At 41.0% G+C, this 56,991-nt stretch carries 64 protein-coding genes and 1 pseudogene (1 of these 65 only partly in view); 24 read left to right on the forward strand and 41 right to left on the reverse strand.

The annotated features are described in order from the left end of the window. Window positions 1-90: 90 nt before the first annotated feature. The 8 genes from ACFSUF_RS19355 (at window position 91) to ACFSUF_RS19390 (ending at window position 11,589) form a co-directional block, all read left to right on the forward strand. Entirely contained in the window at window positions 91-1,632 is a 1,542-nt protein-coding gene (locus ACFSUF_RS19355) for an amino acid adenylation domain-containing protein (protein WP_377605579.1), read from the forward strand. Window positions 1,633-1,733: 101 nt separating this feature from the next. Beyond that, window positions 1,734-2,789 carry a guanitoxin biosynthesis L-enduracididine beta-hydroxylase GntD gene (gene gntD, locus ACFSUF_RS19360; RefSeq protein WP_377605581.1) on the forward strand — a complete coding sequence of 352 codons (1,056 nt, stop codon included), beginning with the start codon at window positions 1,734-1,736 and terminating at the stop codon, window positions 2,787-2,789. 210 nt (window positions 2,790-2,999) lie between these two features. Beyond that, window positions 3,000-6,074 (forward strand): condensation domain-containing protein, encoded by a 3,075-nt coding sequence (locus ACFSUF_RS19365; RefSeq protein WP_377605583.1) that lies wholly within the window; start codon window positions 3,000-3,002, stop codon window positions 6,072-6,074. A gap of 100 nt (window positions 6,075-6,174) precedes the next feature. Continuing rightward, window positions 6,175-7,065, forward strand: coding sequence for a hypothetical protein (locus ACFSUF_RS19370; protein ID WP_377605586.1), 891 nt, complete (start codon window positions 6,175-6,177; stop codon window positions 7,063-7,065). A gap of 49 nt (window positions 7,066-7,114) precedes the next feature. Continuing rightward, the gene (gene pyk / locus ACFSUF_RS19375; protein ID WP_377605588.1) at window positions 7,115-8,524 is read left to right on the forward strand and encodes a pyruvate kinase; all 1,410 of its coding nucleotides are present in this window, start codon (window positions 7,115-7,117) and stop codon (window positions 8,522-8,524) included. Window positions 8,525-8,706: 182 nt separating this feature from the next. Further along, window positions 8,707-10,125 (forward strand): pyruvate kinase, encoded by a 1,419-nt coding sequence (gene pyk / locus ACFSUF_RS19380; protein WP_377605590.1) that lies wholly within the window; start codon window positions 8,707-8,709, stop codon window positions 10,123-10,125. Between the two features lie 36 nt (window positions 10,126-10,161). Then, a complete protein-coding gene (locus ACFSUF_RS19385) occupies window positions 10,162-10,314 on the forward strand; it encodes a hypothetical protein (RefSeq protein WP_377605592.1) in 153 nt (50 codons plus the stop codon). Between the two features lie 801 nt (window positions 10,315-11,115). Continuing rightward, window positions 11,116-11,589: a hypothetical protein gene (locus ACFSUF_RS19390; protein WP_377605594.1), complete on the forward strand. Its 474-nt coding sequence runs from the start codon at window positions 11,116-11,118 to the stop codon at window positions 11,587-11,589. Between the two features lie 65 nt (window positions 11,590-11,654). Here the strand turns inward: ACFSUF_RS19390 and ACFSUF_RS19395 are convergent, their stop codons facing one another. Beyond that, a complete protein-coding gene (locus tag ACFSUF_RS19395) occupies window positions 11,655-11,786 on the reverse strand; it encodes a topoisomerase DNA-binding C4 zinc finger domain-containing protein (RefSeq protein WP_377605996.1) in 132 nt (43 codons plus the stop codon). Window positions 11,787-11,816: 30 nt separating this feature from the next. Here ACFSUF_RS19395 and ACFSUF_RS19400 point away from each other — a divergent pair, with 30 nt between their 5' ends. From ACFSUF_RS19400 to ACFSUF_RS19425, 6 genes are all read left to right on the forward strand, one after another. Continuing rightward, a complete protein-coding gene (locus ACFSUF_RS19400) occupies window positions 11,817-13,691 on the forward strand; it encodes a tyrosine-type recombinase/integrase (protein ID WP_377605597.1) in 1,875 nt (624 codons plus the stop codon). Then, window positions 13,684-14,079, forward strand: coding sequence for a DUF6262 family protein (locus ACFSUF_RS19405; protein ID WP_377605599.1), 396 nt, complete (start codon window positions 13,684-13,686; stop codon window positions 14,077-14,079). Before ACFSUF_RS19400 ends, ACFSUF_RS19405 begins: the two co-directional genes overlap by 8 nt. A gap of 112 nt (window positions 14,080-14,191) precedes the next feature. Beyond that, complete coding sequence (locus ACFSUF_RS19410) at window positions 14,192-14,878, forward strand: hypothetical protein (protein ID WP_377605601.1); 687 nt, start codon at window positions 14,192-14,194, stop codon at window positions 14,876-14,878. 198 nt (window positions 14,879-15,076) lie between these two features. After that, entirely contained in the window at window positions 15,077-15,697 is a 621-nt protein-coding gene (locus ACFSUF_RS19415; RefSeq protein WP_377605603.1) for a hypothetical protein, read from the forward strand. 372 nt (window positions 15,698-16,069) lie between these two features. After that, window positions 16,070-17,404 carry an ABC transporter substrate-binding protein gene (locus tag ACFSUF_RS19420; protein ID WP_377605605.1) on the forward strand — a complete coding sequence of 445 codons (1,335 nt, stop codon included), beginning with the start codon at window positions 16,070-16,072 and terminating at the stop codon, window positions 17,402-17,404. Window positions 17,405-17,732: 328 nt separating this feature from the next. Then, a complete protein-coding gene (locus tag ACFSUF_RS19425; protein WP_377605607.1) occupies window positions 17,733-18,140 on the forward strand; it encodes a hypothetical protein in 408 nt (135 codons plus the stop codon). 145 nt (window positions 18,141-18,285) lie between these two features. On the opposite strand, the gene ACFSUF_RS19430 is transcribed toward ACFSUF_RS19425, so the two are convergent. Continuing rightward, entirely contained in the window at window positions 18,286-19,509 is a 1,224-nt protein-coding gene (locus ACFSUF_RS19430; protein ID WP_377605609.1) for an IS110 family transposase, read from the reverse strand. Between the two features lie 392 nt (window positions 19,510-19,901). Here ACFSUF_RS19430 and ACFSUF_RS19435 point away from each other — a divergent pair, with 392 nt between their 5' ends. Next, window positions 19,902-20,327: a DMP19 family protein gene (locus ACFSUF_RS19435; RefSeq protein WP_377605612.1), complete on the forward strand. Its 426-nt coding sequence runs from the start codon at window positions 19,902-19,904 to the stop codon at window positions 20,325-20,327. Between the two features lie 413 nt (window positions 20,328-20,740). Here the strand turns inward: ACFSUF_RS19435 and ACFSUF_RS19440 are convergent, their stop codons facing one another. Together ACFSUF_RS19440 and ACFSUF_RS19445 are read right to left on the reverse strand one after the other, a co-directional pair. Continuing rightward, window positions 20,741-22,018: an IS110 family transposase gene (locus ACFSUF_RS19440; RefSeq protein WP_377605614.1), complete on the reverse strand. Its 1,278-nt coding sequence runs from the start codon at window positions 22,016-22,018 to the stop codon at window positions 20,741-20,743. 474 nt (window positions 22,019-22,492) lie between these two features. Next, window positions 22,493-22,600 (reverse strand): annotated as a pseudogene (locus tag ACFSUF_RS19445) (YolD-like family protein); the annotation flags it as partial. Between the two features lie 443 nt (window positions 22,601-23,043). Between ACFSUF_RS19445 and ACFSUF_RS19450 the strand changes: the two are divergent. Both ACFSUF_RS19450 and ACFSUF_RS19455 read left to right on the forward strand, forming a co-directional pair. Further along, window positions 23,044-23,706 carry a hypothetical protein gene (locus ACFSUF_RS19450; protein ID WP_377605616.1) on the forward strand — a complete coding sequence of 221 codons (663 nt, stop codon included), beginning with the start codon at window positions 23,044-23,046 and terminating at the stop codon, window positions 23,704-23,706. After that, window positions 23,687-24,346, forward strand: coding sequence for a hypothetical protein (locus ACFSUF_RS19455; protein ID WP_377605617.1), 660 nt, complete (start codon window positions 23,687-23,689; stop codon window positions 24,344-24,346). The genes ACFSUF_RS19450 and ACFSUF_RS19455 overlap by 20 nt, the downstream gene beginning before the upstream one ends. 350 nt (window positions 24,347-24,696) lie before the next feature. On the opposite strand, the gene ACFSUF_RS19460 is transcribed toward ACFSUF_RS19455, so the two are convergent. The 6 genes from ACFSUF_RS19460 to ACFSUF_RS19485 form a co-directional block, all read right to left on the reverse strand. After that, a complete protein-coding gene (locus tag ACFSUF_RS19460; RefSeq protein ID WP_377605619.1) occupies window positions 24,697-25,068 on the reverse strand; it encodes a hypothetical protein in 372 nt (123 codons plus the stop codon). 81 nt (window positions 25,069-25,149) lie between these two features. Further along, the gene (locus tag ACFSUF_RS19465) at window positions 25,150-25,473 is read right to left on the reverse strand and encodes a hypothetical protein (RefSeq protein ID WP_377605621.1); all 324 of its coding nucleotides are present in this window, start codon (window positions 25,471-25,473) and stop codon (window positions 25,150-25,152) included. 293 nt (window positions 25,474-25,766) lie between these two features. After that, window positions 25,767-26,171: a DUF6527 family protein gene (locus ACFSUF_RS19470; protein WP_377605624.1), complete on the reverse strand. Its 405-nt coding sequence runs from the start codon at window positions 26,169-26,171 to the stop codon at window positions 25,767-25,769. Continuing rightward, a complete protein-coding gene (locus tag ACFSUF_RS19475; protein ID WP_377605626.1) occupies window positions 26,161-27,354 on the reverse strand; it encodes a ThiF family adenylyltransferase in 1,194 nt (397 codons plus the stop codon). Before ACFSUF_RS19475 ends, ACFSUF_RS19470 begins: the two co-directional genes overlap by 11 nt. Further along, on the reverse strand, window positions 27,329-27,580 hold the full coding sequence (locus tag ACFSUF_RS19480; protein ID WP_377605628.1) for a multiubiquitin domain-containing protein: 252 nt from the start codon (window positions 27,578-27,580) through the stop codon (window positions 27,329-27,331). The genes ACFSUF_RS19475 and ACFSUF_RS19480 overlap by 26 nt, the downstream gene beginning before the upstream one ends. Before the next feature lie 906 nt (window positions 27,581-28,486). Continuing rightward, entirely contained in the window at window positions 28,487-28,633 is a 147-nt protein-coding gene (locus ACFSUF_RS19485) for a hypothetical protein (RefSeq protein ID WP_377605998.1), read from the reverse strand. A gap of 331 nt (window positions 28,634-28,964) precedes the next feature. Here ACFSUF_RS19485 and ACFSUF_RS19490 point away from each other — a divergent pair, with 331 nt between their 5' ends. Further along, a complete protein-coding gene (locus tag ACFSUF_RS19490) occupies window positions 28,965-29,948 on the forward strand; it encodes a tyrosine-type recombinase/integrase (RefSeq protein WP_377605630.1) in 984 nt (327 codons plus the stop codon). A gap of 199 nt (window positions 29,949-30,147) precedes the next feature. Here the strand turns inward: ACFSUF_RS19490 and ACFSUF_RS19495 are convergent, their stop codons facing one another. The 5 genes from ACFSUF_RS19495 to ACFSUF_RS19515 form a co-directional block, all read right to left on the reverse strand. Continuing rightward, the gene (locus ACFSUF_RS19495; protein ID WP_377605632.1) at window positions 30,148-30,600 is read right to left on the reverse strand and encodes a hypothetical protein; all 453 of its coding nucleotides are present in this window, start codon (window positions 30,598-30,600) and stop codon (window positions 30,148-30,150) included. 1,057 nt (window positions 30,601-31,657) lie between these two features. Then, entirely contained in the window at window positions 31,658-31,744 is an 87-nt protein-coding gene (locus ACFSUF_RS19500) for a hypothetical protein (protein WP_377606000.1), read from the reverse strand. Between the two features lie 17 nt (window positions 31,745-31,761). Continuing rightward, window positions 31,762-32,106 (reverse strand): hypothetical protein, encoded by a 345-nt coding sequence (locus tag ACFSUF_RS19505; RefSeq protein WP_377605633.1) that lies wholly within the window; start codon window positions 32,104-32,106, stop codon window positions 31,762-31,764. A gap of 28 nt (window positions 32,107-32,134) precedes the next feature. Then, window positions 32,135-32,680 carry a zinc-ribbon domain-containing protein gene (locus ACFSUF_RS19510; RefSeq protein ID WP_377605635.1) on the reverse strand — a complete coding sequence of 182 codons (546 nt, stop codon included), beginning with the start codon at window positions 32,678-32,680 and terminating at the stop codon, window positions 32,135-32,137. Window positions 32,681-32,785: 105 nt separating this feature from the next. Beyond that, window positions 32,786-33,007, reverse strand: a complete 222-nt coding sequence (locus tag ACFSUF_RS19515) for a small, acid-soluble spore protein, alpha/beta type (protein WP_377605637.1) — start codon at window positions 33,005-33,007, stop codon at window positions 32,786-32,788. Window positions 33,008-33,190: 183 nt separating this feature from the next. Here ACFSUF_RS19515 and ACFSUF_RS19520 point away from each other — a divergent pair, with 183 nt between their 5' ends. After that, the gene (locus ACFSUF_RS19520; protein WP_377605639.1) at window positions 33,191-34,471 is read left to right on the forward strand and encodes a Y-family DNA polymerase; all 1,281 of its coding nucleotides are present in this window, start codon (window positions 33,191-33,193) and stop codon (window positions 34,469-34,471) included. Then, a complete protein-coding gene (locus tag ACFSUF_RS19525; protein ID WP_377605641.1) occupies window positions 34,468-34,794 on the forward strand; it encodes a YolD-like family protein in 327 nt (108 codons plus the stop codon). The genes ACFSUF_RS19520 and ACFSUF_RS19525 overlap by 4 nt, the downstream gene beginning before the upstream one ends. A 57-nt stretch (window positions 34,795-34,851) precedes the next feature. Here ACFSUF_RS19525 and ACFSUF_RS19530 read toward each other — a convergent pair whose 3' ends face one another. Then, window positions 34,852-35,715, reverse strand: a complete 864-nt coding sequence (locus ACFSUF_RS19530; RefSeq protein ID WP_377605643.1) for an ATP-dependent DNA ligase — start codon at window positions 35,713-35,715, stop codon at window positions 34,852-34,854. Between the two features lie 119 nt (window positions 35,716-35,834). Here ACFSUF_RS19530 and ACFSUF_RS19535 point away from each other — a divergent pair, with 119 nt between their 5' ends. Further along, window positions 35,835-36,518: an SOS response-associated peptidase gene (locus ACFSUF_RS19535; RefSeq protein ID WP_377605645.1), complete on the forward strand. Its 684-nt coding sequence runs from the start codon at window positions 35,835-35,837 to the stop codon at window positions 36,516-36,518. A 59-nt stretch (window positions 36,519-36,577) separates the two neighbouring features. Here the strand turns inward: ACFSUF_RS19535 and ACFSUF_RS19540 are convergent, their stop codons facing one another. From ACFSUF_RS19540 to ACFSUF_RS19630, 19 genes are all read right to left on the reverse strand, one after another. Further along, the gene (locus ACFSUF_RS19540; RefSeq protein WP_377605647.1) at window positions 36,578-36,823 is read right to left on the reverse strand and encodes a type II toxin-antitoxin system HicB family antitoxin; all 246 of its coding nucleotides are present in this window, start codon (window positions 36,821-36,823) and stop codon (window positions 36,578-36,580) included. 128 nt (window positions 36,824-36,951) lie between these two features. Beyond that, complete coding sequence (locus ACFSUF_RS19545; RefSeq protein ID WP_377605649.1) at window positions 36,952-37,344, reverse strand: hypothetical protein; 393 nt, start codon at window positions 37,342-37,344, stop codon at window positions 36,952-36,954. Window positions 37,345-37,393: 49 nt separating this feature from the next. Continuing rightward, the gene (locus ACFSUF_RS19550) at window positions 37,394-38,233 is read right to left on the reverse strand and encodes a phosphoadenosine phosphosulfate reductase domain-containing protein (RefSeq protein WP_377605651.1); all 840 of its coding nucleotides are present in this window, start codon (window positions 38,231-38,233) and stop codon (window positions 37,394-37,396) included. Beyond that, window positions 38,223-38,654, reverse strand: a complete 432-nt coding sequence (locus tag ACFSUF_RS19555; protein WP_377605653.1) for a hypothetical protein — start codon at window positions 38,652-38,654, stop codon at window positions 38,223-38,225. The genes ACFSUF_RS19550 and ACFSUF_RS19555 overlap by 11 nt, the downstream gene beginning before the upstream one ends. A 251-nt stretch (window positions 38,655-38,905) precedes the next feature. Next, the gene (locus tag ACFSUF_RS19560) at window positions 38,906-39,367 is read right to left on the reverse strand and encodes a hypothetical protein (RefSeq protein ID WP_377605655.1); all 462 of its coding nucleotides are present in this window, start codon (window positions 39,365-39,367) and stop codon (window positions 38,906-38,908) included. Beyond that, window positions 39,364-39,591, reverse strand: coding sequence for a hypothetical protein (locus ACFSUF_RS19565; RefSeq protein WP_377605657.1), 228 nt, complete (start codon window positions 39,589-39,591; stop codon window positions 39,364-39,366). The genes ACFSUF_RS19560 and ACFSUF_RS19565 overlap by 4 nt, the downstream gene beginning before the upstream one ends. Before the next feature lie 60 nt (window positions 39,592-39,651). Next, on the reverse strand, window positions 39,652-40,647 hold the full coding sequence (locus tag ACFSUF_RS19570) for a ThiF family adenylyltransferase (protein WP_377605659.1): 996 nt from the start codon (window positions 40,645-40,647) through the stop codon (window positions 39,652-39,654). A 1-nt stretch (window position 40,648) separates the two neighbouring features. After that, window positions 40,649-42,028, reverse strand: coding sequence for a hypothetical protein (locus ACFSUF_RS19575; RefSeq protein WP_377605661.1), 1,380 nt, complete (start codon window positions 42,026-42,028; stop codon window positions 40,649-40,651). A 62-nt stretch (window positions 42,029-42,090) separates the two neighbouring features. Beyond that, on the reverse strand, window positions 42,091-42,792 hold the full coding sequence (locus ACFSUF_RS19580) for a hypothetical protein (protein WP_377605663.1): 702 nt from the start codon (window positions 42,790-42,792) through the stop codon (window positions 42,091-42,093). After that, window positions 42,789-43,535, reverse strand: coding sequence for a hypothetical protein (locus tag ACFSUF_RS19585; RefSeq protein WP_377605665.1), 747 nt, complete (start codon window positions 43,533-43,535; stop codon window positions 42,789-42,791). Before ACFSUF_RS19585 ends, ACFSUF_RS19580 begins: the two co-directional genes overlap by 4 nt. Before the next feature lie 19 nt (window positions 43,536-43,554). Continuing rightward, window positions 43,555-43,899, reverse strand: a complete 345-nt coding sequence (locus ACFSUF_RS19590; RefSeq protein WP_377605667.1) for a hypothetical protein — start codon at window positions 43,897-43,899, stop codon at window positions 43,555-43,557. 480 nt (window positions 43,900-44,379) lie between these two features. Beyond that, on the reverse strand, window positions 44,380-44,583 hold the full coding sequence (locus ACFSUF_RS19595; protein WP_377605669.1) for a hypothetical protein: 204 nt from the start codon (window positions 44,581-44,583) through the stop codon (window positions 44,380-44,382). Window positions 44,584-44,811: 228 nt separating this feature from the next. After that, entirely contained in the window at window positions 44,812-45,936 is a 1,125-nt protein-coding gene (locus ACFSUF_RS19600; RefSeq protein WP_377605671.1) for a hypothetical protein, read from the reverse strand. Window positions 45,937-46,284: 348 nt separating this feature from the next. Further along, window positions 46,285-46,626 carry a response regulator transcription factor gene (locus ACFSUF_RS19605; protein ID WP_377605673.1) on the reverse strand — a complete coding sequence of 114 codons (342 nt, stop codon included), beginning with the start codon at window positions 46,624-46,626 and terminating at the stop codon, window positions 46,285-46,287. A gap of 20 nt (window positions 46,627-46,646) precedes the next feature. Further along, complete coding sequence (locus ACFSUF_RS19610) at window positions 46,647-47,363, reverse strand: metal-dependent hydrolase (protein ID WP_377605675.1); 717 nt, start codon at window positions 47,361-47,363, stop codon at window positions 46,647-46,649. 22 nt (window positions 47,364-47,385) lie between these two features. Then, window positions 47,386-49,305, reverse strand: coding sequence for an ATP-dependent DNA helicase (locus ACFSUF_RS19615; RefSeq protein WP_377605677.1), 1,920 nt, complete (start codon window positions 49,303-49,305; stop codon window positions 47,386-47,388). Window positions 49,306-49,653: 348 nt separating this feature from the next. Beyond that, on the reverse strand, window positions 49,654-50,334 hold the full coding sequence (locus ACFSUF_RS19620) for a hypothetical protein (RefSeq protein ID WP_377605679.1): 681 nt from the start codon (window positions 50,332-50,334) through the stop codon (window positions 49,654-49,656). Window positions 50,335-50,348: 14 nt separating this feature from the next. Beyond that, a complete protein-coding gene (locus ACFSUF_RS19625) occupies window positions 50,349-50,747 on the reverse strand; it encodes a PadR family transcriptional regulator (RefSeq protein ID WP_377605681.1) in 399 nt (132 codons plus the stop codon). 85 nt (window positions 50,748-50,832) lie between these two features. Next, complete coding sequence (locus ACFSUF_RS19630; RefSeq protein ID WP_377605683.1) at window positions 50,833-51,093, reverse strand: hypothetical protein; 261 nt, start codon at window positions 51,091-51,093, stop codon at window positions 50,833-50,835. A gap of 527 nt (window positions 51,094-51,620) precedes the next feature. Here ACFSUF_RS19630 and ACFSUF_RS19635 point away from each other — a divergent pair. Continuing rightward, entirely contained in the window at window positions 51,621-51,746 is a 126-nt protein-coding gene (locus ACFSUF_RS19635) for a hypothetical protein (RefSeq protein ID WP_377605685.1), read from the forward strand. A gap of 135 nt (window positions 51,747-51,881) precedes the next feature. Continuing rightward, a complete protein-coding gene (locus ACFSUF_RS19640; RefSeq protein ID WP_377605687.1) occupies window positions 51,882-52,175 on the forward strand; it encodes a helix-turn-helix domain-containing protein in 294 nt (97 codons plus the stop codon). 297 nt (window positions 52,176-52,472) lie between these two features. Here ACFSUF_RS19640 and ACFSUF_RS19645 read toward each other — a convergent pair whose 3' ends face one another. The 6 genes from ACFSUF_RS19645 to ACFSUF_RS19670 form a co-directional block, all read right to left on the reverse strand. Continuing rightward, window positions 52,473-53,321 carry a hypothetical protein gene (locus tag ACFSUF_RS19645; protein WP_377605689.1) on the reverse strand — a complete coding sequence of 283 codons (849 nt, stop codon included), beginning with the start codon at window positions 53,319-53,321 and terminating at the stop codon, window positions 52,473-52,475. Between the two features lie 62 nt (window positions 53,322-53,383). After that, the gene (locus tag ACFSUF_RS19650; protein ID WP_377605691.1) at window positions 53,384-53,725 is read right to left on the reverse strand and encodes a hypothetical protein; all 342 of its coding nucleotides are present in this window, start codon (window positions 53,723-53,725) and stop codon (window positions 53,384-53,386) included. Between the two features lie 175 nt (window positions 53,726-53,900). Continuing rightward, window positions 53,901-54,221, reverse strand: a complete 321-nt coding sequence (locus tag ACFSUF_RS19655; RefSeq protein WP_377605693.1) for a hypothetical protein — start codon at window positions 54,219-54,221, stop codon at window positions 53,901-53,903. 275 nt (window positions 54,222-54,496) lie between these two features. Continuing rightward, on the reverse strand, window positions 54,497-54,889 hold the full coding sequence (locus tag ACFSUF_RS19660) for a hypothetical protein (protein WP_377605695.1): 393 nt from the start codon (window positions 54,887-54,889) through the stop codon (window positions 54,497-54,499). Between the two features lie 3 nt (window positions 54,890-54,892). Beyond that, complete coding sequence (locus ACFSUF_RS19665) at window positions 54,893-55,543, reverse strand: hypothetical protein (protein WP_377605697.1); 651 nt, start codon at window positions 55,541-55,543, stop codon at window positions 54,893-54,895. Between the two features lie 74 nt (window positions 55,544-55,617). Then, on the reverse strand, window positions 55,618-55,950 hold the full coding sequence (locus ACFSUF_RS19670) for a hypothetical protein (protein WP_377605699.1): 333 nt from the start codon (window positions 55,948-55,950) through the stop codon (window positions 55,618-55,620). Between the two features lie 630 nt (window positions 55,951-56,580). On the opposite strand from ACFSUF_RS19670, the gene ACFSUF_RS19675 reads away from it, so the two are divergent. Beyond that, window positions 56,581-56,991: the start of a hypothetical protein gene (locus ACFSUF_RS19675; protein ID WP_377605702.1), read on the forward strand. The gene runs 597 nt beyond the window's last position; 411 of the gene's 1,008 nt are visible here — the first part of the coding sequence; the start codon lies at window positions 56,581-56,583; its stop codon lies beyond the right edge, outside the window.

A 56,991-nucleotide genomic window follows, 5' to 3' on the forward strand; every position in this document is an offset into this window, starting at 1 on the left:
AAAAAAAAAAAAAATACTTAGTATGATATCAATATCGACTTTTATTATTCTCCTAATCGAAGTAAATATAATTAAGTGGAGGATTGAGCTATGTGGCACAAAAATGAAAAAACTATGGCAGATATTTTATCTAAAGGCTTATTGCATAATCCCAATAATATAGCATTAGAATCCCATCAAACGTCTATATCGTACAAAGAGTTAGATGAATTTAGCACTAGATTTTCAATATATTTAATAAGAGCAGGAGTGAGAAAAGGGGATAAAATAATCATTTCTTCCAAAAAGTCTTATTCAACAATAGCTGCTATTATAGGTATATTGAAATGTGGTTGTGTATTTATCCCAATAGATCCAGATAGCCCCATCAACAGAACCAGATACATTATAGAAGATACGAATCCAAAAGTAATTATAATGCCCAATGAATATAGTATTAAGGATTCAAAAAATACCATAGTATTATCCTTTGAGGAAGTAGAAAATATATTAAATGATGATTTAAACATGCAGAATGTTGAGTTTCCATATGTTTGCGGGGATGATGCTGCCTACTGTATGTATACTTCTGGTTCAACCGGTCAGCCTAAAGGTGTTTTAATTAAACATAATAGCGTTGTCTCCTTCTTTAATTCGATATATGAATTTATAGAATTAGATCAAAATTCTAAATCAATTAGTTTAAATCCAATTTTTGCAGATGCCTCAATCGTGGATCTTTTTTATCCTCTATATCAGGGGGCATATGTTTATCTCTATGACCAGAAAATAATCCCTAAAAACATATGGAGAGTAATACAAGATAAGGGGATTAATTACTGTGATGTTGTTTCATCACTCCTAACCTTACTCGTAGAATCAGTTGAATTAACGAAGTTTAATTTAAGTAAGTTGAAAATTGTTAGTAACGGTGCAGAGATCCTTAATGTTAACACCGCACAAAAGTTATTAAGACAAGTACCAGGATTACTAATAGTTAATGCTTATGGGCCGACAGAAGCAACTTGTATTTGTGTAGTCGAATGTATTAGAGAAATCGAGTCAGATAGACAAGAGACTTACCCTATAGGAAAACCGTTAAAAGGGATAAAAGCTATTATTGTAGATGATGAGAATAATGAAATAAACGAATTAAATGTATTTGGTGAACTACTCGTTTCAGGTACTCAAGTGATGTCAGGTTACTTAAATAAGCCATCAGAAACAAACAAAAGAATGTATATGTATAAAGGCGACTACTACTATCGAACAGGAGATATTTGTTTCTATGATAATGAAAAAAAAATAAATATCGTGGGGAGAATTGACGAGGATATTAAGGTTTCAGGTTACAGAGTTAATCTTAATGAGATTAGAGAGGCTGTTCATAAATTACCCTACATTAAAAGCTTCGTCGTTCTTTCTGTTCAAGAAAGGGTGAAAGGAAAGGTGCCTGCGCTCGCTGTAATTCTACAACGTGGAGCAGATAATATTACCGAGGATAAAATAAAAAATGATCTAAAAGACGATTTACCCAAGTTTATGATACCCCGTTATGTTTTGCTTTGCAATCAGTTTCCTACCGTCCCCTCCGGAAAAGTTGACTTGCAAAGAATCAAACTATTAATAAATTTAGAATTTAATATTACGTAGGCGAAATTGACTATAATCAAAACTTATACATTTTTATAAAATATAAATCATTCCTTATTAAATAATAGAGTAAGTAATAAACTTGTAAAGGAGAATGTAAAATGAATAAAAGTGAATTACAGGAAGAAGTTTATCAGATTGTATTAAAAGAGAAAGAATTATTAGAAATTGATATGTTATTAGATGAACTTCAAGATAAATATAATAGCATAGAAGATCCTGACTTCTTAGATTTAGTTACGGTATATGCACAAGAATTGCCTCGTAGTTTAAGGATTTACCTAAATAATTTTCGAATGAAGGAATTAGCTGGTGGAATATGTGTTATCAGTGGTTTTAGTATTGGGTCATTACCACATACACCCTCACATTGGAAAGATAAGCAATATCCATCACTCACAATTAGAGAGGATATTTTCTTTACGTTATGTGCATCTCTTCTAGGTGACTTTATCGGTTGGGCAACCCAACAAGATGGATATATTTTACATGACGTACTTCCCATAAAGGGACATGAAAAGGATCAAATTGGTTCCGGCAGCGAAGTATTATTGACTTGGCACACGGAAGATGCCTTCCATCCGTATAGAACGGATTATTTAGGTTTAATGTGTCTAAAGAACCCTGATGACGTAGAGACTACATATGCAAAAATTGATGATATTAAGGTCAGTGATCATTATAAAAGTATTCTTTTTCAGAACAGATTTGCGATTAAACCGGATGAATCTCATCTGAAAAAGAATAGATTGAACAGTATCAGGGACTTGGGAGTTTCAAAATCTTTTCTTGAAAGTATTTATGATAGAAACGAAAAGATGAACGTTAACCCCGAGAAAACAGCGGTACTTTTTGGTCATCCAGACTCACCCTATCTTCGCTTAGATCCGTATTACATGGATCTAGAAGATGAAGATAATGAGGCAATGGAAGCGCTACACTCCATTATCCAAAATATAGAAGGTGCTATGAAAAGTTTAGTCTTGAAACCAGGAGATATTGCTTTCATCGATAATTACAAAGTAGTCCATGGTAGGAAGCCCTTTAAAGCTAGATATGATGGAAATGATAGATGGCTAAAACGTTTAAATATTACTAGAGACTTAAGAAAATCTAGAGATTCGAGGGTAGCTGCCAATAATAGAATACTTTTTTGAGTCTAATTTGTCTTCCATTAGGCAAATTAGCTAAAGCCTAATACTTATCTTAATACAATAATCTCTCGTGAAACACTTCTTGGCAAATGCATTAACATTTGGATTAACATTTCTAAAGCATTAATGAAGATGATGGCCTTAGCCGTCGACTGTTTAAAATACTATGTAATACTCGTTTAATTATCGACATTGGTGTAGGGGAGGTTGACTATGCACTCATTTGATATCTTAACTGAAATTAATAATGTTCAAAAGCGACTTCCAAATAAAATTGCAATTCATCATGGAGCCCATAAAATAACTTTTAAATCCCTGGAAAAAAATACCCAAAACGTAGCAAAGCTATTAAGACCTAGATGCATTGTAGGATTACTCCTGCCGGCAAGTATAAATCTAATATCATCTGTATTAGGAATTATGAAAGCTAATGCCGTATTTGTCACAATTGATGTCGAAGCTCCATTAGAAAGAGTAATATCAATTATAAAAGAAGCAAGAGTATCATTGCTTATTACTGATCAAAGTAATTATAAATTGATAAATGAACACTCTGCTTTTTTAATTAATACGTGTAAGATAATTTGTATTGAGGATATTCTAACTCAAAAGGTTTCAATTAGGTCGAACGAATTTAAATACTTATCTTTAGAATGGCCTGAAGATTTAGCATATATCTCGTTTACTTCTGGTTCTACAGGTGTGCCCAAAGGTGTACTAGGCTCTAAAATTTCTTTAAATAAATTAATTTCATGGGAGATCGAAGAATTTAAACTGAACGAATCCTTTAATGTAAGCCAATTAACATCTCCATCCTTTGGGCCTTTTATGAGAGATATATTTGTTTCTTTATGTGTCGGTGCAACGTTACATATACCTGAAAGTAAAAAAGTATTGATGAATCCGAATGAGCTACTAAAGTGGTTATCTGACTCTAATATTAATCTAGTTCATACAGTTCCATCGGTGATACAAAGTATTTTAAAAATATTTCAAGGAGAAATAGTTTTAAAGAACTTGCATTACATACAGTTATCGGGGGAACCTTTGACATTAGATTTAGTTAAAGATTTCTACCATGTATTTAAAGGGAATGTACAACTTATTAATATTTATGGTCAAACAGAAACGACTCTTGCGAAGTTATTTTGGCGTATACCTCGTGAACAAGTTATGACACTTAGTACTGTACCTATAGGAATTACGGTACCGGAGACAATTGCGGTTGTTTTAAATGAACAAAATAAAATAGTGGCAGAAGGTCAAAGAGGTATACTGCATTTACTCTCTAATAACTTGTCACTTGGCTATGTTATGTCTGGAGGGATAAAAAATCTTGAGTACGTTGATTTGTCGGGAAAGCTAGTATATAGGACTGGAGATGTTTGTTCTATAAACAAGGACGGTCAAATTATTCTACACGGACGTGAAGATCAACAAATAAAAATTCGAGGAATGCGGGTTGATTTAAGAGAAATTGAAATGATAATTCAAGAATATGATGAAGTTACCGAGGCCCAAGTTATGTTAAATCCAAACCAGCATATTGAAGCGTACGTTATTGCAAATAGTAAATTAAATCTACTGACATTACGAAATTTTCTGAAAGCACGCTTGCCCGCGTATATGCTGCCTATTTTTTATTATGTTCTGGAAAAATTCCCTAAACTACCAAGTGGGAAAATTGATAAAAGGAGTTTAATAAATAATAAACATAAATTGCTTTCATTAAAAGCTAATATGATGCCAAGAACAGAAACAGAAGAAAACTTGCTGGAAATTTGGAGAGACATTCTTGATTATATTGAAATTAGTGTCGACGATAATTTTTTTGAAATCGGGGGTCACTCACTTAATGCTACTCTTGTTATAAACCGTATTATGGATCTATATAAGATTCAATTACCTAATCACATCTTATTTGAAAAACCTACCATTCAACTATTATCAGAATATATTGAACAACAAAAAAATGAAATTATAGTTAAATATGATTTTCCTAATCAAATATCATATCCACTTACGGATGCACAGAAAAGAATATATGTGTCTGCATTTTTTGATAAAACTAGGATAATGTTTAACTTACCGGGTCTAATTTTCTTGAAAAAAGAGTTCGGTCGGGAAAAAATTGAGAATTTTTTGAGTACAATAACTAAGAATAATGATAGCTTACGAATGTCTATTCAGCGTATAGAAGGACATACAAGGCTAATTCTAAACGAACTCCCTAAGACGGAGTTAGCTACTATTTCTGTATGTGATGAGGAACATTTGTTAATAGAGGCTAAAAAATTAGTTAAACCTTTTAAATTTGAGAGTGCACCTTTATGGAGAGCTCAACATTTTTGGGTAGAATCATTGAAGACTGATGTATTGTTTCTAGATCGTCATCATATAATTTCTGATGGTGTTACGTTGTCTATAATATTAAAACAGCTTGCAAGTGCGTTAAGAAATGAAAAAATTGAACCACCAAAACTAAAATATTCAGAATATTCAAATATTCAAAGCCTATATAATCAAAATCACGAGGAGAAAATAGGATATTGGATTAAGGAGTTAGGTAATCAAGATTCTTACTATGATGAAATGAATACAGAAGTGAGAAGAACTTCAAATATTGGAAAAAGAATTGACGTAAAAATTGCTCAATGCTTATCTGATGATATAAAAAGACTAGCTTTGATACAACAGTGTACACCTTTTGTATTATTATTATCTGTATATTTTTTGTTTATTTCCAAAATATATGACCTTAATAAAATAATAATTGGGGTACCTTTTGCTGGTAGGTCAGTTCCCGGATATGAGAATGTAATGGGGATGTTTGTAAATATGTTACCTATTAAAGTAGAGCTGGAGCCCTCAAGTTCTTTTGAAGAGGTTATTAAAGTAGTTAAAAAAAAAATGATAGATGGAATGAAGCATGAGATCCCTTTTCAAAAATTAATTAAAGCAATAAATTTCCGAGCAAAACCTAATTCTAATACTATTTACCGTAATATTTTCTCGATGCAACCCAGAATAGATTTTGATGACATTTTAAACTATAAAAGGATAGATCAGGGTACAGCCGAAGTTGATCTATCGGTAGAAGTAATAGAGTCACACGCAACCTATATTTTTGTGTTCGAATACTGTTCAGAATTATTTAGCAGATCGATGATCGAACGTTATATGGAGACGTTTATATCTTTAGTGAAAATATGTATTGAAAATCCTGCATTAAGTATCAATGATATTGAATTACAGTTTACAGATACTAACCTGAAAGGTTCGGTGTAGTTATATGATATCAAACCCACTATATGAACCTCTTATAACTTCATATACCCGACATGCCTATCCATTAGCACTAATTGATTCAAAGAGTAACGAATCCTACATGAATTGGGTATATAGTAATTACTTCCAATTATATTGCAATTCAAATTTCAATGAACAAAATTTATTTTATGATTATCTGATAGATACCGTCAAGGTCAATCCATATGTTGATTATCAGCTTATAGAGAAAAATACGTTTGATTCATTAGGTTATAATTTAATAGAGTATATTATTGAAATGATTAACCAGGGCTATTACATAATGATAAAGATGGATATGTATTACATTACTAATAGATTCGCTTCAAATCATCTTCATTATTATCATAACGAATTGATAAGTGGTTATGACATGCAAACGGGTAACTTCTTGATTTATGGTTTCGGAAAGAAGGGGAAGTTAACACTTTCTTCGATTGATTTTGGTTCTTTCATCAAATCAACTAGAAGAAGCCCAAATTTCACGCTTTTAAAATCCATAGAACATCCTCAAGATTATGAGTTCGATATCAAGTTAATCATTAAAGAAATAGCTGAATACCTAAATTATAATAAGTCAGAAAATATTTTATATGATACTAATGTAGTTTATGGAGTAAATACTTACGACATTATAATAAAATTTATTAAAGACTACTTATCGGATAGTTTGAACAATAGTATATATTCGTCATTTTTTAGAATAAGGAAACAAATTTATGTCCTATGGGAACATAAAAAAATAATGTTAGATAGAATTCTATTTTATGAAAAGTTAGGAATTATTAAAAATATATCACATTCTTATCTGGAGATCGAAAGTACTGCTCGTATGGTACTACATTTATTGTTAAAAAGTGACATGGTTAAAGATAAGACTGTTTTCTCTAAATCTATTAATGCTTTAATAGAGTTAAAATCTAAAGAGATAAAAATTCTAAATGTTTTGTTATTTAATTTGAAAAGTTAATAAGATTCTATTTATATTTTTCCTTCATTGCTATTTCTGGGGTGATAATATGAAGAAAACTAAAGTCATGTGTACTTTAGGACATTCTTGTGAGTCGGTTGAAATAATAAAAGACATGATAAAATCAGGTATGAACCTTGCAAGAATCAGTGTGAACCACGGCCTTTTTGACAAACAACTCATTCGAGTGAAAAACTTAAGGAAAGCTGCGGAAGAATTAGGTACATATATCCCCATACTATTAGATCTTCAAGGTCCTGAAATGAGAATTGGAAGACTAAAGGAGCAGAACATTGAGATAATAGAGGGTAGAACCTTAGTAATCATAACTAACCCTATTATTGGAGATGCTAATAAGGTTTCAGTTAATTATAAAGAGTTACCTAGTATTCTCAGGAATCAGTCTAGAATTCTAATTGACGAAGGATTAATAGAGGTAAGTGTTAAAGATATTATAGACAATGAAATTATATGTACTGTAATACGGGGAGGGATATTAAAACATAACGCTGATATTACGCTACCAGGTATACGTACCACACTTCCTGGATTAACCCAAACAGATATTAAATATATTGATTTTGGCATAAAAAATAATATAGAAATGATTGCAGTATCATTTGCTAGAAAAGCAAATGATATAAAGGAGATAAGAAACTTACTAGCTAACAAAAAAGCAAATCAGATTCAAATTATTTCTAAGATTGAAAACGAAGAGGGATTATCTAATTTAGAAGAAATTGCAGATGTCTCTGATGGATTAATGGTGGCCCGAGGCGATCTTGGTGTAGACATGCCTCTTGAAGATATTCCATATGTCCAACAACAAATAGTAGAGAAGTGTTATCTGCTTGGAAAGCCAGTAATCATAGCGACCCATATGTTACATTCAATGAAAAACAACCCACGCCCTACAAGGGCTGAGGTTACAGACGTTACTGTATCTGTCTTACAAGGTGTTGACATACTAATGCTTTCTGAAACCTCTTCTGGAAAATATCCAACTGAAACGGTAAAACAGCTTTGTAGTATCATAAAAAAAACGGAAAATATTTTCGACGATCAAATGAATAGCAAATGGGGAGGAATTGAGGAGAAATATGCAACAGCAGCAGTTTCACTAGCTACGATTTTAAATGCAAGTGCTATTATTGTTATCTGTAATAACATGAATCTAGTAAATTGTATATCAAAGAGGAGACCTCCAGCTAATATTATTGTCTTTACTTGTAAAAGAGATATTTATAAAAATCTAATATTAATGAGGGGGGTTACCCCTATTATTATCGAATCTATTAGTGATTTTAAAAGATTAAAAGGTGAAAATATTACCGACTTGATTGAAAAAAACATGTTGAAGAATAACATAATTGTAACTATCGAGGAGTTGGATAACAATAATTCATTGTTCTATAAGTTGGATACCACCCATATAAACCATTATTCATTTCCTGAGTGAGATACATGAAAGGGGGAGGTAGATTTTTTTGAAAAAACTATACATAGTATAAGAATGATTATATGAATAGCAATGCTAATATTGATTTAATATTTATGCTTAAAAATTTACATTAATTATGTAAGCAGTTAATATATACTAATAGCAAATATTATGAAAATTCTAATAATGGGGGAAACAGTATGCGTAAAACTAAAATTGTATGTACGATAGGCCCTTCTAGTGAGCAACCAACAGTATTAAAAGAATTGATTCTTGCAGGTATGGATGTTGCTAGGTTGAATTTTGCCCATGGTGATTTTTCGGAACATCAAAAACGAATTTATGACGTAAAATCAATCTCAAACGAGTTGAAAAAACCGGTAGCAGTACTATTGGATATAAAAGGTCCAGAAATACGACTCGGGAAAATTGAAGCCGATAACTACTTATTAGCGACTGGGGATACGCTTACTCTTACAACCGAAGAAATTATAGGGGATAAATTTAGGATTTCGGTTTCTTATAAAAATTTACCTAGTGATGTGTCGGTGGGCACCATTATCCTTTTGGATGATGGTTTAATAGAATTAGAAGTCAAAAATGTAACTGGTACTGAGGTAGTGTGTGTTGTAAAAAATAATGCAAAAGTAAAGGGGCGTAAGAGTGTTAATGTACCAGGTATAAGGGTTAATTTACCGGGTGTTACAGAGAAAGATAAACAACATATACTTTTTGGTATAGAAAATGGTGTTGATATTATTGCAGCATCTTTTGTAAGGTCTGCAACTGATATCTTAGAAATAAAGCAAATTTTAGAAGATAATAATGCTGGACATATTAATGTTATTGCTAAAATTGAGAATCAAGAAGGTATTGATAACTTACGAGAAATTTTGTCTGTAGCGGATGGAATAATGGTGGCACGCGGTGACTTAGGGGTAGAAGTTCCATCGGAGGATGTGCCACAGATACAAAAAGAGATGATAAGGCTATGCAATGTGTTTGGAAAACCGGTGATTACGGCCACTCATATGCTCGAATCTATGCAAACAAATCCTCGTCCTACTCGGGCTGAAGCAAGCGATGTAGCGAATTCTGTATTAGATGGTACAGATGCAGTGATGCTATCAGGTGAAACAGCGGCGGGTCTATACCCCGTTGAGTCGGTAAAAACGATGGCAAAGATACTTGAAAAAACGGAAGGTAAATTGGATTATAATAATTTAATACGTTCAAGGTTTAAAGAGAGCCGCATCACGACTACGGAGGTATTAAGTCATTCCGCTGCTCTGAACTCTTTAATTTTAGATGCAAAGGCCATTATAACTCCTACAGAGAGCGGTTTTACACCTAGAATGGTGGCGAAATATAGACCTTATTCGCCAATAGTTGCCGTAACCAACAAGGATTGCGTTGTTAAGTCACTATGCTTGGTTTGGGGTGTTATTCCTATACTTGGAGACAAATCATTTAGTGTAGATGAATTGATTGAATGCTCTATTAATAGAGCGTCCAAATTGAATTTAATAAGTAAAAGTGATTTGGTTGTTATCACTGCGGGTATACCACTTGGAAAAAGTGGATCGACAAACCTGCTAAAAATACAAGTCGTTGATTAGCATATAGATACATCGAGACCGAATTGGGGTGGGCAATTGACTCAATTTGATGTGCGGTTGCATTTTATTAATGGAACAAAACAAATATTAAGACTTGAAGCAGAAAAAGAAGAAGAAGTCTTGAATAGAGTAATTGCAAAGGACTGGTTGCAATACTTTGATGTGGATGATAAGTTTTATATCAGATGAGTAAGGTCCTTCATGTTCATATACAAAGATGTTAATTTATATTTTATAGCGCTCCTTCTAATAGGAGCGTTTATTTTTGTTTACTGCAAGTGATACTCCCGCCTTTTGTTATGCTACTTGGAACAACTCATCGTTGGTTTCCTCCAATTTTGTTCTTATATACATAGGTTAATAAAACGGTGTTTCCTAACAGCAAACTATAAAAAAATTTCAAATCCTTCTTCTAAACTTGAAATTACATATTTGCCATTTGGGGGGGGGGAGATGTTAAATCTTTCGAGTATTCTAGAATTGTTAATGGAGAGATTGTGGCTGAGAGTGTGTCGGGTAAGCAGGATAGGCATTCGTTCTGGATACGCTAAACTAACTGCCAGCCATACCAGGCGCCATCTTTCTCAGTGATCAGGGCAATGTGTACACTTCACAGGCATTCCAGGAAGCAGTAAAAGGAAAAGGCATTATCATGAGCATGTCAAGAAAGTTCTACATATAAACTTCACATATGCTGCTGTACTGGTTCAACAGCTTATAAAACTTGGAGGTTATAAATCACAAGAACTTTATCCCTTACCCGAGAACAACGACCTGGTTCTATAGTCAATATATTATTAATGTGACGAAGTTCCTTTGAGTACCCTAGTATTCGCCCTTCTCCGGACGTTTATGATCACTAACTCCGGTGATTAACCAGATCAGCGGCAACTTGGTTTGGGCCAAATTTTAAAATCAATTCTCATGCGGTTAGGCTGAATAAGTATAGTGTAAGTGGTCAAAACTGTTTCCTAAAGATGGAGGTGCTTAATGGAACGCAAAAACATTTGGTCTAATGAGGATGATAAACAATTAACAGAGATAGTTTTTAGACATCTCAGAAATAGAAGCACGCAGCTTAAGGCCTTTGAAGAGGCAGCAGTGTTACTTGGCCGGACTAAGGCTGCTTGCGGATTTCGATGGAATAGTTTCTTAAGAACACAGCATACTGATACGCTCGTGGCGCTAATAGGTGACACAAAAGGAAGAGGTAGAACTATACCAGTAGCCGCAGGCCTGCACTGTGATACCAATATTGAAGGTGACAAGAAGCCACTTGCTAAAGTCTTTACTTATATTAAAGAACTTGAGCAAACGATTGAAATTCAGCAGAAAGAGATAGCGCAGCTTCGCAATCAGGTGAAGCACGATGGCGACCGGTATATCGCTAGCGAGGATTTACAGACCCTGATGAAAATCATTACTAATGCCCGACGGAACGGCTATCTAAATCAAGCGAATTAACAAGAGGACCATTCTGCGACATGGTCCTATAGCATGACTTATTGGAGATTCGGGCAGCGTACTTCTTAAATCGCTTTTGTATGCCGGCACTGCGGGAAGGAAGAACATCCTAAAAAACTGCCTTTGGCGCTTTTTCGGAGTACTAGCAAGCCCCCACAACGGCTGCATTTCTCAGGTTCTCTTGGGATTTCCTCCATTACTTGTTTTGGTGATGGAGAAACGTCAACATGGAGATTAAGTTTGTTTACTACAATCAAATTTTTTCAGACCGTTGGGGAATAAGGACTATATTTAAAAGTATATCAGGATCGCTAAAAAAACTGACTGCATATTTAAGCGAAAGGCACTCAAATCTCACTTCCATTCTTGATTTAGACATCAATAAAGAGCAAAAGCTTTGGACCTTCTGGTTGAATGGTAAGGGAGAAAAGACAAGTTACATCAAGAAGATGAGAGGGAAAGAAATCGTAGCCCGCACGGAAATAGATGGCTTTTTTTCAAGGGTTTATAATACACTTTTCCAATTAACAGATACTCGTGATGAATGGGAGAAGGATCGATGGGATGTACGGATACTAAATAAAAAATACTTGATAGATTTCAATGAATCAACTAGTGGTCATGGCATTGTTTTTTCAAATATAGAGAATGAAAAATATAGTGAAATATTTAAAGAATATATAAAGGGTCGTCTAATCAGCGGCAAAAACTTCACCTGGGGTACAGCTCGAAGTTATGGATTATACACAGTTCCTTTTTTAAACTCTATTGCAAAACAAAACCCTAAGTGGAACGATTTTAAAAAACTTGAAAGAAAGCATATAGAAACGTACATAGAAGAGTTAAAGGAGTATACAAGAACCAAATTAAATAAGACAAGTTCCAATCCTAAAAAATATGTTCGTGATTCATTAAAGTTTGTGCGTGCCTTTATAAGAGATCTTCAAATTTTAGAGAAGTTCGAAGATTTTGCACCTGAAGAAATGGTGTTTCGTCTAATATATCCTGAAGACTTTCCTAATCTCCCTAAAAAATCATTGGATGATATTGATTACATACCTGACTATGTATTGGAACAATTGTTCAATAATCTAAATGACCTTCATCCAGATGTACAGCCAATTGTCTGGATTGCTTTCAAAACAGGGCTGCGCTTAAGCGATACATTGGAATTGACGCAGGATTGTTTAGGTAAAATAAACGGAAGGTCAACTCTCACAACAGATATTGAAAAGACGTATGTAATAGGTCACAAAATACCCATTGATGATCATCTAGCAGATATAGTTGCAGTTTTAATTGACCGTTCTAAGCAAAACAGCAATGACGATAATAATCCTGAAAAATACCTTTTTGTTCGCTACAGAGGTCCCCGTAAGGGAAGGACATTTAGTCAAGGTTTTGTTCGAGAAGAACTAAACAAATTAGCGTTTGAAAAAAATATTACTGATGAATCAGGCAATTTGTTTCGTTTCAGACCTCACCAGTTTCGACATACTTTTGGAGTTAAAATGATAAATGGTGGAGCTGATATTTTAACGGTGCAGGAGTTATTGGCCCATGCATCACCCGAAATGACGTTACAGTATGCTCGTCTATTAGATGATACGAAACGTAAAGAGTTCGAGAAGGTTGTGAAACAAGGTGTGTTTACATTTGACATAAATGGGGAAATTGACAAGATCTCAGAAAGGGAAGATGTCCCTAAAGATATTCTTGATATGTTGTGGAAAGACGAGAAGTTAAATGCCTTAGATAACCCTTATGGGACCTGTCGTGCAAGAGTCAATGGGAATTGCCCATTAGCAGCAGAACCCCCTTGTCTTACTGCAAACGATGGAAAACCTTGTTTTGATTTAGAAGTAGGTATTTCAAGTTTTGACGTTAAGAAGTACGAGCTTCTCATAGAAACAACTGCAAAGTGGATTGAAGCGTCGAAAAATTATGGTCGTGAAGATATGGTTAAAGCAAACGAAAAGAACTTGGAAAGGTACCAAAATATTTACGAAACAATCAAAGATGGAAATGTTATTTTTGGTCGATATGACCGCATGAAGAAACATTTAGAACGTGAGAAAAAGAAAGGTGTTAAACATGGCTAGTTTTGATCGTGAGGAACAATTAAGGTGGCTACATGAAAAGAGAAAGCAAGAAACTAAAGAAAAGGTTGAAGAAGCCATTAAACGCCTTACAAGGAGTACTAAAGCTATTAACTTTAATAGTGTAGCAGAAGAAGCTGGAGTGAGTAAAGCAACCCTTTACAATCATACTGAGCTCAAAGAACGTATCGATTTCTTGCGAAATCAACAACAGCATGTATTTGTGGATTCGAGGATTAAACGTGACGAGAACAATCAAAATGCAGTAATCGCTTCGCTAAAAAGAAGGATTGAAAAGTTGCAAAAAAAGAATAAAGAACTTGAACAAGAAAATAAACGATTACGTGAAAAAGATAATGAGAAGCTTACGGATTACTTTATGAATATATAATACTTATTCAAATAACGGGCATTTTAGTTCCAATTATGGTAGAATTAGTATGTACTTAATTCTATGAAATTTTTCTAAACGTTTTATATAACATAAGAAAAGAGTGAAGAATATGAATGCTTCTAAAAAGCTAATTTTCGGACTCATAACCCTATGCGTTTTTACAACTCCAGTAAGCGCTTCAAGTAAACTGAAGGAAATTAAGGCCTATGTAGACCCAGATGTTTCAGTGTCCTTAAATGGGCAATTGGTTGTTAGTAAGCCAATTTTACATAATAATTCCATTTATGTTCCGCTCAGAGATGTGGCACTTGCATTCGATGCTAGAATCCTTAGTCTTCATAAGAACAAGAAGGATATCTATGTTGAACGTGTCCTTGAACCGGTTGTCGATGACAATCCTATACCTAACCATAATTTACAATCTACATATGCCAGCGGATTTGGAAGACCCATACTATCTCATAACATCCAATATATTGTTGAATCGGTTAAAAGAGATATCATAGAAGGTAAAATAGTAGCTGTTATGTCGATTAGTGTTTTAAACAAGTCCAATAAAGATTTTAATTTCAAACCGAATCTTTATATAGAACTAGAAGACACAGCTCAAGAATTTGATTTTAATAATCAGAGATTCGAAATCGTTGGACCAGATACGGTTCCGCCTAATAAATTAACTAAGTATCAGATTATGTATCATGAACTGCCGAAATCAGCAATTACTTATGTATCAATAATAGAAGACAGGCTTCATGATATTGTGTGGGTACCTTTAAAGCCCATCGTTATTAAATAATTGGTTGCTTACGAGCGAGAACTTATTACTACGGTTACATTTACTAAAACTCTACGCTTACAAGGAACGATAGCTTCATCGTGATACTGTTGCCTGCCTCCACGGTCGGCTGCTGACTTTAAAGAAAGGCCGGTATAGCGTTAGCTCTTTTGACGTTAACAATATCAGTTGTCAGCTATAGAGGAAGGTGTATTAAACATGCCTACTAAAAAACTTGAAAGCTTTCCATCACTGCCTGAAAACGAAGTAATTCTACAACCACTCATTCTCCCTCCAGGAGCGAATCAAGCTGATAAACATTTTTGGGAGGAGGACCGTGATAATAGAGATCCATTTTACGCGAACACGATTCTGCTTCACTACCCTACAATTCGTAATCGAATAGGATATGATCTGTCTAATGGCTCAGGAAATGCTTTCGTGGCAGATGATATTGTGTCTGCTTATCAAAAGGAAGAGCTTTTTCACTATGATGCAGAATTCTATCATGAGTTTCACTATCATTACTTTGATGCTATCTCAGTATTGTGGGCCTGGCGGTTTACAAGGGATAGACCGAGCAAGACCAAACTTAAGAAATGTCGGACGTTCTCTCAGGCGTTATATGACAGCTGCTTAGTAGGCCTAATAGATGGGGAGTATCCAGACTTCATAGGCAAAACTCATGAAGATGCTTTTACTGCATTACTTAAACTGCTCGAAATGGAAGGTCCAGCCACATCATATCGCAGTTTGCAAATTATGTATTCCTTGTTGGAGTTTTGTAACCTCAAAAGCAAAAGGTTATTAATTAACGGGGACTTTAATTCAACGGTCTAAGGACAGTATGCCGCTGCTGCTTAAAACTTTATGACTCAGTATGAGCAGGCGATTAAGGATGCGGTTCCCCTTCGGGCAAACCACTACTGTGGCTCGTATGAAAGCCCTAATCATGGAATACGCTGGAAAACGATGATCAAATACACAATGGAACTCCCCCTGCTGAAGATACCTCGGGTTCTGAAAGATACACATACTTTCATCGGTATTCCGACAGCCTACGCCATGCCGCGCTCTGATTTTCGGAAACGGTTCGCGGGGGTAATCCTCTATTTTTCAAAAATGGTATTTTGTACCTATGTAAATGTTCCCCTTTTTCTACTTAAATAGAAGAGATGTGGAAAAAAGTAGAGAGTAGGGGAACGGGTGAGAGTGAGTAAACGAAGTTGGTATGATTTGATGTGGGTTGTTTTTGTGATATTGCTTTTGACGGCCTGCAATGAAAAAAAAGAACCAATGCTGGATCAGCCGGTAGAGCTTAAGGTTATGCATTGGAATGAGGATAGCTTTTACAGTGAATATGGAGATATGATTTCGGCGAAGTATCCGAATTTGACGTTTAAAGTTCTTCCAGTGCAAGGGATATTCGGGGACAAGCTGGCGGAGTTTGTAGAGAAAGAGAAGCCGGACTTGATTATGCTGAATACAGCGAGAGAAATAGGTTTGTTGAAAGAAAAAGGACAATTGGCGGAGCTGGACCCTTACATCAGTAAAGATAAATTCGATTTGGATACGATCAACCCGAGAATATTGGATATGCTGCGGGAAGAAGGTGAGGGCAAGCTTTATACGCTGTCTCCTACATTCCAAGGCGAAGGTCTGTATTATAATAAGGATTTGTTCGATAAACATGGTGTTCCCTACCCAACTGACCAGATGACCTGGGAGGAAGTGTTGGAGCTGGCGGCTCGGATCCCGAAAGGGACTAAAGAGAATCCTTTATACGGGTTGGATATGAATAATACACAGCCGTCATTTTTTTTCACGATGAATTTGGGTCAGACGGAAGGGTTGCAGTTCATCGATCTTGATGAGAGGAAAATCACCTTGGATACGGAGGGCTGGCGTCATATTTGGGAGCTTGGAATTAAGTCTCTTAAAGAAGGCATCCTTGCTCCGGCATTTTCGCCTTCGAACAAGGTTCAGGCTTATGATGCTCCATCGGCAAATAAGTTTATCAACGGACAAGCTGCTATGACGTTGCAGGGTTCTTATTTCATCAGCGAGTTGAAGAGGGCAGCATCGAACGCGAAGAATCCTCAAAAGGTGAATTGGGGCCTCGTTACGGAGCCTGTTTCCAGCAAGGACCGGAACTCAGGAAGAGGGATATACATTTACGGCATGTACGGAGTGAATTCCGCTTCACCGTATAAGGAAGCAGCATGGGAAGTAATTAAATATATCAACGGCGATGAGTGGACGAGAATCCGTTCGCGCAACGAAAGTCAATTGATGTCGAGAACGGCCTATAACAAAGAGGTAGACGGACGTTCATTGGAGCCATTTTGGAAGCTGAAATACAGCAAAGGTCTGATCGATTTTACAAAATATCCTCCAAACTTCAATATTGATGAGTTGGCGGGAGTTGAGATTCAACAGATATTGGATGGGAACAAAACAGTGGAACAGGCGTTGAATGACCTTCAAGTATCTGCGCAAAGAGCGTTGGATTCGGCGGATAAGCTGGCGGCGGAAAATAAGAAGTAAAAAGCAAAAACTCACCTGGCTAGTCAGGCCGGGTGAGTTTTTCTTACTTCATTTGAATGCATAAGTTTTCGGAGGTTTATCTCAATTCTGAAGCTTAACGGTAGTCTGTCCCACGACCAGCAATCCGTTCACATAACTGTAATAGTGTTGGCGAGAAACCATCAAATTTTATATGATAATATCTGATCATAAATTTACGCTAATTGATACGAGGTCGCCACAAATATGTAGGCAGCCTCGTTAAGCTTAAGGACAGTTAGCGTGTGAAATCTCGTAAATATAAGTGTGAAAATTATATTTATAAATTCTCTTTAAGAAAGGAACTTTGATGAGGATTAAACGAACTTTACGTTTAAAAAATGCAGAAGTTTGGAAACTTGATTTGCCATTTTTCTGCTTTTTAATCATATTGGATTTACGCAGACCATCTGAACCGGGAGATTACCCCTACTTACCACCTGAAGATATAGATGGTAGAGATAACTACATCAAAGTGTTTACAATTTCTGAGATGGAGTTAGAGGGAAGTTGCCTTAAGCTGGATACAGTTGTGGATCTAGTCGAGGATCTAATTCATCAAGTTGATCAAGGTTTCTGCGATTGGAATATGAGCAAGGAGACAAGGATAGTTTGTAAACAAGAAGATGTAACCGCAAATCTTAATGATTTATTATTACGATATATTGGGGTTGAGCATCTGCCTGAGGGCAACAGGAAGTATCTATCCCAAGACTAGCGGAACTATATATTCAACTACTATGAAAATTCATAGCGCCGTAATATGGAAAAAAGGCAGCACTAAAGAAGGCGCAGCTCTTTCGTTTTTTAAAAAGGGGAGAGCGCTTGAGTGGCTTTTCAGTAGAGCATTAATTAGATAAGGATCAAGAGATTTTTGGTTCAGTAATGGTTACGGAATATCCTAGCCCTTCAAGTCTTCGTAACGCATGCCGCACGATAGACTGTTGCCTTTGCTTATCAAAATAGTCCTCACCAAGATCAACATACATTTCTTTACGAGTTAGAAGGTAATAAGAGATTCTCAACATAGCATGAGCGACTACAATTCCTGCTCGTTTCCTTCCTTTTCGTGCTGCTGTACGCCTATACAATGCGCCGAGGTAGTTCTTAGATCCTTTTACGGAATGAGCGGCTTCCGTTAAGCCTGATCTCAAATATTTGTTGCCCTTTTTGGTTTTGGATGATTTTCTTTTCCCCGCACTTTCGTTATGTCCTGGCACAAGTCCTGCCCATGAACACATATGAGCTGCGCTTGGGAACTGGCTTTTAATATCTGTACCGATCTCCGCTAAGATTTGTTCGGCCATGCGTGTTGATATACCAGGAATGGAATCCAGCCGTTCGATATCTTCTTGGTATGGACTTACACGTCTTGCGACTTCCTGATCCAGCATATCAATGTGTTCCGTTAGAAAATCGATGTGGTTTAAAATGGTTTTTAACAGGAGTCGCTGGTGGGGGCTTGTGTAACCTTGAAGGGCTAGTTCGAGTTCAGGTTTCTTCCGTTTTAGTGTACGTTGGGCCATGCTGGCAAGTTCTTCAGGATCGTCTATGCCATCGGCAATAGCACGAAGCATATTTTTGGATGAAACCCCCATAATATCTGAAACAACGGAGCCCAGCTTGATATTGGCTCCTTCCAAAACTTTTTGGATTCGATTATGCTGCCTGGCACGTTCTTCGATGATACTCCTGCGATACCGAACAAGTTCTCTTAGCTCCCGTTGATCACGGTCTGGAATGAAACTGGCTTTAATTAACCCGTGACGAAGGAGTTGGCAAATCCATTCCGCATCTTTTACATCGGTTTTTCGTCCAGGTACTGCTTTCATATGCTGAGCGTTAACAACCAAGAACTCAATGTCCTCTGCTTCGATCAAGTTCACAATGGGTTTCCAGTAGACACTCGTACTCTCCATGGCCACATGAGTGCATCCGTGTTGCTTGATCCAATCCACTAGCTTAAGCAGGAAAACAGTTTTCGTCGAAAATGTTTGAATCTCCTTTCCTTCAGGTGTCATGATACATGCCGTAATATTGTCCTTATGGACATCCATACCGCATGCTCGTTCAATAATGACATCCACATTACTCAACCTTTCTACGGCCGCCAAGAATGGAGACTGGTGCAGCAACCAGAATAGGATTAATCTACTATGAGTGCTTCCCAAAGGGAGCAACATTCAGTGGTGCACCGTGGTCGCTGGAGTCAGACTAACGGATGGGCTCTAACGCACCATAGTTCATCGACCTTCCTCTCCCAGCCGTAATTCTAGTATAAAAGACTAAGCAAAAATTTTCATTTTCTGTGGTGCAGCGCTGATGTTGCGCTGCATGGATGGCTAACGGGACAGTTAGTTCATTAAAGGAAGTAAATGAGGCTGCCGTGAATATGTACGATAGCCTTTGTTGAAGTAATGGGCAGGTTAATTCAATGACGTGACGAATTAATTGAGTAACAACACAAGGGGGGGGAGAAATGGATAAAGCGACAGTTTGGCATGAAATTTGGCAGAAAGTCGAAAGTAATGGAAAATCCAGCTTAAACAAATATGAAAGAATATGGTTAAACGTTGATGGATTAATTGGTGCTGTGAGCGGAGGCGGCTTGATTAGTTTCTTTTATAATCATGGTGCTGATAATTATAAGGAAACTATAGAGGACCTAGAAACAATCGGAGCAGAATCTGCAATTACATTAGTAAACAATATTGGTTGTATGTTCCCTGGTGGGTCACCTCCTGTAAATATTGAAGAACGGAATGAGATAATTGATTCATGGGAGCATGATGAACTGAATGAGTTCTTTGAAAACTTGGATGAACAGTTTTATGCAATTATGGATGACTTAGAAAATAAGCTAGAGCCAGTCATTGTAGAAGCGATAAAGCTAGCTGAAAATTAACTCATTTTATGCCAGGATGTTCAACTCCCTCAGAGAATAGGGATTTTCTCACGAATGCTCGCTCATTCGCAGGATTTCAAAATGCATGGTAAATAGGAGTTCCGGTGTTTGGGTTCTGTGTGGCAGGAAGTTCCGTTAGAGCGCATGCGGGAACAGAAGGTGCTGATGTGTTTACAACATCTTCCATGATAAAATTATGCTGCACGCTTCTCTCCACAAGGTCCTTGGGGATTCACTCTCCCAAATCTCGACGGGTCTATGCCCTCACATTCCTTCGTCCTATCTTTCCAAGGTGTGGAGTCCGATTAACGTTAACGGAACGGGTCTATGCCCTAAAGCTGAACAATCTCGGTACTCCGTGCTTTCTTTGTGAGATCCTACGAATGAGCCAATCTACGTGTCAGGGTTACTATTTATGCTGCTAATGGTAGCTGTGCCTTATCCATGGAAAAAGTTTTCCCTTCTCTCGCCATGGCTACAAGCATCCGGGTCAGTTTCCCAATCAGCTTCATCATGGACTGCATTTTCGTCATTCGTTTCACTTCGGTATTATGAGCATGCAAGGCTTGAAACGCTTCATTGAAAGACAACAGGTGAAACACTGTGAAGTAGAGATGCTTACGCAGAAGTGAGTTGCCTCGTTTGGTGAGCTTGATTTGCCCCTTATACTTGCCTGAACTTCGTTCTGCTAAGTTCAATCCTGCCTTCCTTAATAACTGATTTCCGTGAGACAGCTTACGTAAGTCCCCGCCAAATGCCAAAATAGCAGCCGTTGCAGGAACAGAAGCACCCAAAGATCGAACGAGATCTGAACAAGGAATTTCAGGGAGTACCTTTTCAATCATCTCGTCCGCTTCATCAATGATTCCGCGAATTCTTTCATACTCTTCGATGAGGTGCGTTAACTCCCATTTGTCTTCTTCAAGGGCAATAGTGTCTCCCACGCTATGTCTAGCGAGTGATTGAAGTTCCATCGCCTTGTTCTTACCTCGCACCCCGCCAGGTCGGGCCATATATTCACCCCAGATCTGTACTATCTGCTCCGGAGTTAGCTGCAATAGGTCAGAGGGGGCTGGGAACCGGCGCAAAGTCGCCAAGGAACGATCGCTAAAAATATCATCAAATGCTTGTCTGTATTCTGGAAAACGGATATCGAGCCAGCGGTGGATTCTATTTTTAATCCGTCCTGATTTAACAACCCAGTGCTCTCTGTTTGTAACCATGACCCGTATACGGCGGAATGCTTCATCCTTTGGAGCGAAGGGTGTATAGAATCCGCGACTCACCGCATCGGCGATAACCAGAGCATCCTTTGGGTCGTTCTTGGAAGGTGAGTTATCTCTATTTTCCTTATTGCGTTTGGTTGTCATTGGATTGACAAGAGCGACATCAATGCCTTGATCCACCAACCAGTTGGCAATATTGAACCAGTAATGACCGGTGCTCTCCATTCCCACAACGACGTCATTCATGCCGTGCATCTTCTGTAATTTCCGAATACTGTGTACTAAATGCTCGTAGCCGACTAGGTCATTGGAGAATAGAATAGGGCGCTTGGTGAGGACAATACCTCGAAAATTAATGGCTTGTGCAGCATGCTTCTCCTTGGCAATGTCGATGCCTATGACCAGAGTGGTAGTGGAGATTCGTTCTACACGTTGATTTTGAAAATTAATTGAATTAGACTTCATAATATCGCCTCCTAAGGTGAGTTCTGAGGGCTGCAACCCAGTACATACTCATCCTAGCGAGGCGTCCTTTTTTCTGCAAGTTCAATCTACTAACACCTACAGGAATGTTAACGGAGAACGATAGTTGAACAAGGAAATAAATTGGACCACACAAATTAGATATGTCTAATATGTGTGGTCCTTTTAATTTCAATAGTTTCGCTTTCCTAACCTAAATATAACACTGGCTGTACAAATATATGGATGATCGTGATGGTGACGGCATGGTAGGTGAATAAGACTAAAATAAATGAACCAAAAGAAGTTTAATACAACAAGCCGGCAGCAGATCAGAGATCTGCTGCCGGTTTTACTATTAAGCGTTAAATAGTTAACCCTTAGAAGTTATTTTAATTCTAAGGCGGTTTGAAGGGCGGTGAGAAAGCATTCATGTATGTATAGAAGTTCTTGTCGAACCTGATCTACCAATGCTCACACAGTTAGTAACACACTAGATTCTTCATTAAATGCTATGGTAATTGGATTGCCCATCTCATCTAAGACAAACTCATCTCGGGTTGGTCTCTTTGGTGTCTTTGCCATTGAAAAGCAGCCTCCGTCCATTAAATTGTCATACAGCTAATATCAATAAATGTGTTAACTGATAGACATGTGGAGCACGTGAGATGGCGCTTTTTGCATTCTTGGGCGCACCTCGTAAATTTGTATTTCATAATAAAACCATAACGAAAGTCCTGATTCTAAGTAACTAAAAGAAATTTCAGGGCGCTAATTGTATATTTGGGGATAATTTTATTTATAGGTTAAAAAAGGAAATGATAGTAATGATCTATATGTTTTTATAATACCATTATGTAAGATTATAGATAATTAATGATGTAAGAGGGTGATAGAATTCAAACTTAACTCGAGACAGAGATGACACAAAATTGAACTTACCAGTAAAATTCTTAAAGAGAACAGTTGCTCTATACTACAGAAAAGATGATGAGTAACACAACTTAAATACAAGGGAGCGAATAATAGTGGTTAAGAGTTTCAAAAAGATCGCATCTGTATTGGCAGCTGCTACTGTCCTATTGTCCGTAATACCAGCTACTTCATTTGCGCATGAAGTTTTTTACAATCCAGCAACAAGTTCAACAGTCGCAGTAAGATGGCAAAATTTAAGTGTCGATGGCCACATGTCCAAACTAGATGCTAATGGGGATTATCTTAGCTCACCTTACACAGATAATTTCAGTACAGCCGTTAGTAACTGGATGAGCTCTTCCTCTGCGGTTGTAGCCTATGCTGTATCGTTTAGCACATCAAAAGTTGACTTATCTACTCCTACCCAATCTTCTTGGGATAATTCGGGTATACCTTACTACGCTGCAGCCGCAACTATTATGTATGATAAGGCAGGAGCACAGGTAATGACTTATACTCAAGCATATAACTCAACTAAAAAGATGAATTACGCTAATGTCTGGTGTAACCCGAATAAAGATTATGCTGGACCAAGCGAGACCGATCAATCAAAAACTCTAACTCACGAAATGGGTCATGTATTGGGATTAGGTCACCCTGAAGCATATAACCCAATCCCTACCTCTACTACATCTGTAATGCGTCAAGGATCCTTGGGATATTCAACACCACAAAGCCATGAGGCTTCTGATATTCGTGCAATGTATGGCTTCTAAGGCTAAAATGAATAATAAAGCTAAAATTATAATTCCCGCAATTGCTGCTGCCCTTGTTGTAGGTGGACTTTCCTACGCACAGAAAGATGGAATAGGCAAAAGCTCTCAAAGTATTGGAAGTACTGCTGCAACTCAAGTTCAACAGCAAGTAAAACCAGAATTTATGGATTTTTATGATCCTACTTTTGAACAACTTATAGCAGACGCTGACCTGGTTGTTTACGGTCAGGTTAAGAAATTCAATGAAAAAGTAGAAGCTGTAATTGCAGGCCCAGCTGAGGATGCGGTAAAGGCAAAACTCGCAAGCAAAGGGTCTTCAATGAAAATCCACGTGACACCAATGGAAATAGATGTAAAACAAGTAATCAGCGGCAATGCTTCTTCTTCTATCATTATTCGTCGTAGCGAGTTGTCTGAACCATACGAGCCAGAATTAAAGGTTGGCCAAAAAATGGTTTTTGTGTTAAAGAAAATTGAAGGCACTGAAAATGTCTACAAAGTTATGCACCCTACAGGGACATATTTTGATGCAGAAGACAGCAAGATGATCAAACCTTACTTTAATAAATTCAATGATTTGTCATCCATCTCGCTTGAGGACTTTTCTGATAAAGTCAAAAAGGAAAAAGGACAGAATTAATTTTTATTTTGAAACAACACCGGTACCTATTTTCGGATAGGGCCGCCGGTTTATTTAATTCGTTGTCACTACTTTTTTCAAAATTTTACTTCACAAAATACATGTTTCGTGAAGTAAGAAGAAAAAAGACCCCGCATAGCTATTGTTGAAGATAAGTGTGGGGACTTTGTTGTCAATTTACATTGGACCGCGGATTCAATTTCGAGTCCCAGCCTTCAAATAATTTAATTACGTAAAACAACAGTTTGACGAATCGAAAAGCCTCTGACCATGAGCGAATACCGGCAATTTATTCCCAGAATGAAACTGAAAAAATGTTGTATATTATAGGTTTTTAGGTTGACTAGGATCTAACGAGGTGTTGTTATATTATTTTGTTTTAATTCACCTCTTCTGACTTCATATAACAAACAGGAGATTAATAATTGGATTATTAATAACGACAATGTGATGGATGTTTCAAAGTACCACTTAAATTTATCGATGGACCAACGATCTTCACCAATTATAAGATACGCGAGACGATTAGAAATTGCTATTCCTCCATCATTTAACTTTGGAATTAAATTATAAGTATAGTTTTGTGATAAGGAAATTGAAGCTATCAGCGTAAACATAAAGGAAGCCCCTGCGGCAATAGAAAAACTATATTTAAAGTTAAGTTTTATTAAAATTATCAATGTTGTAACTACAACAAGTAGGGCGGATATTATATAAATCATTATTTCTCCTCCTTAAAACTAGAGCCTTCTAATAAACTTTAGATTTATTAGAAGGCTCTGAAAACAATAATTAATTACCCGTTAATATCCTCTAAAGTCCACGATAGTGGGTGCGGAAACTGGATAGCCATCGACGATGGAGGAAGCATGTGTGTACGCAGGTACAAAGTGGTCATTATAAAACGGTGAAAACCGATGCTTATCTTGCTCAATAGGGAGAAAACCTTTGGGATATGAATCCCATTGGCTCTTTAACCATTTTTCTTCTTCTAAAAAATCTAATTTTACTTTTTTAATTAAATCCTCAACTATTACATTTAATTCTTTGAAAAAGTCTTTGTCAATTTGCTTCTCTTTCCCTACGCCTTTTGTAGTAATTTTTATTTCTGGAAAACTAATATCCATGAATAGCACACCTCTCTTGTAAGAAACTGTATTTTAATACGATGTGTTTTATGCTGTCTAGTCTACTACTTCATTTGATTGAACAGAATCAAGAGGAACTAAGCAATTCAAGCTTTGGTAATCCTGATTCACCAAGGCGGCGGTGGCATCCGAAGGTGATTATTCGCAATGGTCCGATTGTCCCAAAGTAATCTAGATATATATAAATATTGATATTAACGATCCTCTCTTTTCCCTTAAACAAAAAAAGGAGCTGCAATGAAGCAACCTCCTTTTCCGTTTCTTGCATGGGTCTATTTTCTGAATAAGCCCGACAACCAATCCCATATTCTTCTTAGTGGTGATCTGCTCGAACGAGAATTAAGATCGTCATAGTACGCCTTTCGACGCGCTTCTTCATTCTTTCGACCAGCCTCGACTTGTTCAGGTGTCCATGAACCTGCCCAGTTAACATTGCCACGTCGTATCCAGTAATGTGACCTACATGCTTGCTGCCAATTACCGATAGAAGGGTCAAGCGAAGGCCCAAGGGGAGTATCTTCAAAAGCCCACTCTGTAGGGCCTAAAGGCGTCCGGATCTTTGAACGACAACCACAAGCGCATAAATGTGCAGCTGTACCGAACTCTTCCGATACGTAGAGAACACCTTCCTCCAAGTCTTTAGGCATATACTGAACACGTTGCAACCTAATCTTCATTAGACGATGCACCAACTATCTTGAGATCTGAAATTTCAAATAAAAAGTGGTGCTGCGGATTTTCTTCTTCTAAATAGAATCCGCGCAATTGCTTAAACCGTATGATAGCCAAACTAGCATTTAATGCGTTTAGTTCGCCGATCTGCACATTGGATCTGTACAAGTTCTCAGGACCATCCGAAAGCTCTGCATACCCTTTGTCACGCATGTTCTGGCCGTCATCAGCCGAGTAGTACGTCGTTCGGAGAAGGCCGTTTAGCGCCCCATTCTTTCGCTTAAGCCCCATTCCCACGTCGATAAATGGTATGTGCATAGAAATCAGAAGATCGAAGATCCCTGCGCGCGAACTACCTTTGTCAACGCACACGAACGCAAAGGTCACACCAGCAAGGTCAGCACTACTTGTGGCATCAATAAACTTGGCCTCTGCAGTAACTCCTGTTCGGAAATTCTCATAACGCGCAGCATAAACTTCGGTTTTATGTTTGCCCAGTTCACCTAATTGAAGCATGCCAGGAGAACGGAACGCATTATGTACGTAGAATCGGTCTAAATCAAAAGTCCGAATCTCTCGCACAGGCGTTTTCGCTAAGAAGTCCAGAACATATCCGCCAGTGCCCCCAAGTCCAATTACTGCGACAATATCATCCTTGAACTTCGCGGATAGGTCAGTAATCTCAGCTTTAGAAGTAAGAGTATCATTTAACTTGAAAACGGAATCGGTTTCCACATGTTCAACAATGCGAAAAGTGTAGGGGTTAACATCGAACAGTTCCATAGCCGGACCGGATAATATTCCGACGTAGCTTTCTATCTTATCAAAGAAATCAGCAAACCTTCCATCGATCCGAGGTTTATTTGAAAATGAGCGTTCAACGACGACATCTTTACTAGCTTCACCTAACTGAAGGGATATGGGGCCACCCGCAAGATTAGGAATCGGCATGCCGTCAAGATTATGCGGTACTGAACCCGCGAAATAAATCTGATGATCGTCTTGGGTAACCCTGTTCTCGTCTATGAAGACCAGCTTTGATACAATCGCACCTGTCTGCAATCGACGTTGATTATCCAAGTAAGGGATGTCGCGCACGACAAGACAATTATTATCGAACGCGACAGCGTACCCCTTCTCGACCAGCAGTCTTAAGTCATCATTATGACTGACCAGTCTCTGAAACACTAAAGATCATCCCTTCTTTGGCCTTAACAGAAGCCCCAGGTGAAAGAACACCTTCCGGTTTGTTCCCATGACCGTTTTTGTATTTAACGGAGTAGGTTATCTCTGGATGCTGGGAGTAATCCGGAACCTCAAGCGAAACTACCTCTACAAAAGTAATATCATCCTTCGGCCATTCGTGACGAGTGCCTTCTACGACTATCGTGATCTTCTTCTTGTGTTCTGCCATTTCAGATAACCCCCTCGATTAGTTCAAGTTTAAACCATAAATCCGTATTTCCTTATTCAACGAGACCTTGATCTTTCGAATGAATGTCTCAGTACCAGTCTAGCACAACAATCAACATACGACAATATATAGGTTGGAAAATGAATTTTTGACACCACATATAGTGTCAAAAGAAATATTATGACGAAATTATGAAGCTGTTGTCGATTGAATAAAGAACTCTTTTAATTATTTTTTATATGAAGATAGTTTATTAAGTTTTCAATTCTAGTTAGGTGTCCCAATTCTCTTTCTGCCGTGTCCTTCGGGAATGGGAGCAAGTTCTTGACTCAAAACGGGAATGGGATCAAGTTCTTGACATCGGCCAATGACAAGAACTTGATCCCATAAAACAAAAAAGCCGCGATTTACGCGACGTTTAATGGGACAATGTTTTTGACTTCCGACAATATAGTGGTATCTTTATCCTTATATTTATAGGTAACCGCCATATCATCTTGATCGACACAATATGTTAATCCACAGTTATCCGCACATGGGATTTCTTCACCTTTGGAATAATACTCCAAGTTTGAGTCTAGATCAGAACCGGTGTAACTGTTCTGCATTTTAGGTTAAAATATTGGATCGTGTTGCATTAATTGCAACTTCCATTATAAATTTTAATGTATTTTCCTTTCCTAGTGATAACATTAACAAATGAAAAAAAGTTAACGTGACCTATATTTACTTTCGTTCCATCCCAAGATATGTCCCTAAAACAGTCGGTGCATGTTGTATTGAAATAGTGATAATCAAGTGACATGTACTCATTGATCAGGTCTTGATGGTTTAACAATTCCAACGTTATCCCAGGGCTGCCGTTACCTCGATTAAGCGCTGATTCTGTAAATCCGGAAGTAGCTATCATGATTCCTTGATTTGCACCATTCCCACAAGTTTTGAGATGAATGATTCTACATCCTGAACATCAATTTTATTTTTATGATCTTTACATTCGATTGCTGTCAGAACCTCTTTATCGTGCCTCTTTTTAATTATAGCTATATCGATTTGTCTTAATCTTTTTGCAAGTAAATCATTTACCTTTTTATTACTTTATACTTAATGATTTTCTCAAAATCTTGATTATAGTAAAATGAGTTTGATTTATATATATTAAATACTAACTCTTCTAAGAATCCCCAATCGTTAGTCACACAAATATCCACCCGTCCTTTCTAATTAACCAGAATCTTCTTTTCTCACAATTGTTATTGTACCATTTCCTAGTTCGTTGTATCACGATACTGTGAAGTATTTAACGGCATTAAATTATGTTGATATAGAACGTACGTTTTCATTAGTTAGAGCACATGGTACAATTATGTTGAGGTGAATTTGCATGTCGGCACACTTATTAGATCATCTGATTGACCCGTTCACCGTCTATTTGGAGGTAAATAGAAACTTTTCAAAAGGAACGGTGGAATCATATAACGGAACCATTGTAAGACTAGCCACGTGGCTCAGAGAAACGCCAAAGATCCTTGAACTGGAGAACGTCACCGCTGAGCACTTGCAGCTTTTCCTGGGCACTCTGCGTCATCCCAAAGCAATCGCAACAAAGAAAGGTACAAAACCTCATCCCAAAGCAGGGCAACTGCTTAACGCGACGACCAGAGCCCGCATCATCTCCGCCATCAAGCAGTTCTTTAAATGGGCGGTAAAACAGCATTACATACGCTATGATGTCTCTCAGTTTCTCGATACTCCGCAACTCGGCGAGCGGATCCCTAAGAGCCTGACCTTTGAAGATGCAGTTAAAATGGAGAAGGCTGCCGGAGAACGTAAACTGGCGGCTCGAGATTATCTTATCACGATCATCTTCCTACTCCGCGGTTTGAGAGTGTCCGAAATGGCAAGCCTTAATGTTAGCGAACTCAATCAATTTAACGGCACAATTGGCTATTTTGGTAAAGGAAACGTCGAGAGAGAACTTCTGCTCACTCCAAAGATCGTTAGAGCTCTCGATGAGTATATGTCTTTACGAAAAGAGTTACTGCAGCGGCGTAACCGGCTAAACGAAGATGCCCTCTTCATATCTGAAAAGCGCGGCGAACGCTTGACCCGCAGAGGAATAGAGCTGATTATCGAAGAGATTGCCGAAAAAGCCGGCGTCAAAGCCGGCGGTGGAATGAAAGTAAGTCCTCATAAACTAAGGCATACGTGCGCGACTATCCTCTACAACGAGGGCGAGGGTGCTGATCTGTTAGCTGTCGCTGAGTTGCTCGGGCATAAGGATCCTAATACCACAAAGATATACACGAAGATAAAATCAGAAAAGCTCCGTAGCATCGTCGCAACGAACCCACTCGAACACACATGATAAAACGACGGCATGCCTCACTTCCCAAGGTCTGCCGTCGTTTTCAATTATACTCAAAACAGTTCTTTTTATTGCACCGGCTTTTTCATTCAAAAATTCTGTATATTAGGATTTCATTGTCTTCAGGACATCGTCAACAGCTGATTGTTACTTGAACTCCAACTGGGCTCTTGGTTGCCCTTCCTCGGCTTGCTCACCTCTAAATAGCAGTCTCTTGTTCAAAAACGGAACGAAGTTCACAGATTTTTTCGTCCAGTTGCTCAAGTAATTCTGATAGTTGGTCAGCGGGGCTCTCGATAAAATATGCATCATTACGTACTGTGCGTTCATCCACAACGAAGTTCAATGTTATAAAATTTCCTGTAACCTCTGATGACGACAACAAAGCATCTTGTAAAAAATATTCATCAATTTCACTGATCAAACAGACCCTCTTACCATAGTACCTCTGAAATCTGTTAGCTACTTCTTGATCAGACATCGTACTGTAATTCCAGTTAATATTACTTCCACGCTCACCTAACAATATGAGATATTTTACATTATCTTTTACCTCAGTCTTTAAGGAATGCCTTTCAAGTGCAAAAAAACTCATTACCCCCATCTTTGGAAGATGCGGATCACTGTCACCAGCGATCAAAGAAATTGTCATTTACTAACACTCCTTCATGGGCCTTTTTTTATTGCTCTCGTCATCACATAGAATTAATATCTAAAATGCGGTTTTCTCATGTGCTCGGACAACTCGAAATGTTCTATTTGTTAGAAGTATTACACATTTCAATTAAAGATAAACCCTCTCCAAACATAGTCTTTTATTAAGAGAAGGTGTACCTCCAAGCCTACTCTTCTCAATAATGAAGATACAGCTTTTTTGCCTGCTTAACACGAGGCACCGTCTTTATCCCAGTCGAGTATATGCGGATCCTTATCCGGTCCTCCCGCGGCAATGAAGAACGCGTGTGCTTTAGCGACCAAAATAAAAAAAGACGATTTCTCGTCCCCTTACTTAAGGTCTGGCTTCTCTGTAGCTTTATGAGTTTTATCCACTCGGGAGCGGTTCCTTGAACTGCTTACGGAAGATGTCAGCCCGGCGCGGGTAGGTTTAGATGTCGGATTGTATTAATCTTAAGTTTGCGACAGGCTGCCTCCGGCCTTTTCCCAACTGAGACTATCTTGACGCCCGGAAAAAGATTCAGAACGAGTGGCAGGATCGAAATTCCCCACTCAATTTCATATCGCATGGAGGTCCGGTTTTTACACCTTTCATCGAACGGATGCAGCGGGAATACGTTCCACATAAACGATGGGCGGGCTAATGTTTCACAGCTTGATTTCCGCTTACGACAAAACCTCTATCAGAAGCCGCTGCCCGTCCTCCAGTTGGTTATAGAACTAGCCATATCTCTTATTCTGACACACTAAAGATTCCCTTACCAACAAGCGTCTCTTCTTTTGAATTAAATACCTTAAATGTATACTCACCAACTTCCCCAGGAATAGGGTACTTACTGCTCATTCCTTTCCAATCTGGCACAACTTCGGTCTCGTAAGTATCGTAAACAGTTCTATTTTTTTCAACAACAATTTTGTACTTGCTTGCATCCCCACTTAAGGGCGTCCATTATAATGAAAAAGGGCCCAAGCCCCTGAGACTTATATTATTCAACAATTACTATGTTCATTCAGCAAGTTTATCCCCTAATTATCTAGTGCCCCTTGTCCCTCTTATTGACCACATATGTGTTGGCCATCATGTCATGGAGTCCTTGCTTCTTTCCATGAAAAGCAATCATTACAAAACCAATCCAGATTAAAAATACAGAAACAGCTTGGCTCCCTTATTATCTGTTATCACAGCACCGATGGCTAATTTGCCGATCGTGCCTTGAAGATACGTTGAGGGCCAGTAGGATTGATAAAAAAACCAGATGATGATCTCCCATATTATTGAAGTGTTGAGAATAGTTAATAAGGCCCCAACTAATGTAGAATCAATTAAAAAAGCAAATAGACGTCTCCAAAAACCAACATATTTTACCTGTTCCTGAATGACGTGGTAGACCACATGCTCGCTAACCGTAGTATTCTTGTTTTCCGGAGAGATCACTTTTCTACCGTACTTACTGGACTCGATATCCTTAAGCCACTTATCCAACCTGGGATTTTCCGACACATTTTGCCCTTCAGGTGAGATGTTCATATAGTATTTTAAGGATCTTTCCTAACGTTTTCGTACCGAGATTTCGCGTCCGCAGAAGAACTTCAATGCGCACATTTAATAAATCTTCTAAGTTTTTTATATCATTTCGCAATAAGCTGTTGACAGCTCGCTGATCATCAATAAGATCTTTTATCTTATCCTGAGAATAATGCCCTTGGATCCCAAGGAAACCTCTGACTGTCTCATTCTCATGTTTAGAAAAGATTGCAACGTTATAGCGCTCCTCCATAGATATCTTAGGTTTGCTTACTTTTACAGTGCAATCCAAACATTTGTTTTTCCTATTGTAAAAATTTCGGTAAGTCAATGAAAAACTATGATGTTTAGGACATTTCCACCAAACTGGATTCTTTGTCGCGAGTTTCACTTCATTTGGACCACATATGTTCTTAGTGGAATCCCAATACCTCATTGCAACAGGATCGTCGCTAACTTTTTGAAAATGACTAATTTCGGTGGGTATATTAGCATACTTTTTTCTTAACATAGCAAGTTCTAAATCATCCATTGTGAGCCCCCCCAAACAACATTTTACTTCATTTGGGTATTTCTGCCTATGTATATAGACAAAAAAATGGCCACAGAAGTTGTGGCCATCTCCGAGTTGATATGCTTATCTTCTGAAACCAGACAGCTGCGATTCAGCAATTTCCACCATTCTACGTACCATATGTCCACCAATTGCACCCGTGTCTCGAGTAGCGTAGTTACCATAGTAGCCATCCTGCGGAATTTGAATTCCGAGTTCTTGAGCTACCTCGTATTTAAATTGCTCTAACGCTTTTTTTGCTTGTGGAACAACTAATGTGTTGTTTCTACTGGATCCAGAACCCATTTGAAAAGCCACCCTTCATTTTTGATGTAGCTTGCTACCTTAGTGTTATCAGGCCAAATTTTTCTATGCATACGATTTACAATTTTTTGTCATAGCAATCCGAACATATATTCGCATATAATTGGGTATACATAAAACAAGAACTCATGTTCTTATACTGTAAAAATAAGGGTGGAAATAAAAATGGACTTCTCCAATCTACCGCGTAATAACTGTTACTGTATTGATGCTAAATCTTTTTACGCTTCAGTCGAATGCGTACTTAGGGGGTTAGACCCACTAACTACCTATTTAGCTGTCGTTGGCTCGCTTGATCGTTCTGGCGCCGTTGTATTGGCTGCAAGTCCGCTCATGAAACGAGATTTTAAGATCAAAACTGGCACCAGGCACTATGAAATACCCAAACATCCTCATATTCATGTAGTGGAAGCACGAATGGGTCTTTACCTTGATTTTTCAATGAAAATACCTAAAATTTTACAACGCTTTACACCCTTAGAAGCAATAACGATATACAGCGTTGATGAATGTTTCTTTACAGTGGACGGTGCGGAAAATTTGTTTGGTGATAAGTTTTCAATTGCAAGACAGGTTCAGGCAGCAATTAAAAAAGAGATTGGAGTACCTACCGCGGTGGGCTGCGGAGAAAATTATTATCAGAGTAAGGTAGCATTAGATTGCCTGGCAAAAAGGAATGAGGCTACTGGATATATCGAGGGTGTTACCTATGAAACTTTCGCCGATAAAATGTGGCCAACACCAATCAAAGACATATGGGGAATTGGCTCCCGAATAGAAAAGCGATTACATCGACTTGGTATTTACACCTTGGGTGATGTTGCAAAATACCCATTAAACTTACTTAAAAAGCAATTCGGGAATGCGATCGGGCAAGAGCTTTACAACCATAGCTGGGGAATTGATCTAACCAATCCCTACTACAAACCACAAATTAATCAAACCACGAATCTGCATCAGAAGGGTTTCTCCGCTGGCATCACCCTTCTGCGTGATTACCAAGGAGCTGAAATATATCCAGCTATACTGGATCAGGTAGAGGAAGTCACTAGAAGAGCAAGAGCATCTAAAATGGCCGGCCGCACCATCACCCTGGCTGTTGGATTTAGCCACACTTTAGGCGGCGGAGGTTTTAGCCAAGCTAAAACGGTACACAATCCAACCAACATTACGATGGATATTTATGAAGTGTGCAGGGAGATTTTCAATAAACATTATGAAGGCCAAGTTGTTAGAAATCTCCACGTCTCTCTAACCAACCTTACTCAAGATGAAATCGTTCAGTTAGACTTGTTTGAAGATAAAACAAAACAACGAGAGATTGGTTATGTAATGGATTCAATTAAAAACAAATTCGGATCAACTGCTATTTTCCGGGCAACAAGTTTAATGGAAGGCGGAACAGCGCTAGCCCGAGCCGGCACCATTGGAGGGCATAAAGCATGATCCATGATAGAGGACGAATTAAATGGGTTTCCCTCATGATTCCACAGCACAAAAAATTAATTGCTAATCTCTATCATTCAGAAAGCGATGTCACACTACCTACAATAGATGAGCAAAAAATGGAAGAAATGAATGAGGTTATTTCCCTTGCTTTACAAGAGGAACGTGATGTCGTGTTGAAATATTTTTCAAATCGAAGACATTTCGAAGTCACCGGAACAATAGAACGAGTGGATCCATTAACTAAGCAAATTCGAATAGTGGTTGGCTCTGAAATTAAGATCATTACTTTTGCCAATTTGATCGATGTTTATTTTGCATAAAGAGACCCCGGGATACCCCGGGGTCTCTTTATGCAAAAACGAGAGGCAATTCTTTTTCTAAGATAGAACTTCATCTAAAACAGGCAGCCTCATAAATCCACTTTTATAATATCCACGATGACGTACCCTGCAGGTAATAAGGGGCTCAACGAATACAAATTTCTTATTCTCGTCAACAACAGAACACCCCAAACGGGGCCAAATTTCCTTCCGGTGCTTTTGCGTTATTCCGAGTTCCATCGTCCCGAGCGGCTTTATACGGCCGTCTTCCGGAGCGCCGATTAACCAATGATGGTTTTCCTTTGAATAACCCGTTATAACCACATCGGAACTGCTGTAATTGATGACCTTTTGCCATGCCCAAGATCGGATCGCTTTGCTTCCCGGCTCGCAGGGTCGAGAGCGGGTCTCGTATTTACTGTCACGCTTTTTTAGCACGATACCCTCCAAGCCCGCTGCCTTAACGATCTCAAATAATTGAACTGGATTACCGTGGATTATTCGCATACGGGAGTAATGCTCTGTTTCCTGCATCTCCGCTTCTAAAAGTTCCAAACGCTTTTCAAGCGGCAGCCCCGTTACATTTTCACCGCGGCAATACAAAATATCGAAGGCGCAGAATTGAACCTTGTAATTCGCCTTGCGGGAATGAAAGCGGGACAAACAAGCCTCAAAGTCGGGGTGTCCCTTCTCGTCGACAACAATTAATTCACCGTCAAGGATGGTGCCTTTACTGATGGGTGGATTATGGAGCTCGGGAAATCGGGAGGTCACGTCCTGATTTTTTGTGTACAGCTTGAAATGATCCATATTAGAAACAAGTAAACGAATGCCGTCTAATTTCAAGCTTGCAAGATAGTCCTGATGTTCGAAAGCTTCGTTGTTAACCGAATGCATAAGTAACATAGGGGGGTAGAACATAAATTCATCACCTAATTTAATGGTAACACTGACGATAAGGTTCGGGTAATGGGAATTGATGGTCAAGCAATTCAACTGTGTTGCCAGTAGGGTATAGATAAAATTAAGGGGGTATTGATATGTGTGGAAGGTTCACCTTAACCAGTGATATCGATGAAATTGTTGAATTATTTGATATTGGACGGAATGAATTTGAGGGATACCAAAGACGATACAACATCGCCCCAACGAATATAGTGCCGGCCGTCCTAACAGTAGACGGTGAACGGGTACTGCGTGGTTTCAAGTGGGGACTGGTACCGTTTTGGTCAAAAGACGGAAAAAGCAGCTATTCAATGATAAATGCTCGTGCCGAGTCCATTCTAAAAAAGCCGGCTTTTCGTAACTTGATTGATCGAAAGAGAATCGTATTACCGTGTTCAGGCTATTATGAATGGCGGAAAGAGGGTTCCGGTAAGCAACCCTATCTCTTTCAGCTTAATTCGGAAAAAACGTTTGGGTTAGCGGGTCTTTACGACACATGGGAAGGTCCTGATAAGAATACCGTTTGGAGCTGTACGATCATTACTACATCCCCAAATGAACTTGCCGAAAAAGTCCATGATCGGATGCCCGTTATTCTCAATGAAAATGGGATCGATTTGTGGTTAGATACCAATAACATGGATAAGGATTTGCTAACTTCCCTATTAACCTCGTATCCAACAGAAGAAATGAAGTTATTTCCTGTCTCAAAGGCTGTGAACTACGTGAAAAATCAAGGCGAGGATTTAATCAAAGAGGTTGTATTAAACAGCAAATGAGGTAAAGCCCCTTTGACCGGGGGCTCACGGTTTCCACCCTGGAATTAATCGGAGTCGGATTACACTATAGATGGCACTGAAATTGTGATCTGATCTATTGTTGTTGTGTTATCGCTTGGAAAACCTTTGCCTTTCTTTTGTCCGGACTCAATCTGCATCAAGAGCAGATCTTTCGCATTTTCACGGACTTCTTCTAAGGAGTCACCGCGGGCACCGAGCCGAATGGCCGGAATGTAGGCTATGAAATCACCTTGCGCTTTGTCTTCCTCAATTAATACTTGAAAAGTAAGGCTGGTCTGGTTCACGATAATTCCTCCTATGATAATATAGCGGTTATGATATCGACTGCACGGGCAGCCTACTCGGAAAACCGAAGCGGGATCGACCGGCAGACAGCCGGTCAAACGCTTTCGTTTCCCTCAAGACGTCCGTACTAGCTCACAGATTTTAGCAATCGGTCGGATAGATCACCGCACGATCTGAAGTCATAGACACGGCGAAAATCGCCCGTCCAGACATTCAGTACATACAGGGCATCAACCATACCCGGCTTCTTCCCTTCAATCTGTTTCATACCGTCAAGCCATTCACGTTGGAAGCTCCGAACCTCCTCGATGTTGTTCAAGGGGATAAGATGCGTTCCGCAGTCGTAAACGTACCAAGCAAAAACACCGGCACCTTCACAGTGTTGCAGCGTGTATCTGTCGTTAATCTCAAAATCCTTCCGGAATTTCTCCTTCGGAATCATAGTTGAGACTATCTTACGCATCCGTGTAATCAGTGCATCGACGGCATTGAGAGTTAACGGTGCTTTGAAAATAGACATGAAAAAATACCTCCAGAGATTAGATTTTTTATTGGGTCGATTTCCTACATCAAAAGAGAGGGATTTGGTCCTCTTTGATGAAGGCACTCAGCGAGTGAGAAATGCCATCCTTGCTTTTCATGGTATGGCCAAGCTCCTCCTCCATTTGCTTCAGATACGCCCAATCCTCCGGAAATAGCTGCGATGTGCGGCTCATTTCAGCGGACGTATTGAAAATGCAAAATTTACAAGAGCAGCGGCTCACCCATTGGTAGCAGGGGTGAAGCTCGATGCCGTAATCCGCGCAAAGCTGCCTGACTTCGGTTTTGAGCATAGCCTTGATCGGCTTGAGCCAATGAACCGTTCGATTCTTACGGCCCGTGGCATGTGCCGTATGGAGTTTAAAAACAGGCTTTTCAGCCCGCTCTTTCGACTCCTCGGACCGCTCGCCGGTCAGGAGCAGGATTTTGACATCATCGAACTGGCGAACCCATTTCGCGTAAACGTCTCGCTTCAAGTACGATGTGCAGAACCGGCAGGTGGAGGATGGAAACATTCCGCGCTCGCGGATCCGCTCCTCTAGGCTCAAATCATCCCATAAGACGATCAGCTGGAGATCGAGCATCTTGCTCATGTACTCCAGATACGCATCGGTCTGCGGCCAGTCGAAAAGTTGCCGTTTTGTATGGTCGTTAGGGTTACCGTCCACGCGCATGTGAACCAATTTGATCTTGTCCTTCGGGATTTTGTAGCCGTGCAGAGCGACAAGCGCTGTTGCCACGCTATCGGCACCTCCGGATACGTTCACATGAATTTCGTCATACTCATGAAGCGGGAGCATTTCGGATGGTAGTTCCGGCAACACAAAAGATTCTGCACCACGTTTTTCCCCCATCACGCTAACCGACATAGACAGCCTCCCTTCCCTCAAACAAGGAAAAGAGATCGTCTGGAACGGTTTCCTGCTTAGGTCGGAGCGTAAATGCCCCTTCCGGCGTGAATAGAAGCCCGCCAAGGCCGTTTTCAAGGTTGAAGGACATATCTACCTTGTTGTACCTCAGTCTATCGCTTATGCCCTCGAGAGCGTATTTAAGAGCTTCTTGATTCTCAAGTAGCTCCGCATCTTCCGCGCAAAAGAACTTGACCTGATGAGACCTGGCTGTAACCCAGCCTCTCGGGTTGCTCCTGCGATTCGGCTTAACCTCTGTTCCCCACGGACCGTCGATGATGACGTAATGACCTTGATAGCAGCAGGATTTCACGTGAATACTCCAGCAGTCTTTTTGCAGGTAATAATGCACGATAACTTTATACCCGTTTGAAGACGACATCCTATTACCTCCTTGTTTTCGGGCAAAAAAAAAGCCATGGAAACGCAAAAAAACACCTAAACGGTGCTTTACGTCTCCATGGCAAAATAAGCCCATTATGTGAATGTTACCGTAAATCGGTTACTCCTTCTTCGTCGAAAATGTAACGACAAAGAAAATTTTGGTGATTCGTAGTAACCCCATCTTAATAGAATCGGCAAAATTCGTCAATAAAAAGAACCAAGGGGCCGTGACCACCTGCCCCTTGGTATTTAAAACGAAAATTCATACTGACCGCATTCCGCTGCAGTGCAAACGATGGAAGTCTTAAGCGTGATCGGCGCTGGCGCATCCTCCTGGTGCGGTAAAACCGTAAGGCCGTGCTTCTGTGCAAGGGTTTGGAGCATTGCCAGCTCCTTTTGCTCGGCCTTCCTCGCAAACTCCTGACGGATCGCGTCTGCATGGTCGAGAATGTACCGCTTCAAGCGTTGGTTGAACTCGGCCGTCGGCCCGTAACAGGCGTAAAAGCACTGCTCGAAATGGTCAACGAAGTCAAGGAAGCCGGAGCCCGAAAAGGTTTCCCGGAAGCCATGAATATCGTAATGTGCGATGAATCCCGTCCGTAGGTACAGATGGTTATACAGCGTCTTGTCGATCTTCATGCTGTCACGGGAATCCACGACTTTCTTAAACTTTTTGAATAGCTTTTCCTGTTCGGCTTCGGTTAGACTCATGACGCCGCGCTCACTCCCTCACCGGTCGATCCGGCCGAATTCTGGTGCTCCTGGAGGCATTGCTCATACCAGCTTTCCCGCAAGGCGGATTGCTGCTGGCTCAACACCAACGCTTCCCCGAAATCGTACCGATCGAGCGCATCTAACTGTTTTTGATGCAGCTCGCGGTCCTGGGCTTCAAGCACTGGCGGCATGGGCCGCCAAATCGAATAATTAATTTTCATCCCGATTACCTCCCTTAAATGAACAGGGACACCGAATGGTGTCCCTGTGCTAAATGTCTCCTATTGTCCGACTAAAACAGCATCGGCAGTATCTTCAGCTAATTCCTCGTTCTCGGTTTCCTCGTGTTCATCTGCGGGATCGGGAGCCGGTGCAGAAGCATCGGACTCACCTACCGATGAAGCGGGTCGAAGAAGAACTTCTTCAACATAGGTCGGACGGGAGTTGCCCGTTTTGCTATTGAAATTAAGTACATGGACGAGAATCGAGTTTGCAGCAAACAGTTCGTTCATGACGGTTGTGATCTGGAATGCCGCCATTTCATTCGCGATCATGCGTTGCGGTTGGTACGGCTCGACGCCGCAGCTGTGGGAAGGCGGAATAGCGTCCTTCTTCGCGTCAATAGGGTAAACTCCATTGAGCGGCGGCAGGACAACCATCCCCTTCTTCTTCACGCCCACAACAACCTGACCGGAATAACCGCTGTCCAGGTGCTCCAGTGTCTCTTCCTCCGTCCACTGCTCCTCTGGCTTTTGGCCGCTCTCGGGAAGATAGACTCCTTCGATGCCGGCGTCGATGTAAATCAAATCGTCCGTCTTTTCGAAGTAGTCGTTCATGATCTTCCGAGAAAAGTCATTGTCCACGGCGCCGATTAAAACTTTTTGGATGAACATGCCGTCCGTATGCAGATAGTCCGTATGCGAAAACAAGCTTTCCAGTTGCTCCACCGATTCAATGTACGCCTCTGAGAAAGAGCCGATTTTCAACCCGTAGGTGCTTCCATACCGTTTCGCCAGCACATCAGACTTTTTCTTGCCAATATCCGATGGAATAAAGGGCTGGCGTAGTAGATTCTTTTCCTCAACCGTATCGGGATCAGCTAGCATGAGGAACGAGCGGACATTGTTGAACGCATAGAGCATTTTGGTAATCCGCTGTACGGCATAACCGCCGTTCCCGCCGCATCCAATCATCACGATATAATAGAGGAACTTGGAGACCCGACTCTTGCCGTAATTTCTCGGCGGGTCTTGATGAAAATCGAGTAGTTTGATCATTTTATAGTACCCCCAAAGAGCTGTTTAATTTGGAGATTGTCACGCGATCATGCCATTGATCCGGGTATTCAGCCTTTACGAGTGACGGCCATGAATAAAAATCCCCCTCGATAATGAATTCTGGCTCAAGAGGAATGAATCGGCCTGCCATCCCTGCACGTGTACGGACTTTATAGGTAATTTCCTGAAGGCCGTTCCGCAATTTACCGACAACACCATAAAGCATTGTTGCTTTCTCATCCTCATCATCAATTGGACTGAAAAAGGCATCCATCGTATTATGGGAATGAATCTCGGCCACACGGATAAAATGTGGCGGGAACTCAGTGTAGGTTGGAATTACTCTCGACTTTGATACCCTTTGCTTTGGTACATCTAGCACGTAGCGCTTATTCTCCGTGTCCCAATAGAAAACGCCCATTACTTCGACCTCTCCGTCATCGCGTGCTGCATAGTCAGCAAAAAAGGTTACTAGCTGAGCGAATAGGTCTCCCGGAATCTTTGGCAGGCTCATTTTGAATCCTTCTCGGCATGGTTCCAGTTCATCGACAACCGGCGCTTTGGCAATGAATACTCCGATTGCGTTTTCACGCAGCTCGTAGTACCCGTCGCGGGCAGCGAGGATGTTAATGGGCTCCTTGTTCTCGAAAAGGTCCTTTGAACGGAAGAAGAAGCCTTTCAGCCCGTGGCTGAAAAAGGACCCCTTTTTTCCGCCTGTAACCATCGGAATAATGAGGTTTTTCTTCTCGTCCCATTCCATTTTGGTTCGCTGTTTGGACAGCTCCGGAAAGTCGCGCTCCAACCGTTTTCGTACAGCCTCGAGGTCGAGCTCGGCCAATTTGTCTGCTTCGAAAAACTTGCTCAGCAGGAACGAGTTTCCCGCATACGCAATGTACGTAGCATGGTTAAACTCAGGCTTTTTCTCTTCTTTCTTGGCTGCCGCGGCGACGTTGTTGGCGGCCGTCTTTTGATCGGCCTTGACTTCCGTGTTGGCTTGTCCGCCTGCGAGCTCGGCTCTATCAGCTGCAGCTTCATCTGGTTCACTGTCTTCCGCGAGCGCCTCTTGATCCTCGTCGCTCTCTTCCTCTTGAGAATCGCATTCATCCTCGCAGGCATCCTCCGGACGCTCCTGTTGCCGCTGTTCCCGCAGCTGGGAAGAAGCTAGGTGAACGACTTTATCACCCTTCTGAACGCCTTCCAGCATAGAGTCAGTAGAACCGGTAACCATATCGGTACTTGCGGCCGTTTCGGTTGCAGCCGGGGCCTCAGAAGATGGCGCAGCCGGTGATGTTTTCGGTGCACCCTCTTTCTGTGCTGATGGCTCGGAAAAGTCTCCGTCGAAGTAAGAGAACAAATCAAACAGATCGTTAGTATTGGACATTTTAAATTCCCCCATGAATAATATTAGATTTTTATGAGCTCCAATTCGTGCGTGACAAGAGGTTAGAATGAGCCGGTGAGCTTGTGGATCCATTCCTGCAGCTTCAATCCGGTGTCCTTTAGGTAATTTTCAGGAAATGTGCCCCCTTTTACCTCTTCGACAAGCGCCCGGAATGGCTTCTTGCTAAGATTCGAACTTGAATAATAGCAGTCCGAATTCGGCGAGTTGAAGAACAATTCCGGAATCGTACCGAGTTGGGAGACACGATCGATTAACGGCAGCTTTTGGCTTCCCCAGCAAACCGTAAAAGTACTGTCGACGTTGGTATAGGGATAAAAAAAGACCTTCGATTCCTCGTTGGGAATGATTTGGTCCTCCAGCGCCGCCACGTACACTTTGGTTATGGTCAGTTTATTTTCTTGCACCATACATTCGAAACCGAATACCATCCGAGGGAATGCGACGTCCTCGATCTCCGCATCGTGATAGAACACTTTACGGTTCTGCGGTGGGACTTCAAGAAAGACGTATCGCTTCGACGGTCCCTCAGAATAGAAGAGCGTATTCCGTGGCAAAATGGGCGTCATGATGGCCGAGTAGTCGAGAGATTGAAAAAGTGCACTCACAACCGCTTCATGCGTATAAACCCCTTCCCCCAAACTCACGCCATTATGAAACTCCTCTATCGTGGGGAGGCCATGATCGCGAATAACGATGACCATTTTCGATCCGGTTTCCTTTTCTAATTGAGCAGCCGTACTCATGCCGCCACTTCCTCTCGTACTGTTTTTAATGCCGCCTGTTCAAGTATGCTGTTCAGCATCGTTCTCATGGTTTCAAAGGAGAACGGATCTCCAGCAACAAGCGAAAGACTCAAGCCCCCGCACTGCTCCATGATGCGTGAGAACACCACATTCACATGGTCTTCCATTGATACATCCACCACGCAACCAAGACGGTCGTAGACCATTTTCGTCAACAAGACGTTTTGAAGTCCGTTGACAATTTGCTCTCGCCTCGAGTGGATTAGCTCGCGAACTTCATTTCGAATTGCCACCAATACCTTCAGGAGCGGCGAATATAAACCATACTCTCCATTGAAAGTGAGGTAGAAGCAGTCACCGGCCATCCTGCCCTCCGTCTCAAACTCACAGCAGTAATCATCAGAGTGTTTGAGCATGCGGTTGAACTTGTCGATGTATCGGCCATGCTCCTCATCTTTCAGCAGTGGATAAAATGACTTCAGCTCTGGAAGCGGGATTCGATATGTATTGACGGACGAACCCCATGCGTTTAGCGATTCATTCACATGATCGACCTGTCCAAACAACCGCTCCAAACACTCCCAAAACACCGGTCCCTGCCCTCCAAATTCATAGCAGTAAAAGTTTATCGGAGTTTCCACGACGTCAACACCCGAATCATGCGCGATTTTGACGAGCGTGAAGGCGTCATACGTCGCATGCATTTGACCGAGCTGCTCCGCATAGATATACGATTTTTCCAATGACTCCTCGCACCCTTTCTTAAAAAAAGTCTACGTTTTCGGACTGCTTCTCAGGCTTCATGTGCTTAAGCTTGTAGATCACTTCCGAATTATGGAGAAACTCATGGATTGCGTTCCCCTCATTAGGATGTTGAGGGGCGCTTTCCTCTTCCTCCGCATCCTGTTGATCAACATAACTCATGGCCATGTCCAATGCCTGTTCTGCTTCTGACAACGTGAACCCGTTCCAATCTACATTCGGGCTTGAACTACCATAATGTGCGGCTTCAATCGCTCGAAAGAGACCTGGCGTATATCCTTGCAGATACGGCGCCTCCTCTTGCTTCGGCAAAGAAGCCGATAAACGGGAAAGGTTGATACGCAATTCTTATTTCCTCCTTTGGTTTAGGCAAAAAAAAAGACCAGGAAAACAAAAAAAGCGCACCCAAATAAGGTACACTTCTGTTCTCCTGGTCAAAATTTACGCCTGATAATTATTGACGGCTATATGCCGTACTAACCCGTTCTTCACCGAAAAAAGGACGGCAAAGAAAATTTTGTGCTACTAGTAATGGATCTATTATAGCATAGCACCGAGTACGTATAAAGAAAAAAATGGGAGTCGGCTAACGGAGGCGCTCCCTTAATTCGTAACCCCTTTTTTCATGCTGCTACTTCTACGAAGAAAATAAAATTGTAGACTACAGTATTGAATTATCAGGGATTTGGGGTTGAGATGTCGGCAGCTTTTGAAAACAATTTTTAGACTGACACATAATTAGGATGAGGTGAAAGCTAAAATCAAAAAAAAGTATTAGATGTGGTGCATGCATTTTATCGAGTTTGATAGTGACAGTATATACAACTAAGGGTTATGCTTTTTATCAATCATTTCAACTTCAATAAGATCGTCAAGTGTATGATTCCCTTTTACCACCTGTACGCCAATTTGATTTTGTCTTCGTAAGTCCTCATAAAGACCTCTCTTTAAAACATTATTGTTTTTATCAACTAGGTCGTCTATTCCTTGGAGCAGCATGGAGGCAAATTTCTTTATTCTTTTTAACATAATTGGCCCACTTTCCTTTTGATGTACAAATTTAATGTATAAAATTTATTATCTGATAGGCTGCTCAATCCTTCTCGTTTATGAGCGGTAAGTTCAGTCTATAACTTTATATTCTCAGTCTAAAACTTAATTTTCCAGTTTAAAATTTTATTTTAAATGAACATTACGCGGTACTATCGAAAAAAATGGTCATGCCTCTGCTAATTTGAGGCGTGACCATTTTTGTATTTATTGAAGTTCCGACTTATTAACCACATACATTTCAAGTGATGCCTTTCGATTAAACCAATTAAGCTGCCATACGTGAATTTCCTTGCTTCCCTGGGTCACATAGACAGTGCTATTGGTTCGATCGCCATACCCGTAGAAAAGATTATTTGGGATCATAAACTGCACATTTTTCTTAGAATTATTTATGAGGTTCGAGTCAAACTTACCGATTGTAACGCGAATGTACTTATCATCATTTAAGAATTTGAATTCATTAAAGAACATCTTGCTATTTCCAGCGTTGAGAATAAAGTCTCCGTAAACATTCGGCGCTAATTTATCCTTCCCGTCTGTATTAAAAAGCGGATCGCCACTCTTAATATTGAATTGTCCGGTACCTCTAAAATTATCATTATGTAACGCTTTATTTTTATCTATATCTATGTATTCAATATTATTATCGATATATGAAACGTTCACTTTAAGGGTCTTTCCCACAGCGGGTACATATAAATTCCTTGTAGGCGAATCAATAAAATTAGTCATGAAAATTACGCCTGGACCTTTTGAAGTGTCCACAGGAACGGCCGTATAACCACTGTTAGGAGCGGTTGATTCTGCAACAAAACCGCGGAACGTCTTCGCACCGACAAGTCCTGATGGTCCGAGAGTTAATTGGCGCGTGATACTGGCCACTGGATTAAAGTAATTATCGGATGACAATGGCGCCCAATTCTTCGCTTTATCTGCACGAAAATCGAAGGTAAGGTAAACATAATTGCCAGAGATCACTGCTTTGTAATCATAATCCTCAGCTTCTGGAAGAGGTTTTTGATCTTTTACGGTCGTGACAACTTTATCTCTATATACCCATTTACCTTCTTTCGCAAGTGACAAGTATACATTACCATTTGCAACCCAGATGACATATACATAACCGTTATTCTCATAAATCGAAATTCCGGATAGATCCCGGGGATCGGAGAAAGATGAAAAACCAGCGTTGCCAAATTGCTTTATCTTTGATGGCGTAAAATTCACTGGCATTTTCGTAATAACATCTGCGGAATTAGCATAGACGGAACCACCGCTAATAATCAGAAATAAGGTAAGAACGGATAGAATTGACTTTATTGTTTTCATAGTAATAACCTGCCTTTTAATTTAAATGTAGAGATTTTTACTCAAGTAAAGAGTCAGTGGAATATCAAATAACTTGATGATGATCCGATTCATTTACGGCATGCATATCCCCCTTTAGGAACTTATTAATAGATCTAATCCAGTGAGCAAAATAACAATAACCACATCAAAAACATTCTGTAATGTATCAAATAAATGTATCATTATTCACTATCCGCCTGTAAGCGGCCTCCCTTGAAGTTTTCTGTTTCTAGTTCTAGCTTTTTCAACAGCTCGTTGATTTCCTCGTGTGTTAGTGCAGGACGACTCGAATCGGAGTCGTCGTTTTGCCTCTCCTGGGCTTCCTGGTTAATACGATATAGCAACATCTTGGTGTGTACCCTCCATTTGCTTTTTCGGAGTATGAAATACATTCATAAACACCGGGATCAACGTATCACGGAAGACAATCGACTGTAATTCCCGGCTTGATTTTGCGTTAAATTTTCGCTGAATGTTTGACACGTGGTTCTTCATGGTCTTTTCCGATAGATTGAAGACCTCTCCCAGCTGCTTATTACTGGCACCATGGAGCAAAAGCATCTGCAGAACCTCACTTTCACGCCTCGTCAAGCGAAACCGTTCCTTTACTACTTCAAAGAAACTGGTGATAAGCGGGTGTTTTTGGAGGTTGGTCGGGTCGATTACCATGCTGGCAAAACTCCTCTCTCTCAATAAATAGATATGTGGCTAAGAAAAACAATGTAAACCAATACGAAGGTTAGTAGGACAAAACCGCCCTCCACGACAGAGCCGGTCCATGTGCCAGTGCTCATAAGATTAATTCGTAGCCGCCACGCGAGCGGCGGAATCGGACGGATCCCGCGATTCGTAACCGAATCCGCAAGCAGGTGAAGCAGATACGACAAGCCCCCGGCAATCCAAAGCGTGTGGCCATAGCCCAAGGATGCAAAATACAGGAGAGCCGTCCATCCGACAAGTCCGTACAGCGTATGTGTAAGCCCGCGGTGGGGGAGTAGCGCGCAAATGATCAGTAGACTACCAATTACAATATTCCATGGAATCCACGGTTGGCCGAAGAATATAAGACCGGCGCCGATAAGTACCATGACGATGTTTCGAAGGGAGCGGGTCGGCATAAGCGAAACCAATGCGACGAGTGTACCAAGCACCGTATTCCAAGGCGCAAATGCTTGGCCGAAGAAGTAAAGGAAAGCACCAAGGCCGATAAGCGCAATCTGAAGAAAGCGAAGGAAGCGGGTCGGGATCGCACGAGAGACAAGAAGAGAGTTAGGTTCGTCAATATCAGGAAGAAGCGCGCTAAACACCGTTATTGCTGCTACCGGCACCGTAATTTTTTGGTCGGTCATGCCGAGGACACTAAGAGTTACACCGGTGCTAATAATCAAATGGGATTTTCCCATCATGTTGACCACTTCCTTTCTTCAATTAAACAGGTAGGATACGCACGATATCCTCTAACTTCTCGGAATACTTGCACTTCGGTAGACTCTTCAACACGGTTTTTCCGTATCGCTTGGTCCGCATTCGGCTGTCGAGGATAATGACAGCCCCTTGGCAATTCATAGAGCGATTCAGTCGGCCAAACCCCTGCTTGAGTTTAATCATCATTTTCGGAAACATATAGTCCACAAAACTGTTTCGCTTCGCTTTTTCAATTAACTGGATTTGCGCCTGGATAAGCGGCTCGTTCGGTTGCGGAAACGGCAGCTTGACGATTACAAGCGTCGTGAGCGCGTCACCGGCAACGTCTACGCCTGTCCAGAAACTTGAACAACCGAGAACGACCGTGCGCGGGTTGTTCTTGAGATCGTTAATGATCTTCTCTCGATCGCAGCCGGGGAATTGTACGAGAAGGTTGTATCCACGCTCACTACAATGCTTCTGAAATTTTCGGGCTACCTGGTTCATGGTTTCAAAGCTGGTGAACAGTACAAGCATACGTCCCCCGGAATACATCAGAATTTCTTCAAGTTTCTCAACGGTGTACGTGAGCATTTCCGGGCTATCCGGCACCGGCGCATCGTCAGGGCAAATAATCATTGTCTTGTTCTCGTAATCAAAAGGACTTCCGACCATGACGCTATCGTATTCCTTGACACCGCAACGCCCGGCAAAGAATTGGAATGAACCGTTGGTGGACATTGTAGCACTGGCGAGGATGACCGGCACCTTATCGAAAAGCCCATTTGCTAGAACCACTTTCGGGAAAAGCGGGGCCGCATGGAGGGTAACATGATCGCGGCCGTGAACGGTTGCCCAATAAGCCCATGATCGTTTCGCGTTCTCCCCGATGAAATCCAGGTCATCGTTCCCTTCGAACAGCCGATCGAGAATGTCCGATACACCGCGGATACTGAGCGATTTAATTTTCTCGATAAACTGTCCAAGTATCGAGCAGACGTCACTCATATCTATCTTCTCGTGAAGGAGTTTAAAAGCATCGTTCTTCATCCCCTCCCCCACCTTCAAATATACTTCGTCCAGCTTTTGCGTGAATTGCTGGCGGAGCTGCGTAAGCGCAAGTTGATTACTCTTGTCGAGGTCGTTGAAGGCGTCCCTCTTAAACAGGTAATCGAACAAAGTCTCAAACCGGTTTAAGTCGACCTCCTTCTCGAAAATATTGCAGCAGACGTCCTCGAGCTCGTGGGCTTCATCAAAGATAACGGCATCATATGCCGGTAGCGGACCATTCCCGGTCTTTTTACGCATGATCAGGTCACTAAAGAAGTAGGCATGGTTAGTGACAATGATGTGGGCTTTCTGCATTTTCTCTTTCAGGTCTTCCAGCATGCAGTTGTCAGGTTTGTTGATTGCAGGGCAGCTGGACGCCGATATCCGGTTCCAGAGAGCGTCCTCCACCTCAAAACCAAGCGCCGTTCTATCTCCTACGCCTTCTTTTGCTACCTTGGAGAAGATCCGCTGCACCACTTTTGAATCGCGGCTGCTGCTTCTGAGCATTTCTTGCCATAAGGTTTCTAACTTTGTGTAGCAGACGTAATGCGACTTTCCTTTCACGAGCTGGTATTTAAGATTTAGCTTCTCCATCTTTAAGATTTGCTGGACACGCGGTAACTCCACATTCACGATTTGCGTCATGAGCGGGATCGTATGGGTACAAACCACGACGGTCTTGTTATTCTTCACTGCCCAATACGCTGCAGGAGTCAGATAGCCGAGCGATTTCCCCGTACCAGTTCCGGCTTCGCACATCAGATGCTTTTCCGCATCGAGCGACAAGCCGACCTTTGTTGAAATTAGAATCTGTGGCGCCCGCGGGCTGTATCCTTGTACGAGCTTGGATAGATGCCCGCCCTGGCCTAACGCCCGGTTGATAAAGTCTTCCAAGCTGGTTTCGCCTCCAATTAATATTATATATTTATATATTAGTTATTATATTAGATTACTAATATACATATAGTACTATAAGACTAGAATTTTACCAAGTCGTTTTGGTAACTTTTTGCACTTCTTTGTTTGTCGTTTGCTCTCCTTCAGCTCCTGTGTTAGACAAAGGTACATTCGGATATCAACGTAAAGACATTACAGGAACTAAAGAAGGCCCTCATATACTGAGGGCCCTCGTTGTTATTCATTTTTATGAGACCCGGAAATTTCGGGTTATCCTTTGATTAGGATCTGGTAAAGTTCCCATTTTGGAATGCCTTCGGTTGTTTTCGACATATCCATCTTTGCTCATTCCGTGCTTTGGTTTGCCGTCTCTTCTCGAACCTGCTCAAACTTCGTGCGAACACCATCCGGCAGCCGCCGCTTCAAATGATCCGGAAGGTGTTTATAGCAATAGGTCATTTTATCTCGGTTTAAATTTGGCACACGGCCAAGAATGTCCCATTCAGCCTGGGTCAACTGCACGCCGCACTTGGCGAAAATACAGTACCGTTCCAGCTTAGCATTCGGCTGAAAGCCAGGATCGGTGCCGGCTGGGGGCGGAGGGGAATCGAGTAGGTGGCGCAAAGCGGGATTGCTCCCCCAATCCTTTTCCTTTTGATAATATGGGGCAAGGTCGCTCCAACCAATTTCCCACGTATCAAGGGCTTCGCGGATCGCTTCGTTTGTCGCTTGGTCAACCTTGTTTGTGACCAGTTTGCTGTCGCTGATTTCAGCAAACCCCACTCCATCCCGATAATGCGGACCGATCGTTACGCGAGCAATCACTTTGACATAGCCATGAGGGATATTAATTTCGACATCGCGGATTTCGCGGTCCCAACGGCTGCCTGTTGCTTGCTCCACACGGTCGGTATAGACCTGATTCGGTATGTAAGCGCGGCCGTTGTCCTCTCGATGTTTGACCGTGCCCTGCGGGAACCGCGCCTTGATCTTCTCAACGACTTCCTGATAGTTCAGCTCTTCCATGTTCCCGCCCCTTTCTATTTCAGGCTCATCTTGCTATACTTCGCCAAATGAGCATCAAACAGACCGTACACCTTCTTCGCCAAGTTTACCCGCTCCGGAAGGTCTCGAAGGAGCTGCTTGAAGTATTCTTCGCCGGCATCTGTGATCCGGTAAAAGCGGTTATAGCGGTTATCACCATCCCATTGCCTTACTACATGGCCGCCCTCAGCAAGAGCCCGGAGACGCTGACTGAAATACGCATCATTGACGCCGACGCCACCAAGCGTCTTGGTGATATGTTGCTCCATTTCGCTATGATAGCGTGTACCGCCGTTCATGAGATCAGAGAGCACGATAAAGTCGATTACCTGCTGCACCTTGACCACATGGCCAAGCGATTCAGTTTTTTCAATCGGGTTTTCGTTTCTTGGCATGTTACAATCTACCTCCTCAATATCATTCTCAGTCCCATAAACAGGGTGCCGTCGTTCCCAAAACAGCGTGGCAGTCAACACTCGGTCAGCAGGGAGGGGAGGAGAAATCGCCCGTATTGAGGATACCACCCTGGATGCCGCCCGCTTCGTCGAGATAAACATACTGACGAGTCCAGGAGTGCTTGTACGCAAACCGACCGTCCTCTATGAACATGAACATGTAATTATCGATCGCTTCGTCCCGCTCCGCCTTTGTCAGATTGAGCCGCACCAGCGCACGGAAGAGCGGTTGAAAATTAAGCTCATTTTCTTGCTGGTTATACGCCAAATCACCGCCACTAGCCATGCATTATACCTCCATTCAACCAAACATATATTCGCCTACCCATATTATAGCAAGCGACACACTCTCTTTCAATATACTTGTTTACACCCTTACCGATTGCCCTCGCGCACCATATCCTCTATTCTTCGTATTTACCCACCTTTAAACCCGTCCTTCAACTCTTCAGTACCTAGATTCGTATCTATTTGCAGTCCTACAACTCTACACCTATATACGTGTTTATTCTTTTGGACTTTCAATATCCAGTAGCAGACCTCCTCCCTGCTCCTTCATCCGTACCAAGAAGCAAATTTTCGTCCGACGGGGGGGCCGCCGCCGCGCGCTGCGCGAAAACCTGGTCTCAAAGGGAAATGCCTTACAGGTCAGTCGAAGGTAACACAAACGTTGAAGGAAACTCACTAGGTCGAAGAATAAGACCTGCGGCGGCGGATCGGAGCTGAGATACACGGTCGGCGGCAGACAACGGAAGAAAGACTAGATATCAGATCATGTGCGGGAAGTATATAAGGAAGCGGGACGGGGCAGGAATGAGGGAAAGAGCTGGGACGGGGCAGACGATCGGATGGAAAACGCCGGGAAAGAAGCGGGAAGTGGAAGGTCTCACCATGTGCCATGCGCCGAAGTCGGTAATACCGAAGAATGTATGGGTGTAAACAAGTATGTTAAAAACAATCGTATTCGAGAAAAAAGCGCAAACGTTGCCCGTTGTAACAAAGTCGAAAAACATATCTCTTGAGTGATTAAGAGATTTTAAGTAGGAGACACTAGATTTTAAAGGAGGAGAGCACATGTCGTATTTAAAAGAGGAAGAAATGCTTTATATCGATATTGGTATTAGAATTAGGAAATTGAGGCTAGCGAGGGGGCTAACGCAACTTGAATTTAGTAAGAGAATAGCGTTATCGAGGCCATCAGTAACAAATATTGAAAACGGTGTACATAAAGTATCTCTTATTTCTTTATATCATATTTGCAAAGTGCTCAAAGTTTGTATTTATGATCTGCTTCCCGAAAACGTTGGAAAAATCTCAAGAAAAAGACATACTAACAATGAAGATGATTCACGTCAAATGGCCGAATAATGGAGTAGGCCGTTAGTGAGCCAAGACGCGTCGAGCGAATATGCAACCACGTAGCAGCCGGTCGGCCGGCCGGACAACTCTTTGCCAGCTGCCTATAAATTTCATATTCTCAAACTAAAAATGGTTGACGGAGTTTCGTTCCGTCTATACTATGTAACATCCCTTGTAAGAGGATTACATAAAAACGAGGAACCGGGTTTCCCCTCCTGTTCCTCGTCAACTGCATGTTAAACTAAAAATTGAGACCGGTCTCCCGGCCCCATGCTTAAGCTTCTTACAATTTTTAGTCCATTAAAATCAGTCATATGAATACAAATCAACAGTTGCCTCTATTAACATTCCTTCATGAAGATAAGTATTACTTACCGTTGCTATGTCTTCTAAAGAACCAATCTCAATTGGTTTGGCTAAAATCTTTTTAATACTTTCGTCGTCCGTATTTACAATTATTCTTGCTTCACTTTGATTTTCAAAACGCGTATGTTTAATTGTTAGTTCCATAGGAGATTTCTGTCCAAAATCCCACCAACCATATTCACCGTATTTATCAAAATCCATATAGGTAACGCGAGAAATGATAACTTCTTCTTTCTTTACTCCGATTGCAGTAAGTGCACTAATAATCCTTCGTTCAAACTCCTTAAAATCGTTTATAATGATAACAGCTGGCTTAACAAACTGGTCTAATTTCTCTACTTCTTGAGGATCTTGATTGTCCATGAAATCTCTAAAATATGAACCTGGAACAGTAGCTGTTATTTTATGCTTTCCTTCTTCGCTTGGACAATCAAACATACTTTGCTTTAATAGGTACATACAAAAACATGGCAATTCCATATCTCGAGATCTCTTCAAGTAAACTCTTTGGTCCATGTTCATACGAATTAAATCAGGATAAATCCCATATTTCTGATTTAATTGAACAATACGCTCAATATCGTGGGCATGAAATGTTGCCATTGTTCCTTCTAACTTATCTCCACGCCCTTCCCCTTTTTCAAAGGCATATTTAACCCAAGAGCTTGGTGTGCTAAATTTTATTTCCCCTTTTTTCAAAAAAGCTTCAGCATATTTTTGATTGGTGCAGCGAAACACTGAGAAAAAACCTTCAGGTTCTGCCCAAACACCTAATTCTTTTTCTTCCATTTATTTGAATCCTCCATTTATAAAAATAAGAATCGCGTTATCAAGGATGATAAAGGATTGTTTTACTCTCGGATCCTAAGCTTACCGAATGTATAGTAGCGCTTTGGCCGCCAGTTGCATTTTTTTCGATCATAGTCCGGAAACTCTACCTTTGCCCGTTTTCCACTCTTAGCAATCGCCTTGACTTCGCCTTCCCCAAATTCGGGATATTCGATATGGGTAACTCGGTCCCCTACCTCGAATTCAGGTGCCGGTACCGGATCTGGCGACAGCTTTCCAGCTTCCATTGCCGCCTTTAATGATTGGCACACTTTAATAATGCCCTTGTCATAGGGCGCCGCCGAGCCAAGCGCGTCAGTCTCGAGGCGGTCGATCAGATCCTTCAGTTTAATCGGGTCGATCATTTATGAAAACCTCCCATTTATAACAAAACCAGTTTTATTCTACGGTGAATTACTGCTTGATTTGGTCAACCGTCCAAATATGAAAAACACAACCTGCAAGCAATGACAGACATAAAGAAGGGGCCCGCGTCGTCGGCCCCTTTCTCCCCGTTACTTCATCATCTACACAGGCTTCTTAATTTGGATCGTTGGGGGAGAATTCCTGCTGCGGACCATCTTCCCGCACTACAACCTGCAAACCTCCGAACCGTTTGGCAAAGACATTATAGACCAGGGCAACAAGTACGCTCATAAGCCCGTAAATCAGAATGAATACCACCGGCATAATCATGTACGGTACACCGAAGGCTAAACCCGCGGGCTCCCCCATCCCAGCAGAAACGATTGTAGAAATCAAACCGATAAGCATCATCAATACCATTGGAATGCTCATCAGATAAATCGTGGTCTTGAAGGCACTTTTCTTTTTTATTTCAAGTAGTTCTATTTTTCTCACGTCGGTCCTCTCCCTTTCTCTCTCTTCTCGCCTAGCAATTACACCGAAGTAATCATGTTTATCTTCGTGCTGTATCTGGCCAAAACGGGACTGCGCTGAGGTACCGGAAAACAATGAACTCACTCAATGATTCCAGCCAGCGGCAAAACCTTTCATCTTGTCTTTCAACCTTCCGAACTCGCCCTCTTACTAATTGTTGTATGTATATATAATAATATATAATCATTTTACTATACTGACTAATATATTAATATAAACTTGCTTCACTTTCCCGCTCAATGTAGATTTCCTGACGGCGCCGCCTCATTGATAATTCGTTGAAAATCCGGATGCATATGATCCCCATAGTGACCGTGAGTAAAAAGCAGCGCTGCCTTGGCCAGCGATTCAATCCAGTTGGCTGTCATGACCTCGACGACCTTGCATTCATCGTCATCATCCCGAATAGTGCAAAAATCACCTATCAAAATCGGGCCATTCGATGATTTGACGAGGGCTACGCTCCCGAATGCATCCGCTGCAGCCTGCCACAAGTCAAGCGCGGTTAGTGGGTCCGAGGAAAAAGGCCTGACATAATGATGTTCACCGGAAATATGAATCAACATTTCGGTAAGATGCTTATCGAGCTCAGGTCCGGGTGCCATGCTCATTATTTTATCTGGAGTCATCGTTCAATTCCCCTCTTCAACTTCAGGTGCTGGAACACTTTTTAATATTTCCATGATGTATTTCTTTGCTTCCTTTGGATCTGCAGGTAGCGAGTCTCTTTGAAAAATCCCTTTCCCTTCAAGCTCCTCGAGTATCGAACCGATCGGCGAACCCCCCAACTTCCGCGAATAGCCGAAGTTGCCTGCAAAATTGAAATTCGGAGCCATGGAATGTTCAAGCAAGGAGAGATAAGCGGCATATTCATACTCCATGATAAGGCCAAAATTATAATAAGCCGCCACCGATAAGGGCCCTATAAAATGAACCATGTCCGGGTTAGTCATCGCCCGACGTAGATGCCCCACTCGGTGTTCCGTAATGCACATCATCGGTTGGTATTCAGGGTTATGAATATCCTCAGGTTCGATCCCTAAAAGCTCCATGGGCTTATCGGAGAAGCATCGATAGACATTTCGACCGTCATGATAGTAGATAGTAATGCCGTTATCCCGAGAAGTCTCGTATTGCTTAATCTGTTCAACCGTCCAAATTGGACCACTTTCGAGCTGTTGGAACGGTTTTGGAAAAACACCCCGCTCTAGATATATGGATAGCTTATGCTTATCCCACTCCAACATGGCAGCTGCTTCGGAAAGCCCCACAAATAAAGTCATCCTTACACCCTTTCTATGTATCTAGCGTGTTTTTCTATGTAATTTAAATCATATCTTCTTCGTGGTTCCTTTTATCACTCCGACTTGCCTCCAAAAGTTAGGCTCGCCCATTCTTCAAGCGTCATACCGTGTCGCTCCTGGAACCCATTGGTCTCATAGTTCGCATCGAAGACAAGTAGTTCATTATCTGCTTCCTCATCGACGGGCTTGCCCTTTTTGCCATAGTTATATTCGTTCGGTACGGCATGCAGCATCCGTACATAGTCTCCGGATTTAGTACAAGCAGCGCCAATCGCGGTATTATCTACTTGCTCGGTCGTAAGCGCTCCGAATATGGCGCAATGCGTCATTTCAGCATTCAATTTATCGCAAATTCGGCATGTAGGGTAAATTTTCTGTTTGGCCATCGTGACCAGCCTCCTCTTCTATTTAGTACATCATAATATGGAAATTGGTTTTCACAAAATTTTTTCCAAGATTTTTTGGCTTCCGCTTTCTCACTCGAGCAGTTCCTGACTTTCTTTATAAGTCCCCCCCTCTCCAGTTCCAGACATTTTTAACTCGTTCCATACTTTCTTTACTGCTTTCGTTACTGGCTCCACACCTTTTAAATTGGCGCAAGACCTGTTTAGACAAATTCAAAAAGCCCTCCGGTGCCGAAGCACACGCAGGGCGTTGTGGGTTTTGAGCTTCCACTTGGGAATTGGCGCGAATCGCCAATGGGTAGAGCAAGTGCAACGCGAATCGTTACACGAACGAGCGCTCGTGGTTTAAAGCAAGCATCATCACAGCTGTAGAGACACGCGTATACCATGCTCCCTGCACCCGCATAACGGATGGTGGCCACTACCAGGGTTCAGGTCCGTCAAAGTTATGTACTGCTGGATTTAGCAAGCTCCTACTCTATCATTCAGTATTGCCATAGCTAGTGAAATCTAAACAAAAAAAAGTAGATGCAGGTCCCCCCCATGTTGAATAAGATCATATGATGCTATAATGGGATATCATGCCATTTCCAAACAATGGATGATAAGAAAATGACCAAAGGGGAAAGAGAAACTATGCACACGCGTCAAAAACTCGCCTTACTACTTATTACTGTTTTAATTGGGATCTTTGGAACAACCGCATTTTCTTCGGCGGCCACAGTCTTAAAAACGTCTACAACCAACTACCAGTACGGGGGAGCTTCCTTCGATCCTAAGAAGACATTCTCCCAGTTCTCCAATAGCCTGAAAGTACAGGAAAAAGGAGACTACACTATCGTAACTTGGATCGATGAGACTGGATTTGATGGGAAGCAAGTGTACATGAGTGTGGCGAAGAAAAACAAGTGGCTCTTCCGCGGAAAAGAAATCTTGTATGTCGAAAATCCTGATCTGGATATGATGGTGATCATTACAGACAATTATATATTCTACGGAAACAAAAACGGATTAAAAGCCGTT

Source organism: Paenibacillus gansuensis (assembly GCF_042684925.1).
Classification (GTDB): domain Bacteria; phylum Bacillota; class Bacilli; order Paenibacillales; family DY6; genus Paenibacillus_N; species Paenibacillus_N gansuensis.

What these genes read in the sequence shown, in the direction of transcription:
- ACFSUF_RS19355 (WP_377605579.1), top strand. Translation starts at nt 91, where the DNA reads ATGTGGCACAAAAATGAAAAAACTATGGCAGATATTTTATCTAAAGGC.
- gntD (WP_377605581.1), top strand. Translation starts at nt 1,734, where the DNA reads ATGAATAAAAGTGAATTACAGGAAGAAGTTTATCAGATTGTATTAAAA.
- ACFSUF_RS19365 (WP_377605583.1), top strand. Translation starts at nt 3,000, where the DNA reads ATGCACTCATTTGATATCTTAACTGAAATTAATAATGTTCAAAAGCGA.
- ACFSUF_RS19370 (WP_377605586.1), top strand. Translation starts at nt 6,175, where the DNA reads ATGAATTGGGTATATAGTAATTACTTCCAATTATATTGCAATTCAAAT.
- pyk (WP_377605588.1), top strand. Translation starts at nt 7,115, where the DNA reads ATGAAGAAAACTAAAGTCATGTGTACTTTAGGACATTCTTGTGAGTCG.
- pyk (WP_377605590.1), top strand. Translation starts at nt 8,707, where the DNA reads ATGCGTAAAACTAAAATTGTATGTACGATAGGCCCTTCTAGTGAGCAA.
- ACFSUF_RS19390 (WP_377605594.1), top strand. Translation starts at nt 11,116, where the DNA reads ATGGAACGCAAAAACATTTGGTCTAATGAGGATGATAAACAATTAACA.
- ACFSUF_RS19395 (WP_377605996.1), bottom strand. Translation starts at nt 11,786, where the DNA reads ATGGAGGAAATCCCAAGAGAACCTGAGAAATGCAGCCGTTGTGGGGGC.
- ACFSUF_RS19400 (WP_377605597.1), top strand. Translation starts at nt 11,817, where the DNA reads ATGGAGATTAAGTTTGTTTACTACAATCAAATTTTTTCAGACCGTTGG.
- ACFSUF_RS19405 (WP_377605599.1), top strand. Translation starts at nt 13,684, where the DNA reads ATGGCTAGTTTTGATCGTGAGGAACAATTAAGGTGGCTACATGAAAAG.
- ACFSUF_RS19410 (WP_377605601.1), top strand. Translation starts at nt 14,192, where the DNA reads ATGAATGCTTCTAAAAAGCTAATTTTCGGACTCATAACCCTATGCGTT.
- ACFSUF_RS19415 (WP_377605603.1), top strand. Translation starts at nt 15,077, where the DNA reads ATGCCTACTAAAAAACTTGAAAGCTTTCCATCACTGCCTGAAAACGAA.
- ACFSUF_RS19425 (WP_377605607.1), top strand. Translation starts at nt 17,733, where the DNA reads ATGAGGATTAAACGAACTTTACGTTTAAAAAATGCAGAAGTTTGGAAA.
- ACFSUF_RS19435 (WP_377605612.1), top strand. Translation starts at nt 19,902, where the DNA reads ATGGATAAAGCGACAGTTTGGCATGAAATTTGGCAGAAAGTCGAAAGT.
- ACFSUF_RS19440 (WP_377605614.1), bottom strand. Translation starts at nt 22,018, where the DNA reads ATGAAGTCTAATTCAATTAATTTTCAAAATCAACGTGTAGAACGAATC.
- ACFSUF_RS19460 (WP_377605619.1), bottom strand. Translation starts at nt 25,068, where the DNA reads ATGATTTATATAATATCCGCCCTACTTGTTGTAGTTACAACATTGATA.
- ACFSUF_RS19465 (WP_377605621.1), bottom strand. Translation starts at nt 25,473, where the DNA reads ATGGATATTAGTTTTCCAGAAATAAAAATTACTACAAAAGGCGTAGGG.
- ACFSUF_RS19470 (WP_377605624.1), bottom strand. Translation starts at nt 26,171, where the DNA reads ATGAAGATTAGGTTGCAACGTGTTCAGTATATGCCTAAAGACTTGGAG.
- ACFSUF_RS19480 (WP_377605628.1), bottom strand. Translation starts at nt 27,580, where the DNA reads ATGGCAGAACACAAGAAGAAGATCACGATAGTCGTAGAAGGCACTCGT.
- ACFSUF_RS19490 (WP_377605630.1), top strand. Translation starts at nt 28,965, where the DNA reads ATGTCGGCACACTTATTAGATCATCTGATTGACCCGTTCACCGTCTAT.
- ACFSUF_RS19495 (WP_377605632.1), bottom strand. Translation starts at nt 30,600, where the DNA reads ATGACAATTTCTTTGATCGCTGGTGACAGTGATCCGCATCTTCCAAAG.
- ACFSUF_RS19500 (WP_377606000.1), bottom strand. Translation starts at nt 31,744, where the DNA reads ATGATTGCTTTTCATGGAAAGAAGCAAGGACTCCATGACATGATGGCC.
- ACFSUF_RS19510 (WP_377605635.1), bottom strand. Translation starts at nt 32,680, where the DNA reads ATGGATGATTTAGAACTTGCTATGTTAAGAAAAAAGTATGCTAATATA.
- ACFSUF_RS19515 (WP_377605637.1), bottom strand. Translation starts at nt 33,007, where the DNA reads ATGGGTTCTGGATCCAGTAGAAACAACACATTAGTTGTTCCACAAGCA.
- ACFSUF_RS19520 (WP_377605639.1), top strand. Translation starts at nt 33,191, where the DNA reads ATGGACTTCTCCAATCTACCGCGTAATAACTGTTACTGTATTGATGCT.
- ACFSUF_RS19525 (WP_377605641.1), top strand. Translation starts at nt 34,468, where the DNA reads ATGATCCATGATAGAGGACGAATTAAATGGGTTTCCCTCATGATTCCA.
- ACFSUF_RS19530 (WP_377605643.1), bottom strand. Translation starts at nt 35,715, where the DNA reads ATGTTCTACCCCCCTATGTTACTTATGCATTCGGTTAACAACGAAGCT.
- ACFSUF_RS19535 (WP_377605645.1), top strand. Translation starts at nt 35,835, where the DNA reads ATGTGTGGAAGGTTCACCTTAACCAGTGATATCGATGAAATTGTTGAA.
- ACFSUF_RS19545 (WP_377605649.1), bottom strand. Translation starts at nt 37,344, where the DNA reads ATGTCTATTTTCAAAGCACCGTTAACTCTCAATGCCGTCGATGCACTG.
- ACFSUF_RS19550 (WP_377605651.1), bottom strand. Translation starts at nt 38,233, where the DNA reads ATGTCGGTTAGCGTGATGGGGGAAAAACGTGGTGCAGAATCTTTTGTG.
- ACFSUF_RS19555 (WP_377605653.1), bottom strand. Translation starts at nt 38,654, where the DNA reads ATGTCGTCTTCAAACGGGTATAAAGTTATCGTGCATTATTACCTGCAA.
- ACFSUF_RS19560 (WP_377605655.1), bottom strand. Translation starts at nt 39,367, where the DNA reads ATGAGTCTAACCGAAGCCGAACAGGAAAAGCTATTCAAAAAGTTTAAG.
- ACFSUF_RS19565 (WP_377605657.1), bottom strand. Translation starts at nt 39,591, where the DNA reads ATGAAAATTAATTATTCGATTTGGCGGCCCATGCCGCCAGTGCTTGAA.
- ACFSUF_RS19570 (WP_377605659.1), bottom strand. Translation starts at nt 40,647, where the DNA reads ATGATCAAACTACTCGATTTTCATCAAGACCCGCCGAGAAATTACGGC.
- ACFSUF_RS19575 (WP_377605661.1), bottom strand. Translation starts at nt 42,028, where the DNA reads ATGTCCAATACTAACGATCTGTTTGATTTGTTCTCTTACTTCGACGGA.
- ACFSUF_RS19580 (WP_377605663.1), bottom strand. Translation starts at nt 42,792, where the DNA reads ATGAGTACGGCTGCTCAATTAGAAAAGGAAACCGGATCGAAAATGGTC.
- ACFSUF_RS19595 (WP_377605669.1), bottom strand. Translation starts at nt 44,583, where the DNA reads ATGTTAAAAAGAATAAAGAAATTTGCCTCCATGCTGCTCCAAGGAATA.
- ACFSUF_RS19600 (WP_377605671.1), bottom strand. Translation starts at nt 45,936, where the DNA reads ATGAAAACAATAAAGTCAATTCTATCCGTTCTTACCTTATTTCTGATT.
- ACFSUF_RS19605 (WP_377605673.1), bottom strand. Translation starts at nt 46,626, where the DNA reads ATGGTAATCGACCCGACCAACCTCCAAAAACACCCGCTTATCACCAGT.
- ACFSUF_RS19610 (WP_377605675.1), bottom strand. Translation starts at nt 47,363, where the DNA reads ATGATGGGAAAATCCCATTTGATTATTAGCACCGGTGTAACTCTTAGT.
- ACFSUF_RS19620 (WP_377605679.1), bottom strand. Translation starts at nt 50,334, where the DNA reads ATGGAAGAGCTGAACTATCAGGAAGTCGTTGAGAAGATCAAGGCGCGG.
- ACFSUF_RS19625 (WP_377605681.1), bottom strand. Translation starts at nt 50,747, where the DNA reads ATGCCAAGAAACGAAAACCCGATTGAAAAAACTGAATCGCTTGGCCAT.
- ACFSUF_RS19630 (WP_377605683.1), bottom strand. Translation starts at nt 51,093, where the DNA reads ATGGCTAGTGGCGGTGATTTGGCGTATAACCAGCAAGAAAATGAGCTT.
- ACFSUF_RS19635 (WP_377605685.1), top strand. Translation starts at nt 51,621, where the DNA reads ATGAGGGAAAGAGCTGGGACGGGGCAGACGATCGGATGGAAAACGCCG.
- ACFSUF_RS19640 (WP_377605687.1), top strand. Translation starts at nt 51,882, where the DNA reads ATGTCGTATTTAAAAGAGGAAGAAATGCTTTATATCGATATTGGTATT.
- ACFSUF_RS19645 (WP_377605689.1), bottom strand. Translation starts at nt 53,321, where the DNA reads ATGGAAGAAAAAGAATTAGGTGTTTGGGCAGAACCTGAAGGTTTTTTC.
- ACFSUF_RS19650 (WP_377605691.1), bottom strand. Translation starts at nt 53,725, where the DNA reads ATGATCGACCCGATTAAACTGAAGGATCTGATCGACCGCCTCGAGACT.
- ACFSUF_RS19660 (WP_377605695.1), bottom strand. Translation starts at nt 54,889, where the DNA reads ATGACTCCAGATAAAATAATGAGCATGGCACCCGGACCTGAGCTCGAT.
- ACFSUF_RS19665 (WP_377605697.1), bottom strand. Translation starts at nt 55,543, where the DNA reads ATGACTTTATTTGTGGGGCTTTCCGAAGCAGCTGCCATGTTGGAGTGG.
- ACFSUF_RS19670 (WP_377605699.1), bottom strand. Translation starts at nt 55,950, where the DNA reads ATGGCCAAACAGAAAATTTACCCTACATGCCGAATTTGCGATAAATTG.